This window comes from Streptomyces sp. NPDC048659 (assembly GCF_040650575.1).
GTDB lineage: Bacteria > Actinomycetota > Actinomycetes > Streptomycetales > Streptomycetaceae > Streptomyces.
In genome coordinates, this window is record NZ_JBEZHM010000031.1 from 1 (window position 1) to 46,717 (window position 46,717).

The following is a 46,717-nucleotide window of genomic DNA, read 5'->3' on the forward strand; positions in this document are numbered from 1 at the left end:
CCCGGTCGTGGGAATCTGGTCGACGACCGACCGCAAGGGCGTGCAGGTCTCCGACTCCCGCCGGTCCTCCGCCGGGGCCCGCGCCGTCGTGCGTCCTTCTACTCAGTCGCCCACGGCACCTGCGGCGAGCGGTGGTAGTCGATGCCGAGGGCGGTCAGGCGGGGGCCCTGTGCGGCGAGGCGGAGCCGGTACGCCTCCCAGTCGTGGGTGGCGGCCGGGGACCAGCCGAGCTCGGCGATGCCGGGCAGGCGGGGGAAGGCCATCGTGTCGATGTGGGCGCTCTGCGAGATCGTCTCGGTCCACAGCGGGGCCTCCACACCCGCGATCGCCGATTCGGGCAGGCCGGGCAGGAGGGTGGCGGGGTTCCAGTCGTAGGACCGCTGGACCTCGACGTAGCCGGCCCAGGAGAGGCCGAGCGGGGTGTCCTTGGTGTACTTCATGTCGAGGTAGGCGCGGTCGGCGGGCGACAGGATGATCCCGGTGCCGTTCCGGCCGGCGGCCGCGACCCGCTCCTTCTCGGCGGCGGAGCTGCGGTCCAGGCCCCAGTACTGGGCGAGGGCGCCCTCGGCGGGCCGGGCGCCGGTGAGCTGGTGCCAGCCGATGACGGTCTTGCCGTACTTGGCGACGACGGGCTGGACCCGGTCCATGAAGGCGACGTAGTCGTCGTGGCTGGTGGAGTGGGCCTCGTCGCCGCCGATGTGGAGGTAGCGGCCGGGGGTGAGGGCGGCGAGCTCGCGGATCACGTCGTCGACGAAGTCGTACGTGATCTCCTTCGGCACGCAGAGCGAGCTGAAGCCGACGGCGGTGCCGGTGTAGAGCGGCGGGGCGACGCCGTCGCAGTTGAGTTCGGCGTAGGAGGCGAGGGCCGCGTTGGTGTGGCCGGGCATGTCGATCTCGGGGACGACCTCCTGGTAGCGGGAGGCGGCGTAGCGGACGATCTCGCGGTAGTCGTCCTTGGTGTAGAAGCCGCCGGGTCCGCCGCCGACCTGGGTGGAGCCGCCGTAGCCGGCGAGCCGGGGCCAGGAGTCGATGGCGATGCGCCAGCCCTGGTCGTCGCTGAGGTGCAGGTGCAGCTTGTTGATCTTGTAGAGGGCGAGCTGGTCGATGTAGCGCTTGACCTGGTCGACGGTGAAGAAGTGGCGGGAGACGTCGAGCATGGCGCCCCGGTAGGCGAAGCGCGGGGTGTCGGTGACGGTGCCGCCGGCGATCCGCCAGGGGCCGGGCTGGACGGTGCGCTGCTCGACGGCGGCGGGGAGCTGCTGGCGCAGGGTCTGGACGCCGCGGAAGAGCCCGGCGGGGCGGTGCGCGGTGAGGGTGACGCCGGTGCGGCCGGAGCGCAGTTCGTAGCCCTCCTCGCCGAGCGCGGTGGCGCGCGGGGAGAGGCGGAGCAGGATGCCGCCGCGGGCCGCGTCGTCGTCGACGACGGGCAGCGGGTAGCCGGTGGAGGGGCGGAGCAGTCCGGCGAGGTAGCGGCCGATGGCGCGGGTCTCGCGGGCCTGGGCGCCGCCGGTGCCGGGGTCGACGCGGACGGCGGCGGAGCGGCCGAGGGTGTACGGGGCGCCGCCGGGGGCGACGGTGGCGGGCGCGGGCACGACGGCGCCGAGCGGGCGGGGGGCGGCGGGTTCGCGGCCGTCGGCGCGCGGGGTGCCGACGGCGCCGACGGTGGCGAGGCCGGCGGCGACGAGGAGGAGTGAACCGAGGAGTCGCGGAAACGTTCTGCGCTGTCTCACGGGCCTGTCCCTTTCGATGACGGTCGATGGGCGTGCGGCGAGCGTTGCGTATCCGTTCGGTCACCATGCGTACCCCGCGCCTCAGCCGCGGTCAAGGTGTAGACCAATTAGCCCATTCGGCCGCGTGATCATGGCCCTCGTTGCCCGATTTCGGGCAGGATTCTTGCAATGCCCCTCGGGTACCCCTCAGTATTCACGGGTGCTCGAACGCCGCCCGTCGCACGACGACCTCATCGACCATCTGGTCCGCAGCACCGCGCTCCAGCGCGGTGAGGCCGCCCGGGTGGTGCTCGACGTGCTGGCGTACTTCGACGAGTCGACGGAGGACTTCGTCCGGCGCCGCCACCGCGAGCTCCAGTCCGGCGGTTCCGTCAACGCCGAGATCTTCGAGCGGATCGCGGGCGAGCTCCCGCACCGCGCGGTGGCGCCCCCGGAGCTCTCGCTCCGGCAGCTGCGCCGCATCGTCTACGGCTGAGTCGGCCGAGCGCCCCCACTGACCTTGGAGGATCAACACCTGTGTGTGGAATCGTCGGTTACATCGGCAGGCGTGACGTCGCCCCGCTGCTGCTCGAAGGACTCCAGCGCCTGGAGTACCGCGGTTACGACTCCGCCGGCATCGTCGTCACCAGCCCGAAGGCCGCCGGCCTGAAGATGGTCAAGGCCAAGGGCCGGGTCCGCGACCTGGAGGCCCGGGTCCCCAAGCGCTTCGCCGGCACCACCGGCATCGCCCACACCCGCTGGGCCACCCACGGCGCCCCCAGCGACATCAACGCGCACCCGCACCTGGACGCCGAGAACAAGGTCGCCGTCGTCCACAACGGCATCGTCGACAACGCGGCCGAGCTGCGCGTCAAGCTGGAGGCCGAGGGCATCGTCTTCGTCTCCGAGACCGACACCGAGGTCATCACCCACCTGATCGCCCGCTCCCAGGCCGACTCCCTGGAGGAGAAGGTCCGCGAGGCGCTCAAGCACATCGAGGGCACCTACGGCATCGCCGTGATGCACGCCGACTTCAACGACCGCATCGTGGTGGCCCGCAACGGCTCCCCGGTCGTCCTCGGCATCGGCGAGAAGGAGATGTTCGTCGCCTCCGACGTCGCCGCCCTGGTCGCCCACACCCGCCAGGTCGTCACCCTCGACGACGGCGAGATGGCCACCCTGAAGGCCGACGACTTCCGCACGTACACGACGACGGGCGCGTCCACCACGGCCACCCCGGAGACCGTGGAGTGGGAGGCCGCCTCGTACGACATGGGCGGCCACGACACGTACATGCACAAGGAGATCTCCGAGCAGCCCGACGCGGTCGACCGCGTGCTGCGCGGCCGGATCGACGACCGCTTCTCCACCGTGCACCTCGGCGGCCTCAACCTGGACGCCCGCGAGGCCCGCTCCATCCGCCGGATCAAGATCCTCGGCTGCGGCACCTCGTACCACGCCGGCCTGATCGGCGCCTCGCTGATCGAGGGCATGGCCCGCATCCCGGCCGACGCCGAGCCGGCCTCCGAGTTCCGCTACCGCAACCCGGTCGTGGACCCCGACACCCTCTACATCGCGGTCTCCCAGTCCGGCGAGACCTACGACGTGCTGGCCGCCGTCCAGGAGCTCAAGCGCAAGGGCGCCCGGGTCCTCGGCGTCGTCAACGTGGTCGGCTCCGCCATCGCCCGCGAGGCCGACGGCGGCGTGTACGTGCACGCGGGCCCCGAGGTCTGCGTCGTCTCCACCAAGTGCTTCACCAACACGGTGGTGGCCTTCGCGCTGCTCGCCCTGCACCTCGGCCGCATCCGCGACCTGTCCGTCACCGACGGCAAGCGGATCATCGAGGGCCTGCGCCGGCTGCCCGGCCAGATCGAGGAGATCCTCAAGAGCGAGGACGAGATCAGGAAGCTGGCCAAGGAGTACGCGGGCGCCCAGTCGATGATGTTCATCGGCCGCGTCCGGGGCTACCCGGTCGCCCTGGAGGCGTCCCTCAAGCTCAAGGAGATCTCCTACATCCACGCCGAGGCGTACCCGGCCTCCGAGCTGAAGCACGGCCCGCTCGCCCTCATCGAGCCCGCCCTGCCGACGGTCGCCATCGTCCCCGACGACGACCTGCTGGAGAAGAACCGCGCCGCGCTGGAGGAGATCAAGGCCCGCAGCGGCCGGATCCTCGCGGTCGCGCACCAGCTCCAGGAGAAGGCCGACCACACCATCGTCGTGCCGAAGAACGAGGACGAGCTCGACCCCATCCTGATGGGCATCCCGCTCCAGCTCCTCGCCTACCACACGGCGCTCGCCATGGGCCGCGACATCGACAAGCCGCGCAACCTGGCCAAGTCCGTCACGGTCGAGTAGCGGCGCCCCGGGCCTGTCCCCCGGAGCCCCGCGCCTCGCGGGCCTGTCCCCCGCGAGCCTCGGCCGGACACCACAGCGGTCCCCGTGCATCCCAGGTGCACGGGGACCGCTGCTTTCGTACGTCGTGTCCGCGTACGCCGTGCCGGGTGCTCAGCTCGCCGCCGCGGCCCCGCGGGAGGCCCGGGCCACCGAGGTCGGCCAGCCCGCGACCGCGGCCGTGGCGCCGTACCAGGCCACGAGGCCGGCGACCGCGGCGACCCAGCCGCCCGCCTTGCCGAGGCCCGCGTTGCCCGCGAGGGCGCCGATGCCCAGGAGCAGCAGCGCGACGAACAGCAGCCCGTACACACCCTGGCCGAACAGCCCGCTGCCGCCCGCCGCGAGGGTCAGGGTGAGCGCGAGGAGCGCCCAGAGCAGCAGGAAGAGCCCGGCGGCCTCGGAGGAGTGCGCGCCGCCCGCGCCGGTGCCCCAGGTGAACCAGAAGGCGCCGAGGGCCGCGTAGGCGGTGCCCGTGCCGGTGTCGCCGGCGCGCAGGGCGAGCAGGCCGACGACGAAGAGCGCGACGCCCCCGACGAAGGTGGCGAGACCGGCGGCGTCGGACGGGCCGACGTGGTCGATCACGCCGGTGGAGCCGAGGCCGAAGGCGAGGAGGGTCAGTCCGAGGGCGAGGTTGCCGAGGGTCGAGGTGGTGTTTCCCGCGGCGGCTTCTTTGGACACGGCGGGCTCCCTTCAGGTGTGCAGTTGTGCTGCTTGGGCCACTTTGTTCCGGTGCTCTTTAGCTACCCTTCACAAGCACACAATTCACCTGAGGAAGGCCGAAATATTGGCCGAATCAAGGGAGTTGACGGTGTGTCCGCTGGGGCGGACGCGCACCGACCGGCTACGGGATGACGATGACGGGGCGCTGGGCCCGCCGGGCGAGCCGGCCCGCCACCGAGCCGAAGATCCGGCCGACGATGCCGTGGGTGGAGCCGACCACGATGGCGTCGGCGGCGTACTCCTTGCCGACCTCCTCCAGTTCGTGGCAGATGTCCCCGCCGCGCTCGACCAGGATCCAGGGCACCTCGGAGAGGTGCTCGGCGCAGGCGAGTTCCAGACCGAGGACCTCGGTGCGGTGGTCGGGCACGTCCACGAAGACCGGCGGCTCGCAGCCCGCCCACACGGTGGTGGGCAGCCGGTTGGCGACGTGCACGATGATCAGGCCCGAGCCCGAGCGGCGGGCCATGCCGATGGCGTAGGCGAGCGCGCGCTCACTGGACGTGGAGCCGTCGAAGCCGACGACCACCCCGTGCCGGAAGGCCGGATCGCAGGAGTGGCGTGGCTGTTCCACCGCGAGGGGGTCGGCCGGGGAGTCGGCGACGCGCTTGCGGTCCGCGGGTTCGGGGAATTCGTGACCGGCCATCGATGTCTCGGCGGGGAGAGTCCTCTTGGGAGGGACGGAAAGGGGGAGCGGAACAACGGTTGGCGGCGGAGCTGTGTCCGGGAATCATCTTCCCAAGCCCATACCCCCAAGGGTACGGCGACACTCCTCCCGTGCCCAGGGGTGTCCGCCCCGCATCGGGGGACACCCTTACGGCGTTCCCCGGAGAATGCACGAGCCCCGCGCCCTCGCGCAATGCCGCTTGTCCCCTACAGGTGTCGGGACGGGGCCGAACGGGCGCCCGCCGCAGTGACCGGAACGTTCCATTCCTCGTTGCCACAGGTCACGCCGTCGCCGCAGGGAGTCCGCCCGTGCCCGCACCCTCCTCCGCCCCCGCCGTCCGGCCCGCCGAAGCCCCCGGCGCCGCGCCCCGCGCCGCCGCCGGGCCCCCCGCCCCGCGCGGGCGGCGCCGGACCCCGGCGGAGGAGCCGGCCGCCCCGGGGCCGGACGCGGCGAGCGACGTGGTGCGCTGGGCGGTCTTCTGCTGCGCGCTCGTGCCGGTGGTCCTGGTGGTCTACGGGACCTCCCTCGGCGGCGCCGCCGGCGCGGCCCTGGGACTCGCCGCCGTGACGGCCGCCTGCCGGGTGCTGCTGCGCCGCTCGGAAAATGGCTTGCGCGCCGAGCGCGCGCGCCCCCGTACTGGTCGTGGGCACCCTCGGAGTTGACAGGGTCGTACGCCGATTCCCATATGTTTTCAGCCAAGTTCCGACTAGCGGTCGGAGACTGGCCGAAGACCGCTCAACCCGCGTAGGGCTTGGCGTCTCCGCTCCGGACTGCGTCGGCCGATCGAACGCTTCACGCCACGTACCCATGTCGACAATCCGCCGGGCGGAGAACTTGTCACCCCGGCGGCACCGGACGCAGTAGATTCGATCATGGGTACCGAAGACTGGGGTCTCGTGCAAAACCGAGGGGAAACGTGGCACAGCGACACGACCAGGGAGACGCCAACACCGAGGGGGGCTTAGCGTCATGAGCCAGGACCACTCCGTCGCACCGGAGACGGCACGGAAGCTGTCCGGGCGCCGCCGTCGCGAAGTCGTCGCGGTACTGCTGTTCAGCGGCGGGCCCATCTTCGAGAGCTCCATCCCGCTCTCCGTGTTCGGCATCGACCGTCAGGACGCGGGGGTGCCACGCTACCGGCTCCTCGTGTGCGCCGGCGAGGACGGCCCCCTGCGGACCACAGGGGGACTCGAACTCACCGCGCCGTACGGCCTGGAGGCCATCAGCCGCGCCGGCACCGTCGTCGTGCCGGCCTGGCGCTCGATCACCTCCCCGCCGCCCCCGGAGGCGCTCGAAGCGCTCCGCCGGGCGCACGAGGAGGGCGCGCGCATCGTCGGCCTGTGCACGGGGGCCTTCGTCCTCGCCGCCGCCGGCCTGCTCGACGGGCGCCCGGCGACCACGCACTGGATGTACGCGCCGACGCTCGCCAAGCGCTACCCGTCGGTCCACGTGGACCCGCGGGAGCTCTTCGTCGACGACGGCGACGTGCTGACCTCCGCGGGCACGGCGGCCGGCATCGACCTCTGCCTGCACATCGTGCGGACCGACCACGGCACGGAGGCCGCGGGCGCCCTGGCGCGCCGGCTGGTCGTCCCGCCGCGGCGCAGCGGCGGTCAGGAGCGCTACCTCGACAGGTCTTTACCCGAGGAGATCGGCGCCGACCCGCTGGCCGAGGTCGTCGCCTGGGCGCTGGAGCACCTCCACGAGCAGTTCGACGTGGAGACCCTGGCGGCTCGCGCGTACATGTCACGGCGGACCTTCGACCGCCGGTTCCGCTCGCTGACGGGCTCCGCCCCGCTGCAGTGGCTGATCACCCAGCGGGTGCTCCAGGCGCAGCGGCTCCTGGAGACCTCCGACTACTCGGTCGACGAGGTCGCCGGCCGCTGCGGCTTCCGCTCGCCGGTCGCCCTGCGCGGGCACTTCCGGCGGCAGCTCGGCTCCTCGCCGGCCGCCTACCGGGCCGCGTACCGGGCCAGGCGTCCGCAGGGCGACGGCGGGACCGCGGTGCTCGACCCGGTCGTGCCGGCGCAGGTCGCCGCGGCTCCGCGCCGGCCGATGGGCCCGCTGGACCCCGGCCGGCTGCCGACGGACGCGTACGCCCCGGGCCGGGCGTCGCTGCCGGGCCAGCGCAGCGCGCCGTAGCCCACCCCCCGTACCGCGCCGCCACAAGCCGCGCACCGAGAAACCGACGGGCCCCCGGGACACCTCCCCGGGGGCCCGTCGGGCGTGTCACGGGCGGCCGCCGGGTCTCCCCCCGTTCCCCAGGACACCCCCTAAGGTAGGACGCATGAACGATCGCATGGTGTGGATCGACTGCGAGATGACCGGGCTCTCGCTGACGGACGACGCACTCATCGAGGTGGCCGCGCTGGTCACCGACTCGGAACTGAACGTGCTCGGCGAAGGGGTGGACATCGTGATCCGCCCGCCGGACGCGGCCCTGGAGACCATGCCGGAGATCGTGCGCGAGATGCACACCCACTCCGGCCTCCTCGACGCGCTCGCCGAGGGCACCACCCTCGCCGACGCCGAGGCCCAGGTCCTCGCCTACATCCGCGAGCACGTCAAGGAGCCCGGCAAGGCCCCGCTGTGCGGGAACTCGGTCTCCACCGACCGCGGCTTCCTCGCCCGGGACATGCCGGCGCTGGAGAAGCACCTCCACTACCGGATCGTCGACGTGTCCTCGGTCAAGGAGCTGGCGCGCCGCTGGTACCCGAGGGCCTACTTCAACAGCCCGGAGAAGAACGGCAACCACCGGGCGCTCGCGGACATCCGCGAGTCCATCGCCGAGCTGCGCTACTACCGCGAGGCCGTCTTCGTGCCGCAGCCCGGCCCGGACTCGGAGACCGCGAAGCAGATCGCCGCGAAGCACGTCGTCCCCGCGGAATGAGCCCGGCGTGAGCCCCGCTCGCGCCCGTCGAACAATGCGGGCGCGAGCACCCTCAAACACCCTGTAGACTTCTTCTCGGCCGGTCGGGGAAACCCTCGGGAAAACCGCCGGTCATGGTGGGTATAGCTCAGCTGGTAGAGCACCTGGTTGTGGTCCAGGATGTCGCGGGTTCGAGTCCCGTTACTCACCCTGATACCGAAGGCCCCGGTTCGAGAGAACCGGGGCCTTCGGCGTTCCCGCGTGTGTGAGGAGCTTCGCCGTGCCTGCCGAGTCGTCCATACCGTCCGCGCCGTCCGTGCCCTCTGTGGCCGTCGTGGCCTCGTCCACCGTCCAGCGGGCCGGGGCGGTCGTCCTGCTCCTGCAGGTCGGGTACGTGCTCTTCCTCCAGCTGGCCTTCGCCCTGCTGACGACGGACACCGGCGAACCGGACACCGGCACCGGCCCCGCCCTCGGCCCGCTCGCCGCGGAGGGCGCGGTGCTCCTGCTGCTGCTCGGCGCCGCCGCCGTGCTCGGGCGGCCGGCCCTCGCCGCCCGCGTCCCGCGCCCGGTCCGCGCCGTCGCGCTCGGCGCCGTGATCCCCCTCCAGCTGTACGTGGCGTGGGCGGCCCTCGCCAACGCCCTGGACCAGGGGGTCGAGCCGGACTCCGTGCTCAACGTGGTGATGGTGCTGCTCTCGCTGCTCGCCGCCGTCGCGGCCGGCCTCGGGATCCGCGGGGCGCTCCGGCGGGGCCCGGGCGCCGCCTGACACCCGTGCGGGTGAGTTCCCGCCCGTCCGGCGAGCTGACGCCGGGCCCGCGGGCGGGCGGCCGGTACGGTCGGGGCCCATGGGGAGCGGCCGGAGGAGGACGAACGGATACGGGGCCGTGCTCGCCCTCCTCCTGACCGCCGCCCTCGCCGCCGGCTGCGCCACCGACCCGCCGGGACCGCCGCGTCCCAAGGACGCCGGGGCGGGCGGGCGGCGGGCGGTGACCCTCACCGTCGGGGTCTTCGGGAACTTCGGCCTCAAGGAGGCCGGGCTCTACGACGCGTACATGCGGCTGCACCCGCACATCGCGATCCGGCAGAGCTCCGTGGAGCGGAACGAGAACTACTACCCGCAGCTCATCACCCACCTGGCCACCGGCTCCGGCCTCGCCGACGTGCAGGCCGTCGAGGTCGGCAACATCGCCGAGGTGGTCGCCACCCAGGGCGACCGGCTGGAGGACCTGGGCGCGGCGCCCGGGGCCGACCGGCGGTCCTTCCTGCCGTGGAAGTGGGCGCAGGGCACCGGCCGGGACGGGCGGACGGTCGCGCTCGGCACCGACATCGGGCCGGAGGCCGTCTGCTACCGCAAGGACCTGTTCGCGCGGGCCGGGCTGCCCACCGACCGGGCGGCCGTCGGGCGCCTGTGGGCCGGGGACTGGCGCCGCTACCTGGAGGTGGGCCGGCGGTTCGCCGCGCGGGCCCCGAAGGGGGTGGCGTTCACCGACTCGGCGTCCGGGGTGATGTCGGCGGTCCTGGTCGGCTCGCCGCTGCGGTACTACGACGCGCGCGGCGAACTCGTCCTCCACGACAACCCGGCCGTGCGCCAGGCGTGGGACCTGGCGGCCGAGTTCGCCCGGGACCGGCTGACCGCCCGGCTCGCGCCGTTCACCCCGAGCTGGGACCACGGCTTCGCGAGCGGCTCCTTCGCCACGATCGCCTGCCCGGCCTGGATGCTCGCGTACATCATGGACAAGACCGGTCCGGCCGGGCGGGGCCGCTGGGACGTGGCCGCCGCGCCGCGCCCCGGCAACTGGGGCGGCTCCTTCCTCGTCGTCCCCTCGGCGGGGCGGCACCGGGCGGAGGCCGCGCGGCTGGCGGCCTGGCTGACGGCGCCCGCGCAGCAGGCCCTGTTCTTCGAGCGCCGGGGCGGCTTCCCCAGCTCCTCGGCGGCGCTCGCGCTGCCCGTGGTGGCGGGCGCCCGGCACCCGTACTTCGGGGACGCCCCGGTGGGCGCGATCTACTCGGCGGCGGCGCGGGGCGTGCCGCGCGCGCCGATCGGGCCGAAGGAGGGGCTGATCGCCCAGCACCTGACGGAGGGCGGGATGCTCCAGGTCGACCAGGCGGGGCGGGACCCGGACGAGGCGTGGGACGCGGTGCTGGCCTCCATCGACAACGCGCTGGACCGGTGACCGGGTGAGCGGCGAGGCCGGGACGCTGACGGTGCCCGCGCCGGGCGAGCGGGCCCCCGCGCCCGCCGTGCGGCGCCGGACGGACCGGGCGGCGCGCTGGATCCCGTACGGTCTGGTCGCCCCCTTCTTCCTCTTCTTCGGGGCCTTCGGGCTGTTCCCGCTGCTCTACACGGGCTGGGCCTCGCTGCACCGGCTGGAGCTGACGGCGCTGGACGAGCGGCGGTGGGTGGGGCTGCGGAACTACACCCGGCTGCTCGACGACCCCTTCTTCTGGAACGCGCTCGGCAACACCTTCACCATCGGGGTGCTCGCGACCGTCCCGCAGCTGCTGCTCGCGCTGGGCGTGGCGCACCTGCTGGACACCCGGCTGCGGGGGCGCGGCTTCTTCCGGCTGGTGGCGCTGGCCCCGTACGCGACCTCGGTGGCCGCCGCGACGCTGGTGTTCGCGCTGCTCTTCGGGCGGGACCACGGCCCGGTCAACTGGGCGCTGGGCGGGGTCGGGCTGGCGCCGGTGGACTGGCAGAACGGGCCGTGGGCGTCGAAGGCGGCGGTGTCGGCGATCGTGGTGTGGCGGTGGACGGGCTACAACGCGCTGATCTATCTGGCGGCGATGCAGACGATCCCGCGCGAGCTGTACGAGGCGGCGGCGCTGGACGGGGCCTCGCGGTGGCGCCGGTTCCGGCATGTGACGCTGCCGGGGATCCGGCCCGCGGTGCTGTTCACGGTGGTGGTGTCGACGATCGGGGCGAGCCAGCTGTTCGGCGAGCCGCTGCTGTTCGGCGCGGGGGCGGCGGCGTCGGGCGGGGCGGACCACCAGTTCCAGACGCTGGGGCTGTATCTGTACGAACAGGGCTGGGTGAATCTGCATCTGGGGCGGGCGGCGGCGATCTCCTGGGTGATGCTGCTGGGGCTGGTGGTGCTGTTCGGGGCGGTGCGGCTGGTGCGCGCGGGAGCCCGGTGGCGGGCGGAGCGCGCGGGGCACGCGGGGCACGCGTGCTGACGCGGACGGAGCGGGCCGGGCCCGTCTCGTACGCGCTGCTCGTGCTGTTCGCGGCGCTCTCGCTGGGGCCGCTGCTGTGGGCGGCGGTGGCCGCCTCGCGCACCTCGTCGCGGCTGGCGCGGACCCCGCCGCCGCTGCGGTTCGGGCGGAACCTGCCGGAGAACCTGGCGGTGGCGTGGTCGGAGGCCCGGCTGGGCGCGGCGCTGGCGAACACGCTGCTGGTGGCGGGGGCGGTGGCGGCGGGCACGGTGCTGGTGTCGACGCTCGCCGGTTTCGCCTTCGCCCGGCTGCGGTTCCGCTTCCGGGGCGGGCTGCTGGCGCTGGTGGTGGGCACGATGATGATCCCGCCGCAGCTCGGGGCCGTACCGCTGTATCTGATGGTGGCCCGGCTGCACTGGACGGACTGCCTCCAGGCGGTGATCCTGCCGGGTCTGGTCTCGGCCTTCGGGGTGTTCTACATGCGCCAGCACCTGCTGCGGGCCCTGCCGGCGGAGCTGGTGGAGGCGGCGCGGGTGGACGGGGCGGGGGTGATGCGGATGCTGTGGCACGTGGTGTTCCCGGCGGCGCGTCCCGCGATGGCGGTGCTGGGCGCGCTGACGTTCGTGGCGGCGTGGAACGACTTCTTCTGGCCGGTGCTGGTGCTGACCCAGCCGGGGAACCCGACGGTGCAGGTGGCGCTGACGGGTCTTGGCCGGGGCTATGTGCCGGACCAGGCGGTGGTGATGGCGGGCGCGGTGCTCGGGACGCTGCCGCTGCTGGTGGTGTTCGCGCTGCTGGGGCGGCTGGTGGTGGGCGGGGTGATGGCGGGCGCGGTGAAGGGCTGAGCGCGCGGCCGGGAGTCGCTCACTCTTTCGGGCGAGGCAGAGGGCTCTGACGGTCCCTCCGCTGTTAGCTTTCCTTTATGTCCGATATCTTCGCAATCCTCCCCGCCTGGGCGAGGTGAGGCCGGATGGGAGTCCTGCGTGACCATCCCGAACTGGCCCTCTTCCTCTGCCTCGCCACCGGCTATCTCGTCGGCAAGCTCCGCGTCGGACCCATCACCCTAGGCGGCATCTGCGGCACGCTGATCGTCTCGCTGCTGCTCGGCGCCTGGGCGAAGATCACCATCTCCGACGACGTGAAGACGATCTTCTTCGCGCTCTTCATCTTCTCGCTCGGCTACATGGCCGGACCGCAGTTCTTCGCCAACCTGAACAAGAAGAGCCTGCGCTTCTTCACCCTCTGCATCATCGAGGTCGTCTGCGTCGTCGGCATCGCCCTGGGCCTCGCCAAGGCGTTCGACCTGGACGTCGGCACCGCCGCCGGCATCCTGGCCGGCGCCGCCACCGAGTCGGCCGTCGTCGGCACGGCCACCGAGTCCATCGGCAAGCTGACCAACCTGACGCAGGCGCAGATCACCGAGTACCAGGGGCACGTGGCCACCGCGTACACGGTCTGCTACCTCTTCGGGCTCATCACCATCGTGATCTACACCAGCCAGATCATGCCGATGATGATGCGGATCAACCTCCGCGACGCCTCCCGCGAGCTGTGGGAGAAGATGCGCGGCGGCGGGGGCGGCCTGGAGGACGACGAGCGCGAGGCGCTGCCGGGGATGGTCGGGCGCACCTTCCTGGTCACCCGCGCCGACGGCCAGAAGGTCTCGGAGCTGGAGCTGGCCAACGGGCGCCGGGTCACCGTCGAGGCGGTGAAGCGGGGCAGCAAGGTCCTCACCCCTCCCCCGCCCGACTTCGAACTGACCCTCTCCGACCTGGTCCTGATGGTCGGCCGCCGGTCCAACATCATCGCCGCCGGCCGGGACGTCGGCCCCGAGACCCCGGCGATCCCGGGCCTCGACACCCCGCTCGCCACCACCCAGGTCTCGCTCACCGACAAGGCGGTGGAGGGCAAGTCGCTCGACAAGCTCACCACCGAGCACCCGGAGATCTCGGGCGGCGGGGTGTACGTGACCGACGTGCTGCGCAACGACCAGCACCTGCCCGCCACCCCGGAGACCGTCGTGCACCGCGGCGACGTGCTCACCCTGGTCGGCTCCCGGTCGGGGCTCGGCAAGCTCGCCTCGAAGGTCGGCGCGGTCGTCAAGAACGACGCCACCGACTTCGTGTACCTGGGCTTCGGCATCGTCGTCGGCTCGCTGATCGGCCAGATCGTGGTCCGCTTCGGCAGCGTCCCGATGTCGCTCGGCACCGGCGGCGGCTGCCTCATCTCCGGCCTGCTCTTCGGCTGGTTCCGCTCCCGCAAGCAGACCTTCGGCGCCTTCCCGCCGCAGGCCGCCACCACGATCAAGGACCTGGGCCTGGCCGTCTTCATCGCCTGCACCGGCCTGGTCTCGGGCCCGCAGGCGGGGCCGCTGCTCAAGGAGTACGGGGCGCTGCTGCCGTTCGCCGGGATCGCGATGGTCCTGGTGCCCGCGACGATCTCGCTGGTCGTCGGCCGCAGGCTGCTGAACATCGAGAAGCCGATCCTGATCGGCGCCATCGCGGGCCAGCAGTGCTCGACCCCGGCCATCACCTCGGTCACCCAGGTCGCCCAGAGCTCTGTGCCGATGCTCGGCTACACGATCACGTACACGCTCTCGAACTTCCTGCTTCCCCTGACCGGCCCGCTGCTGGTCGGGATCCTCGGAGCCTGAGAGGACGCACGGTGACACCCCACACGGCGGGAGGGCGCACCTCCCCATGATCGATTTCCTCAACCGGAACATCTTCCAGCCCCACCCCGAGCTGCTGATCTTCATCACGGTCGCGCTCGGCTTCCTCTTCGGCAAGCTGCGCTACCGGGCCATCGCGCTCGGCGCGGTGACGGGCTGTCTGGTGGCGGGGCTGCTGCTCGGCGCCCAGTTCAAGATCACCATCGACGCCACGGTGAAGAACCTGTTCTTCACGCTGTTCCTCTTCGCGCTCGGCTACAAGGTCGGCCCGCAGTTCTTCCGCGGTCTGCGGAAGGACGGCATGCCGCAGGTGATCAACGCGGTCATCGTCTGCGTCACCGGTCTGCTGGTCTCCTGGGGCTTCGCCACGATGCTCGGCTACGGACCCGGGCTCTCGGCCGGTCTGCTCGGCGGCGCGCTCACCCAGTCGGCCGTCATCGGTGTCGCCCAGGACGCCATCGGCAACCTGCCGGGGCTTTCCGCCGGCCAGATGAAGACCGAGGAGAACCTGGTCGCGATCGGCTACGCGGTCACCTACCCGCTCGGCACGATCCTGTGCGCCATGCTGCTGGCCAACTTCCTGCCCCGGATCTACAAGCGGGACCTGGCCGTCGAGTCGGCCCAGCTGGCCAAGGAGATGGACGCCCCCGGGGACAATCCCGACCTGGCCGAGGGCTACTACGAGGTCGTGCTCCGCGCGTACGAGATCGGGCACTCCGCGCTGGTCGGGCGGACCATCGACGACTTCGAGCACCAGCAGAAGGAGCTCGGGCACCGGATCTACCTCACCCGGGTCCGGCGCGACGGGCAGATCCTCGACCACGACCAGCAGACCGTGCTGCGCACGGGCGACGTGGTCGCGGTCAGCGCCCTGCGCGGCTCGCTGATCGACTTCGACGCCCGCACCAACATCGGGCCCGAGACCGACGACGTCGAGCTGCTCGGCTACCAGACCGAGAGCCTGCACGTGGTCGCCTCGGAGAAGGCGCAGCTCGGCAAGACGGTCGCGGAGCTGCGGCGCGAGCCCTTCATGGTCGGGGTGTACATCGACAAGATCTACCGCTCGGGCGCGGAGTTCCCGTACCGGCTGTCCACCCAGCTGGAGCGCGGCGACACGGTGGTCCTGACCGGCCCGAAGCGGCTGGTCGACCCGGCGGGCGAGGCGATCGGCAAGCCGGTGCCCACCTCCTTCGCCACCGACATGCTCTGGGTCGGCCTCGGCGTCTTCCTCGGCGGCTGCGTCGGCATCCCGGCGCTGACCGTCTCCGGTGTGCCGATCTCGCTGTCCACCTCCGGCGGCGCGCTGATCATGGGTCTGGTCTTCGGCTGGATCCGCGGCAAGTACCCGACGTACGGCAACGTCCCGCCGGGCGCCCAGTGGTTCATGGACACCCTCGGCCTGTGCCTGTTCGTCGCGGTCGTCGGCATCAACGCCGGGCCCAGCTTCACGAGCGGGCTCTCCACGGCCGGCTGGGGGCTGCTGATCTGGGGCGCGGTGGCCACCCTGGTCCCGCTGATCGTGGGCTTCCTGGTGGGCCACTACATCCAGAAGATCCGCTTCCCGATCCTGATGGGCGTGCTGGCCGGCGGCCAGACCACGACCGCGGCCATCGGCGCGATCAACGAACAGTCCCGGTCGCAGATCCCCACGCTCGGCTACACGATCCCCTACGCGGTGGGCAACGTCCTGCTGACCATCTGGGGCGCCGTCATCGTCATCCTCAACCACTGAAGGGTTCACCGTGCCCAAGACCACGTTCACCCGCGAGGAGATCAAGTCCTTCGCACAGCTCTCGCCGTTCGAGCTGAAGGACAAGTTCATCAAGATCGCGCAGGCGGCGCAGGCCGACAAGCCCGGCCAGAAGGACAAGTCGCAGGCGCAGATGCTCAACGCGGGCCGCGGCAACCCGAACTGGGTCGCCACCGGCCCCCGCGAGGCGTTCTACGCGCTCGGCTACTTCTCGCTCGCCGAGTCCCGCCGGGTGTGGACCGCCGACAACCTGGGCGGGATGCCCGAGAAGGCCGGCGCCGGCGCCCGCTTCGACACCTTCGCGCGCCAGCACCCGGACCTGCCCGGCATCGAGCTCCTCCAGAACTGCGTCGAGTACGCCATCGAGCGCTTCGGCTTCGACAAGGACGCCTTCGTCCACGAGCTGACCGACAGCACCATCGGCGACAACTACCCGGTGCCGGACCGGATCCTCGCCCACACCGAGCAGATCGTCCGCGGCTACGTCGACGACGAGATGTTCGACAAGCGCCCGCCGGCCGGGAACGTCTCGTACTTCGCGACCGAGGGCGGCACCGCCGCCATGTGCTACATCTTCGACTCCCTGATGAAGAACGGGATCCTCAAGAAGGGCGACCGGATCGCCCTGATGGTGCCGGTCTTCACCCCGTACATCGAGATCCCCGAGCTCGACACGTACGAGTTCGACGTCGTCAACGTCAACGCGAGCCTGTTCGCGGAGACCGGCGTCCGCGAGTGGCGCTACCCGGCCGAGGAGGTCGAGAAGCTCGCCGACCCCTCGGTGAAGCTGGTCTGCGTGGTCAACCCGTCCAACCCGCCGTCGCTCGCGATGAGCCAGCGGGTGGCGGACCAGATCAAGGACATCGTCGCGACGAAGAACCCGAACCTGATGATCGTCACGGACGACGTGTACGGCACCTTCGTCGAGGGCTTCCGCTCGCTCGCCGCCGACCTGCCCCGCAACACCCTGCTCGTGTACTCGTACTCGAAGCACTACGGCTGCACCGGGCACCGGCTCGGCGTCATCGGGCTGCACGACGACAACGTCATCGACGAGATGATCGCGAACCTGCCGCAGTCCGAGAAGGACCGGCTGAACAAGCGGTACGGGACGCTGACCCTGGAGCCCGAGAAGATCCGCTTCATCGACCGGCTCGTCGCCGACTCCCGGCAGGTCGCGCTCAACCACACGGCGGGGCTCTCGCTGCCCCAGCAGGTGCAGATGTCGCTGTTCTCCCTCTTCGACATGCTGGAGGAGGGCCAGGCGTACAAGCACAAGATCCGGGCCATCGTGAAGCAGCGGCTCGACCTGCTCCTCGAAGGCGCCCAGATGAAGATCGCCGAGGATCCCAAGCGGGCCGGGTACTACATCGAGCTCGACCTCCTCGCGGAGGCGGAGCGGGTGCACGGCAAGGACTTCGCGGACTTCCTGGAGAAGAACTACGAGCCGGTGGACCCGCTGTTCCGGCTCGCCGAGCAGACCAGCGTGGTCCTCCTCAACGGCGGCGGCTTCGACGGCCCGGAGTGGTCGGTCCGGGTCTCGCTGGCCAACCTGGACGACCTGGACTACCTGAAGATCGGCCACCACCTGCGGGGGATCTTCAACGACTACGCGGAGGAGTGGAAGAGCGCGAAGGCGGGGTAGGCGGGCGGGGGTTCAGGGCGGGGGGCGGCCGGCCCTTCGCCCTTCGTCCACCGGCGGAGATATTTCTGTAGCGGGCGTTATGAAATCTGGTACGGTGAGTCCACCGCTGATTTCATAGCGTCCGCTCCGCCTTTCCGGGGCGCGGGCGCCGACCACGGGGGACCTGCCATGACCGCGACCGCACCGCCCGCGCCCACCCGCACCCTGCTCCTCGCCCACGGCTCCGGCGGCGGGGTCGACTCCCACTTCGGCCCGGTCCGCGCCGCGCTGGCCGCCGGGGGGCGCCGGGTCGTCGGCTTCGACCTGCCGGGATCCGGCGCCGCCCCGCGCGCCACCGCCCCGCTCGACCTGGACGCGCTCGCCGACGGGCTGGTCGCCGAGGCGGACGCGGCGGGGGCCGGGCGCTTCGCCGTAGCCGGGTACTCGCTGGGCACGACCGTCGCGGTACGGGCCGCCACCCGGCATCCGGAGCGGGTGACCGCGCTGGTGCTCACCGCCCCGTTCGCGCGGGCGGACCACGCGCTGCGGCAGGCTTCGTACCTGTGGCGGGACCTCGCCGGGAGCGGGCAGCACGAGCTGGTGGCGCGGCTGCTGGTGCCGCTCGTCTTCAGCCCGGCCATGCTCGACCCGATGAGCCCCGAGGTGGTCGAGGGGATCGTGCGGCTCACCGCCGAGTCGGTCCCGGACGGGACCCCGGACCACGCCGACCTGGTGATCCGGGCGGACATCCGGGAGGACCTGGCGCGGGTGCGGGTCCCCACCCTCGTCGTCTCGACCACCGGGGACCGGCTGGTCTCCCCCGCGCTGCACCGCGCGGTCGCCGCCGGTGTGCCCGGCGCCCGCCTGGCCGAACTGGCCACCGGCCACGCGCCCTTCGCGGAGAACCCGGCGGTGTGGGGGAAGCTCATCACCGGGTTCCTGGAGGAGGTGGAGGGCGGCTCCGCCGCCGGGTGAGGTGCGCGCCCCGGCAGGAGGTGGGGGTGGGATCCGGCCGGGACGCGCGGTGTGGGGGGTGTGGAGGTGCGGCGGCGGAGCGCGTGACGGCAACGCTAGCGGCCACGGACCCCCAACGGGCCGCGAAAGCAGCGAGGTTGGGGATTCTTAGGCTCCACTTAAGGAAGGCATCGGGGCGCCGAAAGGTTGGCGGGCGGCGGGGCGCCCATCAGACCTTCTGGCGCCTGCCCCGGCGGCCCGCGCCCGCCCCGGCGCGGCGGCCCCGGCGGCCCCCGCCGCCCGGGCGGCGGCCGTCGAGGCCGATCCAGATGCGCACCTCGGTGCCGCCGAGGACCGAGTGCCCGATGCGGACGTCACCGCCGGTGGACTCCGCCATGCGGCGCACGATGTCGAGCCCGAGTCCGGTGGAGCCGTCGCGGGCGCCGCTGTTGCCGCGGGCGAGGGCGGCGGCCGGGTCGGCGATGCCGGAGCCCGCGTCGGAGACCAGGATGATGACGGCGTCGTCGCCGTTGTGGACGTCCACCGAGAAGGCGGTGCCGACGGGGGTGTGCCGGAAGACGTTGCCGAGCAGGGCGTCGAGCGCGGCGACGAGTTCGGGCCGGGCGACCGGGATGCGCACGGGCGCGTCCACGCCGGCGACCCGGACCGTGCGGTCCTCGTCCTCGGCCAGCGCCGACCAGAAGTCCATCCGCTCCCGCACCACTTCGGAGGCGTCGCAGCCCGCCAGGGGCACGGTCGGCTGGGTCTGCGGCTTGGCCTCGCGGGCGGTGCGGATGATCGTGTCCACCTCGCGCTCCAACTGCTCGACGGCGGCCCGGGTCTGGTCGGCGGCGGGGCCGGAGCCCAGCGAGGCCGTGTTGAGCCGGAGCACGGTCAGCGGGGTGCGCAGCCGGTGGGAGAGGTCGGCGGCGAGCTCGCGTTCGTTGGCGAGGAGCTGGACGACCTGGTCGGCCATCGAGTTGAAGGCGGTGGCGGCGGACTTGAGCTCCGGCGGGCCCTCCTCGGGGACCCGGGCGCCCAGCCGGCCCTCGCCGAGTTCGTGGGCGGCGCGGGCGAGCCGCTGGGCGGGCTGGACCATGCGCACGCCGAGCCGGTCGGCGACCGCCACGGAGCCGACGATCAGGGCGGCCCCGACGGCGGCCAGGACCAGCCAGGCGGTGGCGACGCCGTTGGTGACCTCGCCCTCGGGGACGAAGAGTTCGACGATGGCGACCTGGTCGGGGCTGACCGCGGTCGGCTGGAGGAGCACCGAGCCGCCCGGCACCTCGGCGATGGTGGCCCGGCCGAGCCGCCGGGTGGTGGCCAGGTTCTGGTCGGTGGCGCGCCGGGTGCCGACCTCGACGCCCTCGGCGCCGGGCCGGTCCGGCGGCGGGGGCAGATGGACGGCCAGCCGGCCCTCGGCGCCGTCGTCGGTGGTGGCGACGGCCCGGTCGAGCTGCTCGCGGTCCGTGGTGATCGCGAGGACCGGGGCCAGACCGGCCGCCCGGCGCTCGGCGTTGGAGAAGGCCCGGTCCCTGGCCATCTCCTTGACGACCAGGCCGAGCGGCACGGCGAACGCGACGACGACCATGGCGGTGACGGCGAGCGACACCTTGACCAGCGCCCATCTCACGGCAGCGCCTCCAGGGGCGGTTCGAGCTTCACGCCCACCCCGCGCAGGGTGTGCAGATAGCGGGGCCGGGCGGCCGTTTCGCCCAACTTGCGTCGCAGCCATGACAAATGTACGTCGATGGTCTGGTCGTCCCCGTACGACTGCTGCCACACCTCGGCCAGCAGCTCCTTGCGCGGCACGACCACCCCGGGACGGCCGGCCAGGAAGGCCAGCAGGTCGAACTCCCGCCGGGTCAGGTCGAGCGGGGTGCCGTCGAGGGCCGCCTGGCGGCGCAGCGGGTCGATGGCGAGCCCGCCGACCCGGATCTCGCGCGGCGGCGGCACCTCGCCCGCCGAGGACCGGGCCCGGCGCAGCACGGCCGCCATCCGGGCGGACAGGTGCTCCACGGAGAAGGGCTTGGTCAGATAGTCGTCGGCGCCGTCGTTCAACAGCCGGACGATCTCCGCCTCGTCGTCGCGCGCGGTCGCGATGATCACCGGCACGTCGGTGATGCCGCGCAGCATCTTCAGCGCCTCGGACCCGTCCAGATCGGGCAGTCCGAGGTCGAGGATGACCACGTCGAAACGGAAATGGGCGACCTCGCGCAGCGCCTCCAGGGCCGTGCCGACGCTGCGCACCAGGTGCGACGCCTCGGTCAGATGCCGGATGAGGGCGGAGCGCACGAACTGGTCGTCCTCGACCACGAGCACACTTGCCATGGGGCGCACCGTACGCCATTCGGGGGATGGCAGTATGAGCCGGATGCGAAGAGGACTGGTTCACGCGCTGGCGTGGTCGCTCGCCACGGGCGGGGCCGTCACGCTCTCGTGGTGGGGCGTGCACACGGTGCTGGCGGGCACGGTCTACGACCCGCCGCGCGCCCTGCCGATCCCGGCCGGCATCGGCACGGCCACCGGCGGCTCCGAGCCGGTCACCTCCTCGACCAGCGCGTCCGGTTCCCCGAGCGCGCCGCCGGCCACTCCCCCGGCGACGACCCGCCCGCCGAGCTCCCCCGCGACGCACCCCACGCACCGCCCGAGCTCCCCGGCGACCGGGACCGGCGCCCCCGGCGGCACACAGGGCCCGGGCACGGCGCCGGACCAGGGCGGCAACGGCGGGGGCGGCGGCACGGGGAACGTGCAGAGCTACGGCACGGACGGCGGCCGGGCCGTCTTCGACCTCGGCCCCTCCTCGGCCGAACTGGTCAACGCGACCCCGGAGTCGGGCTGGCAGATGCAGGTGTGGAAGCAGGCGACCTGGATCCGGGTGACCTTCACCAAGGACAGCCGGGAGATCTCGGTGTTCTGCATGTGGCACGACACCGCGCCCCGCGTGGAGATCGACGAGCGCGCGGTCTGAGTCCCGTCGTCAGCGGAAGACGGCGGCCGGGGGGACCGGCGAGGGCTTCGCGCTGGCGTCGGTGACCGGTGCCGCGCCGCCGGTGAAGTCGGCGAGCGCCCGGCCGTGTTCGACCCGCCCGGCGTGCGGGTCGCCCGCGACCCGGCGGGTCAGCTCGGCCACCGGGAGCTCCCGGTCGGAGGCGAGCAGCACCGCGTTGCCGAAGCGGCGCCCGCGCAGCACGGTCGGGTCGGCGGTGAGGGCCAGTTCGGGGAAGACGGCGGCGGCGGTGGCGACCTGGCCGCGCAGATGGGCCAGCGGCGGGCCGTCGGCGAGGTTGGCCGCGTAGAAGCCGCCGGGCCGCAGCACCCGGCGCACCTCGGCGAGGAATTCGGTGCTGGTGAGGTGGGCGGGGGTGCGGGCCCCGCTGAACACGTCGGCGATGATCAGGTCCGCCCAGCCGTCCTGCACCTTCCCGAGCCCGGCGCGGGCGTCGGTGGAGCGGACCCGGATGCGGGCGGTGGTGTCCAGGGGCAGCTCCCGGCGGACGAGCTGCACGAGCGGGCCGTCGAGCTCCACGATCTGCTGGGTGGAGCGGGGCCGGGTGGCCGCGACGTACCGGGCGAGGGTGAAGGCGCCGCCGCCGAGGTGCACGGCCTGGATCGGGCGGTTCGGCGGGGCGGCGAGGTCGGCGATGTGGCCGAGACGCCGCTGGTACTCGAAGCCGAGGTGCGCGGGGTCGTCGAGATCGACGTGCGACTGCGGGGCGCCGTCGATGAGCAGCGTCCAGCCGCGGGGGCGCTCCCGGTCGGGTATGAGTTCGGCGAGCCCGCCGTCGACGGTCTCGACGACGGCGACGGCCGACGCCGTTCGCTCCCGCTGTCTGTTCCTTGCCACGTGCCCCATTATCGACGCAGCCGGCCGGGCGCCGCCCGACGAGCCGCGAGGGGGCCGCGAGGGGCCGGGGGAAGGCTCAGTGGCAGCCGTCCGCGGCCTCGATCAGGCGGGCCGCCTGGCCGAGGGCCTCGCGGAGCATCGCCGGGTCGGTCACCTCGCCGCTGTCGCCGGGGGGCAGCAGCCAGTCCGCGGGGCGGGGGGTGGCGCCGTCCGGGCCGGGCAGCTCCGGGAGCTCCGGCAGGCGCAGCCCGCGGCCCGCGGTCCTGGTACACGCGCTGCCCGGCATGTCCCAGCCGGCGGCGGTCCCGGGCGGGACCAGGAAGCCGAGCGTGTCGCAGGCCCCGTCGTGCAGCACCGGGCCGACGGCGGGGGCCCCGCCGCGCCGCAGGATGTCGACGGCCTCCAGGCCCTGCCGGGCGGGCACGGTGACCAGGTCGCAGGGTTCGGCCGGGGACGCGCTGGCGTCCGGGGTGGGCGCGTGCATCGCGCTGGACTGTGACGCGGTATCCGCCATGGGACCCCTCCTCACTCCAGTAGGAGACACGTATCCGCCTCTCCACATGGTTCAACGCCCGAGGGCGTCAACGGCTACGGCGGCGCGCCGCCGCAAAGGATGGCAGTTCATGGCAGATCGCAGGCGAGATATCCGATTTGTTTGCAAACTCCGCGTACGCGGCCGGTCACAGCCGGTACGTTCTTGCCCCGCCGGAACACCGGCAGCACCAGGAGAGGGCTCGGCCATGGCGTTGTCACGGGCAGTTCCCAATCTCGCCTTCCGCGGACTCCGCGGCCGGCACTCGCCGGCGGAGTTCGCCGCGTCGGTCCGCCGGGCCGCGCGGGAGATCGGCGAGCAGGTCGCATGTGACGCCCGCTACATCGGGCGCGTGGAGGCGGGCGAGATCCGCTGCCCCAACTACGCGTACGAGCGGGTCTTTCTGCACATGTTCCCCGGACTGAGCCTCGCGGACCTGGGCTTCTCGGCGCGGGAGGCCGTTCGCGGCCGGCGGCCGGCCGTCCCGGCCGGGGCACCGCCGCCCCTCGCCATCACCACCCGGAACGATGAGGAGAGCGACGTGCTGCGTCGCGCATTCATGACCGGCGGCACCGCCACCCTGGCGGCCGTCTCGCTGGGACTCGGCGGCCCCGCCGCCGCGATCCCCGCCCCCCGTGGCGCCCACCGCGTCGGCGACGCCGAGGTGCGCGCCGTCGAGGACGCCGTACGCCAGATCCGCCTGCTCGACGACCGGCACGGCGCCGACGGCCTCTACCAGCGCGCCACCCAGCCGCTCCGTACCGCCTACGCCCTGCTCGACGCGGGTGTCAGCGCCCGCCGCTCCACCGCCGACCGGCTGCACAACGGCGCCGGCGAGCTCGCCATCTCCGTCGGCTGGCTCGCCCACGACTCCGGCCGGCTCGACGAGGCCCGCTCCCACTACGCCGAGGCCCTCGCGACCGCCCGGGTCGCCGGGGACGCCGCCCTGGAGGCGCACGCCTTCTGCAACACCTCGTTCCTGGCCAGGGACGCGGGCCGGTACCGGGAGGCCGTCCGGGCCGCCCAGGCCGGGCTGCGGGCCGCGCAGCCGCTGGGCTCCGCCCGGCTGCTCACCCTGCTGACCCTGCGCGAGGCCGCGGCGTGGGCCGGGCTCGGCGACCGGGCCGCCTGCACCCAGGCCCTCGGCCGCGCCCACGACCTCTTCGGCCGCGGCCGAGGCGAGCAGGACCCCGAGTGGATGTCGTTCTTCGGCGAGCCCGAGCTGGAGGCCCTGGAGGCCCAGTGCTGGTCGATGCTGGGCGACTGGACCCGCGCCGCCCGGCACGCCCACCGGGCGACCGCGCTCCAGGACCCGCACTTCGCCCGCAACCTGGCCCTCTACCGGGCCCAGCTCGCCGGGAACCTCGCCCACGCGGGGCACCCCGACGAGGCCGCGGCCCAGATGCAGCGGGTGGTGGACTCCCTGGACGGCGTCGACTCCGCCCGCATCCGCACCCTGCTCGCCGAGACCCGCCGGGTCCTCGCCGCGTACTGACCGGCGTACGGGACGGCGCACTGACCGGCGTACGGGACGGGGCACGGACCCCGCGTACGGGGACCCGCGCACCGACCCCGCGTACGGTCCGGCTCGCCGCCCCGTCAGGGCCGTGCCGGGACTCCCGTCACGCCTGTTCCAGGTGCCCGGTGTCGTTCCAGCGCTCGACCGCGGGCGCGCCGTAGGCCCAGCCCAGGACCGACAGGCTGGTCGGGTCGAGGCGGATGCGGGAGGCGAAGGAGACGTCCTCCCCCATCCAGCGCGCGGCGATCGAGCGCAGGATGTGCCCGTGCGCGAAGACCAGCACGTCGCGGTCGGCCGAGCGGGCCCACTCCACGACCTGGTCGGCCCGCGCGGACAGCTCCGCGAGCGTCTCGCCGTCCGGGACGGCGTCGCGCCAGATGAACCAGCCCGGCCGGACGGCCTGGATCTCGGCCGGGGTCATCCCCTCGTAGGCGCCGTAGTCCCACTCCATCAGCGCGTCCCAGTTCTCCGCGCGCTCGCCGAAACCGGCGAGCTCGCAGGTCTCCCGCGCCCGCACCAGCGGGCTGGTGCGCACCTCGACGCCGTCGAGCCCGGCCCACGGGCCGCGGCTCAGGCGCGCGCCGAGCAGCTTCGCCCCGCGCCGGCCCTCGTCGAGCAGGGGGATGTCGGTCCTGCCGGTGTGCTTGCCGAGCAGCGACCATTCGGTCTGCCCGTGCCGGGCGAGCAGGATGCGCGGTGCCATGGGGTCTCTCCGGGTGGTTCGGAACGGATCGCTCTCCATCATCGCCCACATGAATTCCCGGTGGCTTCCGGGCAACCGCGTGCCGCTCCCCCGCGTCCTCACACGATCGGGGGACACGGGACCGGCGGGGCTGGGGGAATCGGATGCGCAGACCACGGTGGTGGGCGGAGCTCGCGCTGATCGGCGCGGTGTACGCGGCCTATTCCGGCGGGCGGCTGCTGGCCCGGGGCGACGTGGACACCGCGGTCGGCCACGGGCTGGCGCTGCTGCGGGCCGAGGAGGTCCTGGGGATCGACGTGGAGCGGGCGCTGAACCGCCTGTTCACCTCGGTGCCCGCGCTCGGCGTCCCGGCCGACTTCCTGTACGCCTCGCTGCACTACCTGGTCACCCCGGCGGTCCTGGTGTGGCTGTTCCGGCGGCGGCCCGCGCGCTACCGGGCGGCCCGGACCTGGCTGATGGTCTCGACGCTGCTCGGGCTCGTCGGCTTCACCCTGCTGCCGACCTGTCCGCCGCGGCTGCTCGACCCCGGGTACGGCTTCGTCGACACGATGGCGCGGTTCAGCGCGTACGGCTGGTGGGGCGCCGAGGCCAGCGCCCCGCGCGGGATGGGCGCGCTCACCAACCAGTACGCGGCGATGCCCAGCCTGCACGTGGGGTGGGCGCTGTGGTGCGGGGTGATGCTGTGGCGGTACGCCCCCGAGGCGCGCAGGACGCTGTGGCGCGCGGCCGGCGCCGGCTATCCGCTGCTGACCACGCTGGTGGTCATGGGCACGGCCAACCACTACCTCCTGGACGCGGTCGCCGGGGCGGCCGTGATGGGGGCGGGGCTGCTGCTCACCCCGTACGCGCTGCGGCTGGCCGACCGGGTCGCGGCGCGGCTGCCGGGGCGGGGTCCCGGCGGGGGCTCGGGCGGGGCGATCGGGGCCGAATCCGCCCGAAACTCCCCGGCTGTCAGTGGCGGATGGGAGACTTCCGCGGGTGAGCGCATCCCTCGACAGCGGTCCGCCCCGACCGCCTCAGACGACCGTCCGGCATCGGCTCGCTGAGCTGCGCGGACCGGCCTCCGTGCCGCGTCCGCTCGACGCGCGGGCGGTGGCCGCGCTGGCGGCCAACCCGGGCTGCCGGCGGCGCGCGCTGCTGGACGGCGCCGGGGTCGACAAGACGGCGCTGGCCGCGAAGCTGGGCTCCCCCTCGGGGTACGGCCAGTCGCAGTTCGCGATAGCGCGGGGCAACGCGTTCGAGGCGAAGGTGAAGGCCGACGGCGGGCGGGAGCTGCTGCGGCTGCTCGGTGTCGAGGAGCCCGCGGAGGTGGACCTGCCGGACCTCGCGGCGGCCGGGCCGCAGGGCCGGGCGGCCCGGACGGCGCTCGCGCTGCGGGAGGCCACCGGGGCGGGCCGCTGGGCGCTGCTCGACCACCCGATGCTGGCCGTGGAGGTGGCGGGGGCGCCCGTCTATCTGGAGCCGGACGTGGTGGTGGTCCACCCCGACGGGCGCTGGACGGTCGTGGAGATCAAGTCCTTCCCGATGATCGACGGCGCGGCCGATCCCGCGAAGGTGGGCGCCGCGGCCCGGCAGGCCGCGGTGTACGTGCTGGCGCTCGGCAGGGTCGCCGCCGTCACCGAGGACGCGACGGTGTCCCACTCGGTGCTGCTGGTGTGCCCCAAGGACTTCTCCAACCTGCCGACGGCGGCGGCGGTCGACGTGCGCAAGCAGCTGTCGGTGACCCGGCGTCAGGTGGAGCGGCTGACCCGGCTCGACGAGATCGTGGCGGCGCTGCCCGAGGACGTCTCCTTCGACGTGGCGGAGTGCTCGCCGGAGCGGCTGGCCGCCTCGGTGGAGGCGGTGCCGCACGCGTACGCGCCGGAGTGCCTGGCCGCCTGCGAGCTGGCCTTCCACTGCCGGGCGCGGGCGCGGGCCGCCGGTGTGGTGGAGGCGCTGGGCCGTTCGGTGCGCGGGGAGCTGGGCGGGCTGACGACGATCGGCGAGGTGCTGGCGGCGGCGCGGCGGGAGAGCGGGGAGGACGCGCAGGGCGCACAGGACGGGGAGAGCGGCGGGAGCGGCGACGATCCGGCGGTGGCGGCGCTGCGCCGGGCGCGGGAGCTGCGGGCGGAGGCGCTGGGATGCCGCTGATCGCCACGCTGGCCCGGATGGAGGCCGTCGAGTCGGGCCGGGCGCGCCCGCTGGCCACGGTCCGGCACCGGCATCTGTCGGCGCGCCCACTGGTCCTCGTACCGCTGACGACCTCCGGTGAGGCCGGGGCGCCGCTGGGGGCGCTGGTCGGCACCGATCCGGCGGAGCCTCGGCTGCTGGTCGTGCCGCAGCCGCGCGACCGGGACCTGCGCTTCACGTTCCTGGCGGAGCTGGCGGACGCGGTGCTGCCGTACGTCGACTCGTTCACCGGGGACGTGGAGGCGGTCGAGCGGTCCGAGACCGACCCGGAGACCGGCAGGAAGGCCAAGGTCGAGGTCGAGCTGTGCGCGGACGCCCCGCAGCTGATCGTGCCGGGCCGGGCGGCCGTGGAGTACGTGCGGCTGCTGGGGCGCTCGACGCGGTTCCGGCGGACCGCCGAGCAGGATCCGGAGACGCCGTTCCCGGCGCCGCCGCGGGTGCCGCTGCTGGGCCGCTGGCTGACGCACTACGGGGAGCGGGCGCGGGTGCCGGGCTCCTCGCTGCTGGTCGCGGCGACGGACCTGCTGAACCGGCACTGGGCGACGGGCCAGTCCTCGCTGGAGGACCAGCACCTGGGCGCGCTGCTGGCCTGGATCGACCCGCCGGAGGGCGCGTCGGGCGCGGAGGCGGCGCTGCGGGCGGAGCTGGAGCGGGACGAGCGGGGGCAGTTGTGGTGCCCGCCGGCGGGTCCCGCGACCGATCCGGCCTTCGACAACGGGCTGCTGGCGCCCGCGATCGAGCGCTACGACCGGGCCCGGCAGGCGATGGGCGCGGCCGAGGACGGTGGGGCGGCCGAGGACGGGCTGGCCGCGCTGAGCGGCGCCGAGCGGGAGATCCGGCGGCTGCTGGTCACCCAGCTGAAGCCGACCTGGGACGCGGTGTGGCGGGCCCTCGGGCTGCTGCGGGAGCTGCCGGAGGGCGCGCGGGTGGCCGAGCGCTGGACCCGGGACCGCTGGTCGTTCACGGGGCAGCGGGACCGGATCGCCGCGGGCGAGCCGCCGCAGCCGCGCCGGGACGACGCGGTGACGGCGGCGCGGAAGCTGGCGGCGCGCGAGCAGGCGCAGGCGCAGCTGGAGGCGCAGGAGGCGCTGGACGATCCGCTGGTGCTGGCGGGGCGGCGGCTGTCCGGCGAGGCGTTCGTGGGAGAGGTGGCGGAGGTGACGATGACGCGTACGGAGCGGGGGCGTCCGCGTCCGCTGCTGACCGTCCGCTCGGACGACGCGCCGCGCCTGGACGAGGGGGTGAAGGTGTTCCGCTCGCTCGACGGCAGGCCGCAGGCGGCGGAGTTCGTGGGGTGGGAGCCGGACGGGGCGCTGGTGCTGCGGATCACGGACCGGATGGGCCGGGCCAAGGAGCCGGCGGAGGGTTCGGTGCCGGAGAAGGGCGAGCGGATCGCCTGGACGCTGTTCGAGCACGAGGCGCGGGTGGGTGCGAAGCTGCCGGACCCGGAGGAGACCCCGTGGACGCACGGGGGGCCGCCGCGGGCGGACGCCGTGGAGCTGCCGGACGCGGTGACGCCGGAGGATGTGCTGTGAGCGCGGTCCGAGAGCTGTTCGATCCCTCGGCGCTGGCCGCGCGGGCGACCCGCGAGATCCTCGCCGACACGCTGGCCGGCTCCGCGCGCGGGGTGGTCGTGGACTCGCCGCCGGGCGCCGGGAAGTCGACGCTGGTGGTGCGCGCCGCGCTGGAACTGGCGGCGGCGGGGCGCCCGTTGATGGTGGTGGCGCAGACCAACGCGCAGGTGGACGACCTGGTGCTGCGGATCGCGGAGAAGGAGCCGGAGCTGGCGGTGGGCCGGCTGCACTCGAACGACGCGGATCCGTACGACCGGGCGCTGGACGGCCTGGAGCAGGTGCGGAAGTCGGCGAAGGCCGGGGACCTCGCGGGGCTTCCGGTGGTGGTGTCGACGGCGGCGAAGTGGGCGCACGTGAAGAACGTGGAGCCGTGGGCGCACGCGATCGTGGACGAGGCGTACCAGATGCGTTCGGACGCGCTGCTCGCCGTGGCGGGGCTGTTCGAGCGGGCGCTGTTCGTGGGCGACCCGGGGCAGTTGGACCCGTTCTCGGTGGTGGGCGCGGAGCAGTGGGCGGGGCTCTCGTACGATCCGTCGGCGAGCGCGGTGGCCACGCTGCTGGCGCACAATCCGGAGCTGCCGCAGCACCGGCTGCCGGTCTCGTGGCGGCTGCCGGCGTCGGCGGCGCCGCTGGTGTCGGACGCCTTCTATCCGTACACGCCGTTCCGCAGCGGCACGGGGCACGGGGACCGGCGGCTGTCGTTCGGGGTGGCCTCGGACGGTTCGGGTCCCGACCGGGTGCTGGACGAGGCGGCGGAGTCGGGCTGGGGCCTGCTGGAGCTGCCGGCCCGGCACACCCCGCGCACGGATCCGGAGGCGGTGCACGCGGTCGCCCTGGTGGTGCGGCGGCTGCTGGACCGGGGCGGGGCGGCGGTCTCGGAGCGCTCCGAGGCGCCCGCGCCGGTCACCGCGGACCGGATCGCCGTGGGGACCGCCCACCGGGACCAGGCGGCGGCGGTCCGGGCGGAGCTCGCCCGGCTCGGGGTGACGGGTGTGACGGTGGACACGGCCAACCGGCTCCAGGGCCGGGAGTACGACGTGACGGTGGTGCTGCACCCGCTGTCGGGCCGCCCGGACGCCACCGCCTTCCACCTGGAGACGGGCCGCCTGTGCGTGCTGGCCTCGCGGCACCGGCACGCCTGCGTGGTGGTGTGCCGCGCGGGCGTCGCCGAGCTGCTGGACGAGCACCCGTCGACGGAGCCGGTCCAGCTGGGGGTCACGGTGAAGTTCCCGGACGGCTGGGAGGCGAATCACGCGGTGCTGTCGCATCTGGCGGAGCACCGGGTGGGCTGGGCGCCGTGACGGGGGCGCCCCTGCCGCTCGGTCCTCCGGCCCGGCCCCCGGGCCCGGGGGCGCGTGGTGTGCGTCGGGCGCCGGTGGGTGCGCCCTGGGGCGCTCTTGCCCGGCGCGGGAGAATGGGTGGTGGCCCGGGCGTCCGGGCCGCGTGTGTGCGAGGAGGAGAACGATGGCGGAACCCGCGGAGCGGAGCGGTCAGCGACGGGTCAGGCCGGCCCCGCTGATCTTCGAGCCTGCCGAGGCGACCGCCGATCCGGAGCACTTCTTCGACCTGGAGTCGATCGAGGACCCCCGGGAGCTGCTCTCCCGGGCGACGGAGCTGACGCTGGCGTTCCGGGCGGCGGCGGACCGGGCGCTGGAGTTCCAGGCGATCGCGGCGGCGCAGCTCGCGGATCCGCGCCGGTTCGACCGGCTGACGCCGAAGGCCGTGGCGGAGCGGGCGGAGTGGACCGAGGACTACGCCCGGAAGATGATCGAGTTCGGCGAGAACCTGATCCGGGCGAGCGGCCAGGACCCGGAGGAGTGAGCCGCCGCCCCGGCCTCGGCAGGGGGCCGGACCGGGCGGGCCGACCGGGCCGGAGGGGGCCGGGACCGAGTGGATCCGGCCACGGGTCTGATTTTCTGGCATATGCCGGGGCGCACGATACTCCCCCGGACCCCGTCGTGTCCGGGTTTCCGGCAACCCGCTGAAACGAGACGGTCACGCCCGGTAGATCTTCCGGTATGACCACTTGGCTGCGCGAAGAGACGACCCCCTACGAGATCCTGCACGCCCTGCGTGACCTGGACGAGGGGCGGCACCAGGCCGCGCGGGTCACCGAGGCGGGGGCCGCCTGGCTCGCCTCCGCCGTCACCGGGCCGCGCTCGCTGCTGGACCGCTGGGACGCGCAGCCCACCGCCGCCCCGGTGCTGCCCTGCGGCACCGCCTTCGACGTGGTCAACGTGGAGCCGACGTTCGGCCGCCGGATGCTGGACCGGCTGTGGGCGGAGGGGCCCGGCTGCGGGCCGGTCGCCACCCACCGGGGCCGGATGCTGCTCTTCGCCGCCCCGGGCACCGCGCAGCGCTTACCGTCGCTGCTCGACTGGGAGGAGTGGGGCCAGGCGGTGCCCCGGCCGCTCTGCCACGGCACCGGCGACGCCGTGACCGTCCCCGCGCTGGCCCCCGGGGACGCCGGCGGCCCCCGCTGGCTGGTCGCCCCCGACACCCGCTCCCCGTGGCTGCCCGGTCCCGAGGTGCTGCTCTGGGCCTGCGTCCGGGCGGTCAGGGCCGCCTCCGCCGCCGACGTGCGGGTATCGATTTTTCCTTCGGTGGATCCGGGTGCTAATGTCTACGACGTCAGCAGGCGCCGCTAGCTCAGTTGGTTAGAGCAGCTGACTCTTAATCAGCGGGTCCGGGGTTCGAGTCCCTGGCGGCGCACCGACGGAAGAAGCCCCTCGCGGAAGCGGGGGGCTTCTTCGTGTGCGCGGAGCGGTCAGCGGGCCGCCTGCGGGCCCGTGACGCGGACGGTCCAGACACCCGCCGCGGTCCGGTCGGCGACCTCCACCCGTACGCCCGTGCCCGGCACGGTGAAGGACTCCCCCACGGCCAGCGGGGCGTCCGCGAGCGGCGGGTAGACCGAGCGGTCCCAGCACGCCTCGGTGTCCGGGTGGCCGTCGACGACCTCGACCGGCCCGTCGCCGGAGGCCGCGCCGTTGCGGACCCGGTAGACGAGGACGCCCTCGGTGCAGGTGTCGCGGTCGTTGCCGGTCGCCGCGCGGGCCTCGATCGCGAGGACGCTGTCCTCGCCGGTGCGGACGACGGCGAGCCGGGTCCCGACGGTGCCGCCGGCGGCCGGCGCGGCGGCGACCGGCTCCAGGCTCACCGTGTGGGTGCCGGGGCCGCGGACGCAGGTCACCTGGGAGCGGTCGAGCCAGCCCAGCTTCCACTTGTGCCAGGCGAGGAGGTCGGGGGCGAGGCCGAACTGGCTGCCCATGACGTCCCAGTCGCCCACATAGGTGTCCCAGTCGCCCTTGCCGTCCACCGGCCGGTGGTAGAGGTCCGGCAGGTCGAAGACGTGCCCGGTCTCGTGGGCGAGCACGTTGCGGTCCGGCGGGTGCCGCTCGAAGACCGTGACCACCCGCCTGATCTCGGTGCCGTCCGCCTCCAGCGGGTGCTCCAGGTTCACCACCTTGGTGGCGTCGGAGTCCACCCCGGGCGCGTCCGGGTCGGCGACCAGGTAGACCACGTCGTAGCGGGAGAAGTCGACGGAGGCGTCGGCCGCCTTCACCGCGTCGCGGAGATAGGCCGCGCGGTGCTCGGCGTCCCAGTCCCGCCGTATCGCGTACGCGGTGGACGCCCTCGGCATCCGGGTCCAGCCGGGCTGGGCGTGGGTGCGCAGGGTGAAGCGCCCGTAGGAGGCCCGCTCGAAGAACCGGGCCGTGCCGGGGAAGTGGTCGGCGGTCAGCTCGGCCGGGCTGGTCAGCGGCGTGGAGTCCGGGAAGGACAGGAAGATCATGACCGCGTCGAGGGTCCTGGTGGGCCGGGGGTAGGCCCGGTTCCAGGTGTCGAGGCCGAGCGAGTGGTGGGCGGCGGTACGGGGCAGGGCGCAGGGCCCGGCCGAGGGCGCGGCGACGGCGGGGCCCGCCACGAGGCCGGTCGTGGCGAGCGCCGCGAGGGAGGTGAAGGCCGCCGCCCCCGCGCGCAGGCGCGGACGCGGTGCTCCTCCGGACACTCCCGCGGGCACTCCCCCGGGTGGCTGCTGACCCCTCACGTGGACCTCCGGCTCCGGAATGCGCGACACCTCACCCACCTTGTGATGGTTTGCCAGGTTTCGCACCTTTCCGCTGCCCCGGTCGGGTGAGCGGGACCCGCCGGGTCGACGCGACACGGACGCGCGGCGGCTCACGGAAAGTCACATTCGGTCAGGGTGTCGTCGGCCCGTGTCAGACCCGCGCAGAAACGATCGGGCGAGGGCATCGGAGGGGCGGTTCCGGGCACCGCGCGGGCCCGCCGCCGGGCCCCGGAGCTGGAACGGCCCCCGGCCAGCCTCTATGATCGGCACACTTTCCCTGGCCGACCATTCCGACCACATCTGTACGGCCCGAACGCAGTACGGGAGCGAGCGGTGAGCGGAACCCCCGAAGAACCGGTGCACCCGTCGGCCGAGCCCGCGCTCACGGAGCGTCACCCGTCCGAACTCCGCGACCGCTCCGCCGCCTTCCGCGCGGCCCGGCTCGCGATGGCCCTGGTCGACCAGGACGGCACCGTGGTCGCCGCCAACGACTCGCTCGCCGCCCTCCTCGGCACCGAGCCCGCCGCCCTGCGCGAGCAGGCCGCCGCCGACCTCGTCGACCTCGCCTCCGACGGGCGCACCTGGCACGCGTACCGCGAGGTGCTGCGCGGCCGGCGCTCCCGCTTCCGCTGCACCCGCCGCCTCAAGCACCCCGACGGGCGCTCCCTGTGGGCCGAGGTCACGGTCGCCCCGCTGCCCGACAGCCCCAGGGTGCTGCTCTCGGTCGCCGACGTCAGCGAGCGCCGCGAGCTCCAGGCCCGGCTCCGCCACCTCCAGATGCACGACCCGGTCACCCGGCTGCCCAACCGCGCCCTCTTCTTCGAGCGCCTCACCACCGCGCTGGAGAGCGCCGCCCTCGACGTCGAGGAGGGCGACCCGCGCGAGCACCGGGACCCCTCGCGCCGGTCGTACCGGTCGTACCGGCATGGCGGAACAGGGCGGATCGGCATCTGCTACCTCGACCTGGACGGCTTCAAGGCCGTCAACGACACCCTCGGCCACCGGGTCGGCGACCGGCTGCTCGCCGCCGTCGCCGACCGGCTCACCGAGTGCGCCGACCAGTACGGCTACACCCGCGGCGGCGGGCACCTCGTCGCCCGGCTCGGCGGCGACGAGTTCGCCATCCTGGTGGAGGACTCCACCGGCACCGAGCAGCTCGCGGACCTCGCCCGGTCGGTGCTGGCCGCGCTCCAGCGCCCCTTCGACCTGGCCGGGCAGCGGCTCTCCGTCTCCGCCTCCATCGGCGTCGTCGAGCGGACCGCCCACGGCTCGACCGCCACCTGCCTGATGCAGGCCGCCGACACCACGCTGTACTGGGCCAAGGCCGACGGGAAGGGCCGCTGGACGCTCTTCGACCCCGAGCGCAACGCCCACCGGATGACCCGGCAGGCCCTCAGCTCCACGCTGCGCCCGGCCGTGGAGCGCGGCGAGTTCACGCTGGAGTACCAGCCGCTGGTGGACCTCTCCGACGGGGCGGTGCGCGGGGTCGAGGCGCTGGTGCGCTGGAACCACCCGCGGTTCGGCACGCTGGCGCCGAATCGGTTCGTCGGGATCGCCGAGGAGGACGGCTCCATCGTCGAGCTCGGGCGCTGGGTCCTGGAGACCGCCTGCCGCCAGGCCCGGCAGTGGCAGAAGGACCACCCGGGCGACCGGCCGATCTTCGTCAGCGTGAACGTGGCGGTGCGGCAGGTCTGGGACTCGGACCTGGTCGCCGACGTCGCCGGGATCCTCGCCGAGACCGGGCTCGCGCCCCATCTGCTCCAGCTGGAGCTCACCGAGTCCGCGGTGATGGGCTCGGCGGGCCGGCCGCTCCAGGCGCTCCAGGCGCTCAGCGACATGGGGGTGCGGATCGCCATCGACGACTTCGGCACCGGCTATTCGAACCTGGCCTATCTGAGCCGGCTGCCCGTCTCGGTGCTGAAGCTGGACGGCTCCTTCGTCCGCGGCTTCCAGGACGAGGCGCACGCCAACCCGGCGGACGAGCTGATCGTGGAGGCGCTGGTCCAGCTGGCCCACCGCCTCGGGCTCACGGTCACCGCCGAGTGCGTGGAGACCTCGGGGCAGGCCACCCGGCTGCGCCGGATCGGCTGCGACACCGGGCAGGGCTGGCTCTACTCGCGGCCGGTGGCCCCGGACCGTATCGCCGAGCTGATCGGGGTCGCGCCGCTGCCGGTGTGACCCCGCCGCCCGGTGTCCGGGCATGGAACTGCCCCCGGCCGGAGGGACATTCCGGGCGGGGGCAGTGGTTCATGAGGGGTGGTGACTCAGGCGGGCCCTAGCAGGCGCCCTGGTCCTTCCAGACGCCCCAGTCGCCGGTCGTGCCCGGCTCCTCGTTCTGCGTCCACCACTGGGCGAGCCACTTGCGGCCCTTGTGGGAGACGGTCGAGCCGCCGGTGTAGACGGTGCCGGCCACGTACGCCGGGGCGGTGCAGCCGGTCGGCGGCGTCGTCGGAGGCGTGGTGGGCGGGGTGGTCGGGGGCGTCGTCGGCGGGGTCGTGGGCGGGGTGGTCGGCGGCGTCGTGGGCGGCGTCGTCGGGGTGGTCGGCGAGGAGCCGACGGCCGTCACGATCTGGTTGAAGAGCGTGGCGTTCGCGTCGAGGCCGAGCAGCGAGTACATCATCGCGCCGGCGAGACCGCGCTGGTGGGCGTAGTCGGCACGGGCCTGGATGGTGCGCTGGTCGAGGCCGGTGAAGAACTCGCCGTCCTTGTAGAAGTACGCGGACTTGGCCTGGTCGTCCCAGAAGGTCGTGGCCGGGTTGTCGACGATGCCGCCGAGCTCCTTGTAGTGCGCGATGCCCGGCTGCTGGCTCAGCGGACGGGCGCCGGAGCCGCCGGTGGCGGGCTGGGCGAGGCCGTTGGTGGTGCCGGCGGGCACGCCCTTCCAGCCGCGGTAGTAGAACTCGTAGCCCAGGGTCAGCTTGTTGGCGGGGAAGCCGCCGGTGATGCCGTAGGCGGGCTTGCCGTCGATCCAGGAGTCGATGGCGTTGTCGATCGAGTACTTCTCGGTGCCCGGCTTGATCGCGTCGGTCGGGTCGTTCGTACCGGAGTACAGCGGGGACTGGTGGTACGTCGGCCCGTCGCCGTCCCAGGCGCCGTGCATGTCGTACGTCATGATGTTCGCGTAGTCGAGGTACGCGCCGATCTTGTCCGTCTCGATGTACTTGATCTTGTCCTGGCCGGCCGGCAGGGCGGCGGTCAGCAGGTACTTCTTGCCGCCGTTGGCGGTGCCGTACGCGTCGAGCTGCTTGCGGAACTCGGCGAGCAGGAGGGTGAAGTTCTGCTTGTCCTCGGGGGCGTAGTGGTTGCCGAGGTGGCCGCCGTCCGAGCCCGGGTACTCCCAGTCGATGTCGATGCCGTCGAAGATGCCGGCCGCGGTGCCGGGGCCGCCGAAGCCGCCCTCCACCGGGAGGTCGCCCTGGATGTACTGCTTGATGCAGGAGGCGACCAGCTTCTTGCGGCTCGCGTCGGTCTTGGCCGCGTCCGAGAAGTACTTGGAGTAGGTCCAGCCGCCCAGCGAGATGTTGATCTTCAGGTTGGGGTGCTTCGCCTTCAGTTCCTTGAACTGGTTGAAGACGCCCACGATCGGCTGGTCCCACTTGTCGGCCACGCCGTCGACGCTGTCCGCGGCCGAGAAGGACTTCTGGTAGTCCGCGTACGAGTCGCCCGCGCCGTCACCGGCGTTGGGGTTGTTGTCGTCGCCCGCGGCCTTGTTGGCCTGGAAACAGGTGAGGTCGGTCGGGTGGATGTTCCCGAACGAGTAGTTGATGATGTCCAGCTTGGCCGCGATGCCGCGGGTGTCCAGGTGCTTGGGGTAGAACGCGTTTCCGTACACGCTCCACTGGTCGTAGTAGGCGATCTTCACGCCGCCCGTCGACGGAGCGGAGGCGGCGCCTGCGGCGGCCTGTGCGGAACCGAGGCCGACGGTGGCGGCGAGGGCGCCGGCGGCGAGGGCGGAGCTGAGAAGTGCTGCGATCACTGTTCTGCGGGGGTGCACGTGCGGCCTCCGGGTGGGATGGCGGTACGGAAGTTGGAGCAGTGATATCCGGCGTATGAACAGCGCGTCAATGGTCTGAACCAGATTGAGGACTAGACCAATTGGCGCGTGAAAGCCCTCGTCAGCGACGTCCGGGAAGCCCGCAGCACAAAACGGAACCGCTCGCCACCACATGTGACGAGCGGTTTAAGGTTCACTTAGGGATCGACCGTCCGGTCGTTCGGAACGGAACCAACGGCCGTAAGGTCTCCAGGTTTTACTCTCCCGTCGACAGCTCCGGGAGCCCGTACGCGTCCGCGATCAGCTCGTAGCTGCGCACCCGCGCGTCCCCGCCGTGGGCGTTGGCGGTGATCATCAGCTCGTCCGCGCCGGTCCGCTTCCGCAGCCCGTCGAGCCCCTCGCGCACCTCGTCCGCCGTGCCGTGCACGACGTTCCCCAGCCAGGAGTCGACGAACTCCCGCTCGGGCGCGCTGAAGTCGTACGCCTCCGCCTCCTCCGGCGTCGGGATGAGCCCCGGCCGCCCGGTACGCAGCCGCAGCATCGACAGCGCCCCGGTCAGCACCTGCCGGCGGGCCTCCTTCGGGTCGTCGGCGGCGAGCGCGGCCACCCCGATCAGCGCGTACGGCGCGTCGAGCACCGCCGAGGGCCGGAAGGAGTCCCGGTAGAGGTCGAGCGCGGGGATGGTGTTGTGCGCCGAGAAGTGGTGGGCGAAGGCGAAGGGCAGCCCGAGCGCCCCGGCCAGCCGCGCGCTGAAGCCGGAGGAGCCCAGCAGCCAGACCGGCGGGCGCCCCTTCGGCCCCTGCACCGGCCCGGGTACGGCGTGGATGCGGGCGTACGGGTGCCCGTCCGGGAAGTCGTCGTCGAGGAACCGCACCAGCTCGCTGAGCTGCTGCGGGAAGTCATCCCCAAGCTCTCGGCTTCGCTCGAGCAGGGGAGACCCCAATGCGCCCTCGTTGAGCCGGTCGCTCCGCCGCAGCGCCGCCGCCGTGGCGCCGTCGGTGCCGGGCGCGCGGCCCAGCCCGAGGTCGACCCGGCCCGGGGCCAGCGCCTCCAGGGTGCCGAACTGCTCGGCGATCACCAGCGGGGCGTGGTTGGGCAGCATCACGCCGCCGGAGCCGAGCCGGATGCGGCGGGTGTGGGCGGCCAGGTGGGCCAGGATCACGGCGGGCGAGGAGGAGGCGACACCCGGCATCGAGTGGTGCTCGGCCACCCAGTGCCGGTGGTAGCCGCGCCGCTCCGCGAGCCGGCTGATCTCCACGCTGGTCGCCAGCGCCTGGCTCGCGGTGCGCCCGCTGCCGACGGTGACGAGATCCAGTACGGACAGCGGTACGGGCGCGGTGCCCCGCGCCTCTCCTCGAATCGCGTCGCTCACCGTGGGCGGCCTTTCTGCGCGGGGTCGTCTGTACGGGGAGGGACAACAGGAGGGTGTCTCCGGTTATTCCGGCCATGGCCGACTTCCGTCGTCCCGGGATCCCCTGTGACCTCGTACGCCCCTCGACACCCGCCCCGGACGCCCCCGGAGCGCTCTCGCGGGGCTCATCAGGGCCCCCACCGGGGCCCCGGTCCGAAAAAATCTTCATGTCCGGAACGGTCCGAACGCCCGTGCGGGAACCTTCCCGCACCGTCCTGACCTCAGTTTCTCCCCCAGGGCTGTGACTCTGGCATATGCCAGAGTGATGCGCCCCAGCGTATGGCGCCCAAGCACCGCATCAATCTCGCCAACAGCCGCCCCGTACCGGGCCCTTGGCGGCTATCGTGGTACGGAAGCTAGCGGTCACAACCTGGTAGGGGGAAACCGTGGCGCTGAAGCCCGAGCCCACCGCGCCGTTCCACTCGGTGCAATACGCGCTGCGCGTGCTGGAGACGGTCTCACGGCACGGCGGCGGCGTGTCGGACGTGCAGATCGCACGGGAGACCGGCCTGCCCGTCGCCCATCTGGCGTCCCTGCTCCTGATGCTCAGGCGCGAGGGATACGTGGAGCAGGTCTCCGACGGCGCCTACGTCATCGGCGACTCCCTGGTCCTCCTCGGCTCCGGCATGACCCGCCGCGAGGCCCTGGAGCTCAAGCTCCAGGAGACCCTGACCGAGCTGCGCGACTCGGTCGGCGCCGCCGTCTACATCAGCCGGTACATCGACGGCGAGGTGAAGATCACCCAGTTCGCCGACGGCCCGCGCACCCCGAAGGTCAACGAGTGGGTGGACTTCCGCTCCGCCGCCCACGCGAGCGCCGTCGGCAAGTGCCTGCTGACCCAGCTCGACCAGAACGGGCGCCGCGACCACCTCTCCCGGCACAAGATCGCCCGGCTGACCTCCCGGACGATCACCAACGAGAAGGTGCTGTTCTCCAAGCTGGACAGCCAGCCGCCGACCGTCCCGGTGCTCGACCTCCAGGAGTACGCGGTGGGCACGGTCTGCGCCGCCGTGCCGCTGACGGCGGGCTCGACCATGGGCTGCCTCGCGCTCTCACTGCCGATCGAGCACGCGCACCGGCTGCGCTCGGCGGCCGACACGCTGAACCGGCGGGCCGCGCCGGTGGTGCTGTCGCTGGCGATCTGACCGGCGCCCCGGCCGGCCGCCCGACGGGCTGCCCGGGGAGTGCTCCGGCCGTGGTCGGGAGCACCCCTCGGGACCAGGTAGTATTTTCTCTGTCAGCAAGCGCCGCTAGCTCAGTTGGTTAGAGCAGCTGACTCTTAATCAGCGGGTCCGGGGTTCGAGTCCCTGGCGGCGCACCGACAGAGAAAGGCCCCTCGCGAAAGCGAGGGGCCTTTCTTCTTTGCCCAGGAGCCCCGCGCGGGCCCGCCGCCCCGCCTCACGCCCGCAGGTAGGCGAGGACCGCGAGGACCCGGCGGTGGGTGTCCTCGGCGGGCGGCAGCTCCAGCTTGGCCAGGATGTTGCCGATGTGCTTGCCGACCGCCGCCTCCGTGACGACCAGCCGGCGGGCGATCGCCCCGTTGGAGTGCCCCTCCGCGACCAGGCCCAGGACCTCCCGCTCGCGCGGGGTCAGCGCCGCCAGCGGGTCGCGGTGCCGGCGCAGCAGCTGCCGTACGACCTCCGGGTCGACGACCGTGCCGCCGTCCGCGACCCGGACCAGCGCGTCCAGGAACTCCTCGACCTGGCCGACCCGGTCCTTGAGCAGATAGCCGACACCGGTGCCGTCCCCCGCGTCGAGGAGGTCGGCGGCGTAGCTGCGCTGCACGTACTGGCTGAGCACCAGCACCGGCAGCCCCGGGCGCTCGGCGCGCAGGGCGACCGCCGCGCGCAGCCCCTCGTCCTGGAAGTCCGGGGGCATCCGTACGTCGGTCACCACGATGTCCGGGTCGTGCGCGGCGACGGCGGCGCGCAGGGCGGTGGCGTCGCCGACCGCCGCGACCACCTCGTGGCCGAAGCGGGCCAGCAGCCCGATCAGTCCCTCGCGGAGGAGGACGCCGTCCTCGGCGAGGACGACGCGGAGCGAACGCCGCACGGGATCTCCACTCGTAGCACGGTCGGCCCGCCGGGCGGGCTGGTCAGCGAAAGTGTGCCATCGAGCACCGCGAGCCGGTCGCCGAGCCCGGTCAGCCCGCTCCCCCGGGCCGGATCGGCCCCGCCGCGCCCGTCGTCCTCGACGGTGAGCCGGAGCCGCCCGTCCGTGTGGTGGGCGGTGAGCCGGGAGCGGGTGGCGCCGCTGTGCCGGGCGAGGTTGGCGAGGGCCTCGCGGGCGGCGAAGTAGGCGGCGCTCTCGACCGGGGCGGGCAGGCGCGGGAGGGCGTCGGCGCGGACGTCGACCGGGACCGGCGAGCGGTCGGCCGCGTCCGCGAGGGCCTCGGTGAGCCCGTAGTCGGCGAGGACCTGCGGGTGGATGCCGTGGATCAGCTCGCGCAGCTCGGTCAGGACCTGCCCTGCCTCCGCGTGCGCCTTGGCGAGCTGCTCGGCGAGCGGGCCCGGCGGGGCGTCGTAGCGGGCGAGGCCGAGGGTCATGGTGAGGGCGACGAGGCGTTGCTGGGCGCCGTCGTGGAGGTCCCGTTCGATCCGGCGCCGCTCGGCCTCGAAGGCGGCGGCGAGCCGGGCGCGGGAGGCGGTGACCTCGCCGATCCGGTCCCGCAGCTCGGCCTCGCGCGGGGCGAGCAGGGCGCGGGCGAGGGCGGCGCGGGCCCCGGCGAGGGCGGTGAGCGGGTAGAGCAGGAGCGGCAGCAGGACGAGGCCGAGCAGGGCGGCGGCGCCCGCCTGCGGGTAGGAGGTGACGAGGAACGCCTTGACCACCTTCGCCTCCTCGCCGCCGGACGCGGCGAGCTGGACGGGGGCGCCGAGCAGCGCGGCGGGCAGGCCGAGGCCGACGGCGAGCGCGATCAGGTCGAGCGGCCAGAGCACGGTGGCGAGCAGCACCGCGTACCCGAGCTCCCGCCAGGTGGCCTGCTCGCGCGCCCGGACCCGGAGCCAGGCGGCCAGGCCCGGTGTGTCGGGGACCCGGTGCGGGTCGGCGGCCGGGTCCCGGTCCAGGAGCAGCAGCCGGCGGCGCTCCAGGCCGCCGAGGGCGACCCCGGCGAGGAGCAGCAGCGGCAGCCCGAGCAGGACGAGCGAGAAGCCGACGAGCAGGACGAGGACGAGCAGGGCGAGCGCCCCGAGGACGGCGCCGGACGCGAGATAGCCGACGGCCCGCCAGGGCCAGCCGGTCAGCACGAATCGCCGGGGCCGGGCCAGCGCCTGCCAGGGGGTACGGGGCTCCATGACGGCCACGGTAGGCGGGGGCGCGGGGGCGGGGCCATGGGTGTGGGGGGTGTACGGGGGGTGGGGCTGGGGCTACCTCGGCGGGGCGCCGGGGGCGGGGCTTTCCGGTGGCGCCTCAGCCCGGATACGTACCAGCCCGGATACGCATCAGCCCGGATACGCATCAGCCCGATACGTACCAGCCGGATACGTACCAGCCGGATGCGTATCAGCCCGGGAACTCCCGCCCCCGGGCCGCGTACTGGGCGCGCAGGGTCTCGCGGGCGGCCGGGGTCAGGGGTTCGTACGGGGCGGTCGGGGTGGGGCGCCACCAGGTGGGGTCGGGGGAGGTCAGGGCGGTGCGGCGGAGGGCCACGCGGTGGATCTTGTTCGTGGCGGTGAGGGGGAGTTCGGGGACCACCCGGACGTAGCGGGGCGGCATCTTGGTGCCGAGGTCCCGCTGGGCGGCCAGGAAGGCGGCGAAGGCGGCCGGGTCGAAGGCGGCGCCGGGGCGCAGGGCGAGCGCGGCCATCACCTGGTCTCCGGCGGCCGGGTCGGGGACGGCGTACACGGCGACTCCGGCGGCCCGGTCCCAGCGGGCCAGGATGTTCTCGATCATGGCGGCGGCGAGGTTCTCGCTGTCGACGCGGAGTCGGTCGTCGGTGCGGCCCGCGAAGTAGAGGAAGCCGTCCGTGTCGCGGTAGAAGAGGTCGCCGGTCCAGTACCAGCCGTCGCGGAGCCGGGCGGCCTGGGCCTCGGGGTTGCGCCAGTAGCCCTCGAAGGGGTTGCGGCCCCGGTTGACCAGCTCGCCGACGGCATCGTCGGCGTTGAGCAGGGCGCCGGCCGGGGAGAAGCGGGCCGGGGGGCATTCGCGGCGGGTCTCCGGGTCGACCACGGCCAGGTCGTCGGCGGGGGCGGCGCGGCCGATCGCGCCGGGCGGGGTGCCGGGGGTGCGCTGGATGGCGGCGCCGCCCTCGGAGGAGCCGTACCCCTCGACGAGCCGGGCGCCGAACCGCGCCTCGAAGCGGGCCGCGTCGACGGCGCCCGCCTCCGTGCCGAAGCCGATCCGGACGGCGTGGTCGCGGTCGTGCGGGGTCTCGGGGGTGGCGAGGAGGTACTGGACGGCGCGGCCCACGTACGTGAAGTAGGTGGCGCCGAAGGCCCGGACGTCGGGGAGGAAGCGGGAGGCGGAGAAGCGGGCGCGCAGGGCGATCCCGGCGCCCGCGACGAGCGCGGGGGCCCAGTCGGCGATGACCGCGTTGCCGTGGAACATCGGCATGCAGATGTAGTGGGTGTCCTCGGCGCGTATCCCGAAGTGGGAGACGAGCGAGCCGCCCGCGGCGGCGAGCCGGCCCTGGGAGCAGACGGCCGCCTTGGGGGCGCCGGTGGAGCCGGAGGTGAAGGAGAGCAGGAGGCGGCTGTCGGGGCGCACGGGGCGGAGGGGGACGAGGTCGTCCGGGGTGGCGGCCGTGTAGGGGGCGAGGAGGGCCTCGTACGCCTCGGTGTCGGTGACCAGGATCCGCAGGCCGGGCAGGGCGAGCCCGTCGAGGAGCGGGAGGTGGGCGCGCCGGGTGATCAGGACCCGGCACTCGGTGTGCCGGATGTCCCGGGCGAGTTCGGCGCCGCGCCGGGTGGGGTTGATCCCGGCGACGGCGGCCCCCGCGAGGGCCGCCGCGCCGAGCCAGAGCGGGTACTCCGGTGTGTTGTCGAGCAGCAGGCCGAGGTGCGGCTCACACCCCGGCCGGTCGGGCATCAGCTCCGTGAGCAGCGCCGCGCGCGCGGCGGCGCCGGCGGCGACCTGGTGGTGGGTGAGGGTGGTGTGCTCGTCCCTCAGTCCGGTCCGCTGGTCGTCCCACTGGCGTCGTACGAGCTCCGCGACGGTCCCCATGGGGGCGGATGCTAACTGACGCTACGTCAGAACTGAACGTCCGAGCACGCGTAGAAGGCGTTCCCGGTGTCGGCGACCGTCCACACGGCCAGGATGACGCCGCGCCCGGTCTTGCCCGCCGGGATGGTCCCGGAGTGCGAGAGGGTGGCCGGCGGCTGCTGGCTGTTGTACGGGACCACCAGGAAGGGCTGGGCGTCGAGGTCGGCCCTGGTCAGGGCCTTGGTCCCGGTCCAGCCGTTCTTGGTGACGTAGTAGCGGAAGTCCGTGGTCGCGTGGCGGGCCGTGAACTGCCAGCGGAAGGTGTAGCTCTGGCCCGCGGTGACCTTGGTGGTGGGCCAGGCGCCGCCGCGGGGGTCGTCGAGCTGCGAGAAGCGGGAGTTCCCGCCCGCGCAGATCTTCCCGTCGGCGGGGCCCGCGGCCGGGAAGCCCTTGAGCCCCTCGACCGACTGCGGCTCCCACTGGATGTCGCCGCAGTTCTTCACCGTGCCGTTGGCACAGAGTTTCTGGCGGCTGATCGGCGAGTCGGTGTAGCCGTGACTGCTCGCACTGGTGGTGGCGAAGAGGGAGGCGGCGGCGATGCCGAGCGCCACGGCCGCCACTCCTGTCTTTTTGCGCATAGCTTCGCTCCAGGAGAACGTGGGGGAGTTCTGTGGGTCGTGCTGCACGCGTGCGGTGACACTGATGCCGGTCTAGACCAAGTACCAAGGTATGGCCGGAAGTTGAGCATGTCCATACCAATGAGCGAGGGTCACGCGCCCTCCCCCGCGCCCGTGCGGCCCGTGTAGAACGCGACCGTCAGGTCCTTCACCAGCGCCTTGCGCTCGTAGTCGTCGAGCTCGACCAGACCACGGGAGGTCAGCCGGTGGACCACGTCGTCCACCGCGTCCACGACCGAGGTCAGGACGCTGTCCCGGTGCTTCGCGTCGATCGCCGCGATCCGGCGGCGGCGCATCGCGGCGGCGACCTCCGGGGCGTACTCGATCCGGGTCGGCTGCGCCGAGAAGACGTCGATGCCGACCGGGGCGCACTCCGCCGACAGCATCCGGGTCAGCGCCTCGCCGACCGCCTCCGCGTCCCGGAGGGTCGGCGCGTCCTCGTGGAAGGCGTCGGCCGGGAGCTGGCTGAGCACCCGGGCCATCGCCGCCTCGACCTGCTCGCGCAGGTACTCCTCGTGCCGGGCCACGCCGAGGGCGGCGCGGACCGTGTCCCGGATCCGCCACACGACGAGGACGACGACGTCCAGCGCCGTGCCCTTCGCGTCGACGGCGGGCAGCGGCTCGCTGCGCCAGTGCCGCAGCCGCACGTCGACGCGGCGGCGCAGCAGCAGCGGGCTCACCCAGAGCAGTCCGGTGCGGCGGACGGTCCCCCGGTAGTCGCCGAACAGGGTCAGGACCAGGGCGTAGCCGACCCGGCCGCGGCCGAGGCCGCCGAGGAAGAAGAGCGTGAGGAGCACGCCGAGGGCCAGCAGGCCCCACTGGCCGAGGTGGATCCCGTGGTACGGGCGTGAGGGCAGCCGCAGCATCCGCGCGGCCTCCTCGGGGACGGCCCCCGTCCACCACACCAGGGCCGCGCACCCCGCGAGCGCGAGGGCGCCGCCGGCCACGCCGACCCAGCCCGGCAGCACCGGACCCGGCCGCTCCACGAGCTGGGGGTCGGCGGTCGGGGCGGGCCGCGCGGGCGTCCGGGCGGGCGCGGGGACCGCCGCCGCGCCCCGCGGGGCGGGCTTGTGCGCGGGCGCCTTCGGCTTGGGTACGGGAACGGTCGCGGGGCCCCCGTCGTCGGCCCCGTCCGCCTCCTCGCGGAACAGCAGGTGCACGGGGATGGACCCGGTGGTCTCGGCCCCGATGACGTTGCGCCGCCGCGTCACGGGAGGCCGCGGGGCCACGGCGGGCGAGGCGGCGACGGGCACGGCGATCCCCTTGACCTGCGCCCCGGCGATCCACCCGAAGTCGACTCCGGTGTCGGGGGCGGGCGGCTTTCCGGCGGGGGCGCCGCCCGGGGCTTGGCGGGGGTTGCGGAGGGATGTGCGGTCGAGGCGGACGGGGGGTGGGGGGGTGGCCGGGGTGGCCTTGCCGTCGCCTTCGCCGTCGCTGCGCGGTTGCGCGGGGGTGGGCTTGCCTTCGCCCTCGCCCTCGCCCTCGCTGCGCGGTTGCGCGGGGGTGGGGGTCGGAGACGCCGGGGGCGCGGGGGTGGCCGGGGTGGCCTTGCCGTCGCCTTCGCCCTCGCTGCGCGGTTGCGCGGGGGTGGGGGTCGGATCCGCCGGGGGCGCGGGGGCCGCCGGGGCGGCCGGGGGCGTGGGGGCGGTTGGGGCCGTCAGGCCCACCGGGGCCACCGGGGTGGCGCGGGGCGCCGGGGCGGCGTGCGGCGGCCGGGCGGGTGTGTCCGCCGGGACGGGCTGGGTGGCGCGGGGCGCCGGGGCGGCGTGCGGCGGCCGGCCGGGCGCGTCCGCCGGGGCAGGCTGGGACGCCAGCGCGGGCGGAGTCGTCAGACCCGACGAGGCCACCGGGGTAGCCCGGGGCGCCGAGGCGGGCGCGTCCGTCGGCGCGGCCAGCGGCTGGGGTGCCCGGGCCGCCGGAGTGGTCGGGGCCGTCCCGGCCGGGGGGACCTGCGGGGTGGCCGGCCCCGCCGGAGTGGTCGGCGCCATCGAAGCCGCCCGGGCCCTCGGGCCCATCGCGCCGGTCGCGGGCGCCGAGGCCGCCGGCTCCGTACGAGTCGCCTGGCCCGCCGAGGCCGCCGGAACGCCAGAAGCCGCCGCATCTACCGCGCCGGTCGAGGGCGGCGCCGAGGCGGCCCGCTCGGCCCGAGGCGCTTGGGCGCCCGCGCCGGGGGCGCCCACCGGAGCTACCGGGGCACGTTGCCCCGCCGGGCCCGTCGCGGGCACCGACGCGGCGAGCCCCGTCCGGGTCACCGGGCCCCCGGTGCCGACCGAGGCCGCCGAGGCCATCAGCCCCGCCTGGGGTGTCTGGGCCCCCGGTGCCGCCGCGCCGGGCGCGGACATCGAGGGGGTCAGCCCTGTCTGGGCCGCCGGACCCGCCGAAGGCACGGAGCCGGCCGCCTCCGACGCGGGCGCCGCCGCTGCCTCCGAAGTCCCCGGCGCCGTCTGGGCCGTCGGCCCCACGCCGGACGGCGAGCCCGTCGAAGCCACCGGCCCCACCGGGGCCGTGAAGCCCGCCAGGCCCGCGCCGGACGGCGAACCCGCCGAGACCACCGGCCCCACCGGGGCCGTGAAGCCCGCCA

At 73.9% G+C, this 46,717-nt stretch carries 39 protein-coding genes, 3 tRNA genes and 1 pseudogene; 27 read left to right on the forward strand and 16 right to left on the reverse strand.

Annotation, left to right across the window (positions count from 1 at the left end):
- Nucleotides 1-98: 98 nt before the first annotated feature.
- The gene (locus AB0C99_RS22885; RefSeq protein WP_362477918.1) at nucleotides 99-1,730 is read right to left on the reverse strand and encodes a beta-N-acetylhexosaminidase; all 1,632 of its coding nucleotides are present in this window, start codon (nucleotides 1,728-1,730) and stop codon (nucleotides 99-101) included.
- 199 nt (nucleotides 1,731-1,929) lie between these two features.
- Between AB0C99_RS22885 and AB0C99_RS22890 the strand changes: the two genes are divergently transcribed.
- A complete protein-coding gene (locus AB0C99_RS22890; protein ID WP_351662955.1) occupies nucleotides 1,930-2,205 on the forward strand; it encodes a hypothetical protein in 276 nt (91 codons plus the stop codon).
- Between the two features lie 41 nt (nucleotides 2,206-2,246).
- Nucleotides 2,247-4,064: a glutamine--fructose-6-phosphate transaminase (isomerizing) gene (gene glmS, locus AB0C99_RS22895; RefSeq protein WP_362477921.1), complete on the forward strand. Its 1,818-nt coding sequence runs from the start codon at nucleotides 2,247-2,249 to the stop codon at nucleotides 4,062-4,064.
- A gap of 150 nt (nucleotides 4,065-4,214) precedes the next feature.
- Here the strand turns inward: glmS and AB0C99_RS22900 are convergent, their stop codons facing one another.
- Together AB0C99_RS22900 and AB0C99_RS22905 are read right to left on the reverse strand one after the other, a co-directional pair.
- On the reverse strand, nucleotides 4,215-4,778 hold the full coding sequence (locus AB0C99_RS22900; RefSeq protein ID WP_362477924.1) for a GPR1/FUN34/YaaH family transporter: 564 nt from the start codon (nucleotides 4,776-4,778) through the stop codon (nucleotides 4,215-4,217).
- 163 nt (nucleotides 4,779-4,941) lie between these two features.
- Complete coding sequence (locus tag AB0C99_RS22905; protein ID WP_362477927.1) at nucleotides 4,942-5,463, reverse strand: universal stress protein; 522 nt, start codon at nucleotides 5,461-5,463, stop codon at nucleotides 4,942-4,944.
- Nucleotides 5,464-5,792: 329 nt separating this feature from the next.
- Between AB0C99_RS22905 and AB0C99_RS22910 the strand changes: the two genes are divergently transcribed.
- From AB0C99_RS22910 to AB0C99_RS22965, 12 genes are all read left to right on the forward strand, one after another.
- Nucleotides 5,793-6,146: a hypothetical protein gene (locus tag AB0C99_RS22910; RefSeq protein ID WP_362477931.1), complete on the forward strand. Its 354-nt coding sequence runs from the start codon at nucleotides 5,793-5,795 to the stop codon at nucleotides 6,144-6,146.
- Nucleotides 6,147-6,453: 307 nt separating this feature from the next.
- Entirely contained in the window at nucleotides 6,454-7,626 is a 1,173-nt protein-coding gene (locus AB0C99_RS22915) for a helix-turn-helix domain-containing protein (protein ID WP_362477934.1), read from the forward strand.
- A 145-nt stretch (nucleotides 7,627-7,771) separates the two neighbouring features.
- Complete coding sequence (gene orn, locus AB0C99_RS22920) at nucleotides 7,772-8,374, forward strand: oligoribonuclease (RefSeq protein WP_362477937.1); 603 nt, start codon at nucleotides 7,772-7,774, stop codon at nucleotides 8,372-8,374.
- Between the two features lie 116 nt (nucleotides 8,375-8,490).
- Nucleotides 8,491-8,563 (forward strand) — tRNA-His (locus AB0C99_RS22925).
- A 70-nt stretch (nucleotides 8,564-8,633) separates the two neighbouring features.
- Nucleotides 8,634-9,119 (forward strand): hypothetical protein, encoded by a 486-nt coding sequence (locus AB0C99_RS22930; protein WP_362477940.1) that lies wholly within the window; start codon nucleotides 8,634-8,636, stop codon nucleotides 9,117-9,119.
- 79 nt (nucleotides 9,120-9,198) lie between these two features.
- On the forward strand, nucleotides 9,199-10,527 hold the full coding sequence (locus AB0C99_RS22935) for an ABC transporter substrate-binding protein (RefSeq protein ID WP_362477942.1): 1,329 nt from the start codon (nucleotides 9,199-9,201) through the stop codon (nucleotides 10,525-10,527).
- Nucleotides 10,528-10,594: 67 nt separating this feature from the next.
- Nucleotides 10,595-11,527 (forward strand): sugar ABC transporter permease, encoded by a 933-nt coding sequence (locus AB0C99_RS22940; protein WP_362478126.1) that lies wholly within the window; start codon nucleotides 10,595-10,597, stop codon nucleotides 11,525-11,527.
- Nucleotides 11,521-12,351, forward strand: coding sequence for a carbohydrate ABC transporter permease (locus AB0C99_RS22945; protein WP_362477945.1), 831 nt, complete (start codon nucleotides 11,521-11,523; stop codon nucleotides 12,349-12,351). Before AB0C99_RS22940 ends, AB0C99_RS22945 begins: the two co-directional genes overlap by 7 nt.
- A 125-nt stretch (nucleotides 12,352-12,476) precedes the next feature.
- The gene (gene aspT, locus AB0C99_RS22950) at nucleotides 12,477-14,159 is read left to right on the forward strand and encodes an aspartate-alanine antiporter (protein WP_362477948.1); all 1,683 of its coding nucleotides are present in this window, start codon (nucleotides 12,477-12,479) and stop codon (nucleotides 14,157-14,159) included.
- A gap of 46 nt (nucleotides 14,160-14,205) precedes the next feature.
- Nucleotides 14,206-15,909, forward strand: a complete 1,704-nt coding sequence (gene aspT / locus AB0C99_RS22955; RefSeq protein ID WP_362477950.1) for an aspartate-alanine antiporter — start codon at nucleotides 14,206-14,208, stop codon at nucleotides 15,907-15,909.
- A gap of 10 nt (nucleotides 15,910-15,919) precedes the next feature.
- On the forward strand, nucleotides 15,920-17,572 hold the full coding sequence (locus tag AB0C99_RS22960; protein ID WP_362477953.1) for a bifunctional aspartate transaminase/aspartate 4-decarboxylase: 1,653 nt from the start codon (nucleotides 15,920-15,922) through the stop codon (nucleotides 17,570-17,572).
- A 168-nt stretch (nucleotides 17,573-17,740) separates the two neighbouring features.
- Nucleotides 17,741-18,526 carry an alpha/beta fold hydrolase gene (locus tag AB0C99_RS22965; protein WP_362477955.1) on the forward strand — a complete coding sequence of 262 codons (786 nt, stop codon included), beginning with the start codon at nucleotides 17,741-17,743 and terminating at the stop codon, nucleotides 18,524-18,526.
- A gap of 208 nt (nucleotides 18,527-18,734) precedes the next feature.
- On the opposite strand, the gene AB0C99_RS22970 is transcribed toward AB0C99_RS22965, so the two are convergent.
- Together AB0C99_RS22970 and AB0C99_RS22975 are read right to left on the reverse strand one after the other, a co-directional pair.
- On the reverse strand, nucleotides 18,735-20,138 hold the full coding sequence (locus AB0C99_RS22970) for a HAMP domain-containing sensor histidine kinase (protein WP_362477957.1): 1,404 nt from the start codon (nucleotides 20,136-20,138) through the stop codon (nucleotides 18,735-18,737).
- Nucleotides 20,135-20,836: a response regulator transcription factor gene (locus AB0C99_RS22975; RefSeq protein ID WP_362477960.1), complete on the reverse strand. Its 702-nt coding sequence runs from the start codon at nucleotides 20,834-20,836 to the stop codon at nucleotides 20,135-20,137. The genes AB0C99_RS22970 and AB0C99_RS22975 overlap by 4 nt, the downstream gene beginning before the upstream one ends.
- A gap of 34 nt (nucleotides 20,837-20,870) precedes the next feature.
- Between AB0C99_RS22975 and AB0C99_RS22980 the strand changes: the two genes are divergently transcribed.
- Nucleotides 20,871-21,476: a hypothetical protein gene (locus AB0C99_RS22980; RefSeq protein ID WP_362477963.1), complete on the forward strand. Its 606-nt coding sequence runs from the start codon at nucleotides 20,871-20,873 to the stop codon at nucleotides 21,474-21,476.
- Between the two features lie 9 nt (nucleotides 21,477-21,485).
- Here the strand turns inward: AB0C99_RS22980 and AB0C99_RS22985 are convergent, their stop codons facing one another.
- Complete coding sequence (locus tag AB0C99_RS22985; RefSeq protein ID WP_362477966.1) at nucleotides 21,486-22,361, reverse strand: fused MFS/spermidine synthase; 876 nt, start codon at nucleotides 22,359-22,361, stop codon at nucleotides 21,486-21,488.
- Between the two features lie 67 nt (nucleotides 22,362-22,428).
- Nucleotides 22,429-22,836 (reverse strand): hypothetical protein, encoded by a 408-nt coding sequence (locus AB0C99_RS22990; protein WP_362478128.1) that lies wholly within the window; start codon nucleotides 22,834-22,836, stop codon nucleotides 22,429-22,431.
- Between the two features lie 256 nt (nucleotides 22,837-23,092).
- Between AB0C99_RS22990 and AB0C99_RS22995 the strand changes: the two genes are divergently transcribed.
- The gene (locus tag AB0C99_RS22995) at nucleotides 23,093-24,379 is read left to right on the forward strand and encodes a tetratricopeptide repeat protein (protein WP_362477969.1); all 1,287 of its coding nucleotides are present in this window, start codon (nucleotides 23,093-23,095) and stop codon (nucleotides 24,377-24,379) included.
- 127 nt (nucleotides 24,380-24,506) lie between these two features.
- Here AB0C99_RS22995 and AB0C99_RS23000 read toward each other — a convergent pair whose 3' ends face one another.
- The gene (locus AB0C99_RS23000; RefSeq protein ID WP_362477972.1) at nucleotides 24,507-25,106 is read right to left on the reverse strand and encodes a histidine phosphatase family protein; all 600 of its coding nucleotides are present in this window, start codon (nucleotides 25,104-25,106) and stop codon (nucleotides 24,507-24,509) included.
- Between the two features lie 143 nt (nucleotides 25,107-25,249).
- On the opposite strand from AB0C99_RS23000, the gene AB0C99_RS23005 reads away from it, so the two are divergent.
- The 7 genes from AB0C99_RS23005 to AB0C99_RS23035 all read left to right on the forward strand — a co-directional run bounded on the left by AB0C99_RS23005 (nucleotide 25,250) and on the right by AB0C99_RS23035 (nucleotide 31,561).
- Entirely contained in the window at nucleotides 25,250-26,152 is a 903-nt protein-coding gene (locus tag AB0C99_RS23005) for a phosphatase PAP2 family protein (RefSeq protein WP_362477975.1), read from the forward strand.
- Nucleotides 26,085-27,236 (forward strand): hypothetical protein, encoded by a 1,152-nt coding sequence (locus AB0C99_RS23010; protein ID WP_362477978.1) that lies wholly within the window; start codon nucleotides 26,085-26,087, stop codon nucleotides 27,234-27,236. Before AB0C99_RS23005 ends, AB0C99_RS23010 begins: the two co-directional genes overlap by 68 nt.
- Nucleotides 27,227-28,810 (forward strand): hypothetical protein, encoded by a 1,584-nt coding sequence (locus AB0C99_RS23015; RefSeq protein WP_362477981.1) that lies wholly within the window; start codon nucleotides 27,227-27,229, stop codon nucleotides 28,808-28,810. Before AB0C99_RS23010 ends, AB0C99_RS23015 begins: the two co-directional genes overlap by 10 nt.
- Nucleotides 28,807-30,150, forward strand: coding sequence for an AAA domain-containing protein (locus tag AB0C99_RS23020; RefSeq protein ID WP_362477983.1), 1,344 nt, complete (start codon nucleotides 28,807-28,809; stop codon nucleotides 30,148-30,150). Before AB0C99_RS23015 ends, AB0C99_RS23020 begins: the two co-directional genes overlap by 4 nt.
- 163 nt (nucleotides 30,151-30,313) lie before the next feature.
- Nucleotides 30,314-30,670, forward strand: coding sequence for a hypothetical protein (locus AB0C99_RS23025; RefSeq protein WP_362477985.1), 357 nt, complete (start codon nucleotides 30,314-30,316; stop codon nucleotides 30,668-30,670).
- A gap of 197 nt (nucleotides 30,671-30,867) precedes the next feature.
- The gene (locus AB0C99_RS23030; protein WP_362477987.1) at nucleotides 30,868-31,497 is read left to right on the forward strand and encodes a bifunctional DNA primase/polymerase; all 630 of its coding nucleotides are present in this window, start codon (nucleotides 30,868-30,870) and stop codon (nucleotides 31,495-31,497) included.
- Nucleotides 31,488-31,561: transfer RNA gene (locus AB0C99_RS23035), tRNA-Lys, on the forward strand. The genes AB0C99_RS23030 and AB0C99_RS23035 overlap by 10 nt, the downstream gene beginning before the upstream one ends.
- Nucleotides 31,562-31,616: 55 nt before the next feature.
- Here AB0C99_RS23035 and AB0C99_RS23040 read toward each other — a convergent pair.
- Nucleotides 31,617-32,894 (reverse strand): M6 family metalloprotease domain-containing protein, encoded by a 1,278-nt coding sequence (locus AB0C99_RS23040; RefSeq protein ID WP_362478131.1) that lies wholly within the window; start codon nucleotides 32,892-32,894, stop codon nucleotides 31,617-31,619.
- A gap of 378 nt (nucleotides 32,895-33,272) precedes the next feature.
- On the opposite strand from AB0C99_RS23040, the gene AB0C99_RS23045 reads away from it, so the two are divergent.
- On the forward strand, nucleotides 33,273-35,093 hold the full coding sequence (locus tag AB0C99_RS23045; protein WP_362478133.1) for an EAL domain-containing protein: 1,821 nt from the start codon (nucleotides 33,273-33,275) through the stop codon (nucleotides 35,091-35,093).
- A 97-nt stretch (nucleotides 35,094-35,190) separates the two neighbouring features.
- On the opposite strand, the gene AB0C99_RS23050 is transcribed toward AB0C99_RS23045, so the two are convergent.
- Entirely contained in the window at nucleotides 35,191-36,909 is a 1,719-nt protein-coding gene (locus tag AB0C99_RS23050) for a glycosyl hydrolase family 18 protein (protein WP_362477990.1), read from the reverse strand.
- Between the two features lie 256 nt (nucleotides 36,910-37,165).
- Nucleotides 37,166-38,281, reverse strand: a complete 1,116-nt coding sequence (locus AB0C99_RS23055) for an LLM class flavin-dependent oxidoreductase (RefSeq protein WP_362477993.1) — start codon at nucleotides 38,279-38,281, stop codon at nucleotides 37,166-37,168.
- Nucleotides 38,282-38,706: 425 nt separating this feature from the next.
- On the opposite strand from AB0C99_RS23055, the gene AB0C99_RS23060 reads away from it, so the two are divergent.
- Both AB0C99_RS23060 and AB0C99_RS23065 read left to right on the forward strand, forming a co-directional pair.
- Entirely contained in the window at nucleotides 38,707-39,465 is a 759-nt protein-coding gene (locus AB0C99_RS23060) for an IclR family transcriptional regulator C-terminal domain-containing protein (protein WP_362477995.1), read from the forward strand.
- A 99-nt stretch (nucleotides 39,466-39,564) separates the two neighbouring features.
- Nucleotides 39,565-39,638, forward strand: a tRNA-Lys gene (locus AB0C99_RS23065).
- A gap of 80 nt (nucleotides 39,639-39,718) precedes the next feature.
- Here the strand turns inward: AB0C99_RS23065 and AB0C99_RS23070 are convergent.
- From AB0C99_RS23070 to AB0C99_RS23090, 5 genes are all read right to left on the reverse strand, one after another.
- Nucleotides 39,719-40,372, reverse strand: coding sequence for a response regulator transcription factor (locus AB0C99_RS23070; RefSeq protein ID WP_362477997.1), 654 nt, complete (start codon nucleotides 40,370-40,372; stop codon nucleotides 39,719-39,721).
- Complete coding sequence (locus AB0C99_RS23075; RefSeq protein WP_362477999.1) at nucleotides 40,312-41,613, reverse strand: sensor histidine kinase; 1,302 nt, start codon at nucleotides 41,611-41,613, stop codon at nucleotides 40,312-40,314. The genes AB0C99_RS23070 and AB0C99_RS23075 overlap by 61 nt, the downstream gene beginning before the upstream one ends.
- 208 nt (nucleotides 41,614-41,821) lie before the next feature.
- Nucleotides 41,822-43,480 carry an AMP-binding protein gene (locus tag AB0C99_RS23080; RefSeq protein WP_362478002.1) on the reverse strand — a complete coding sequence of 553 codons (1,659 nt, stop codon included), beginning with the start codon at nucleotides 43,478-43,480 and terminating at the stop codon, nucleotides 41,822-41,824.
- Nucleotides 43,481-43,506: 26 nt separating this feature from the next.
- Nucleotides 43,507-44,097: a lytic polysaccharide monooxygenase auxiliary activity family 9 protein gene (locus AB0C99_RS23085; protein ID WP_362478004.1), complete on the reverse strand. Its 591-nt coding sequence runs from the start codon at nucleotides 44,095-44,097 to the stop codon at nucleotides 43,507-43,509.
- Between the two features lie 131 nt (nucleotides 44,098-44,228).
- Nucleotides 44,229-46,124, reverse strand: coding sequence for an SPFH domain-containing protein (locus AB0C99_RS23090; RefSeq protein WP_362478006.1), 1,896 nt, complete (start codon nucleotides 46,122-46,124; stop codon nucleotides 44,229-44,231).
- On the opposite strand from AB0C99_RS23090, the pseudogene AB0C99_RS23095 reads away from it, so the two are divergent.
- Nucleotides 46,093-46,717 (forward strand): annotated as a pseudogene (locus tag AB0C99_RS23095) (hypothetical protein); the annotation flags it as partial. The gene AB0C99_RS23090 and the pseudogene AB0C99_RS23095 sit on opposite strands and share 32 nt — an antisense overlap.

Excerpts from the sequence above, each read along its gene's own strand:
- AB0C99_RS22980 (WP_362477963.1), top strand. The coding sequence starts at position 20,871 with ATGAGCCGGATGCGAAGAGGACTGGTTCACGCGCTGGCGTGGTCGCTC.
- orn (WP_362477937.1), top strand. The coding sequence starts at position 7,772 with ATGAACGATCGCATGGTGTGGATCGACTGCGAGATGACCGGGCTCTCG.
- AB0C99_RS23015 (WP_362477981.1), top strand. The coding sequence starts at position 27,227 with ATGCCGCTGATCGCCACGCTGGCCCGGATGGAGGCCGTCGAGTCGGGC.
- AB0C99_RS22965 (WP_362477955.1), top strand. The coding sequence starts at position 17,741 with ATGACCGCGACCGCACCGCCCGCGCCCACCCGCACCCTGCTCCTCGCC.
- AB0C99_RS22995 (WP_362477969.1), top strand. The coding sequence starts at position 23,093 with ATGGCGTTGTCACGGGCAGTTCCCAATCTCGCCTTCCGCGGACTCCGC.
- AB0C99_RS23030 (WP_362477987.1), top strand. The coding sequence starts at position 30,868 with ATGACCACTTGGCTGCGCGAAGAGACGACCCCCTACGAGATCCTGCAC.
- AB0C99_RS22935 (WP_362477942.1), top strand. The coding sequence starts at position 9,199 with ATGGGGAGCGGCCGGAGGAGGACGAACGGATACGGGGCCGTGCTCGCC.
- AB0C99_RS23025 (WP_362477985.1), top strand. The coding sequence starts at position 30,314 with ATGGCGGAACCCGCGGAGCGGAGCGGTCAGCGACGGGTCAGGCCGGCC.
- AB0C99_RS22985 (WP_362477966.1), bottom strand. The coding sequence starts at position 22,361 with ATGGGGCACGTGGCAAGGAACAGACAGCGGGAGCGAACGGCGTCGGCC.
- aspT (WP_362477950.1), top strand. The coding sequence starts at position 14,206 with ATGATCGATTTCCTCAACCGGAACATCTTCCAGCCCCACCCCGAGCTG.
- aspT (WP_362477948.1), top strand. The coding sequence starts at position 12,477 with ATGGGAGTCCTGCGTGACCATCCCGAACTGGCCCTCTTCCTCTGCCTC.
- AB0C99_RS22915 (WP_362477934.1), top strand. The coding sequence starts at position 6,454 with ATGAGCCAGGACCACTCCGTCGCACCGGAGACGGCACGGAAGCTGTCC.
- AB0C99_RS23090 (WP_362478006.1), bottom strand. The coding sequence starts at position 46,124 with ATGGCGCCGACCACTCCGGCGGGGCCGGCCACCCCGCAGGTCCCCCCG.
- AB0C99_RS23075 (WP_362477999.1), bottom strand. The coding sequence starts at position 41,613 with ATGGAGCCCCGTACCCCCTGGCAGGCGCTGGCCCGGCCCCGGCGATTC.
- AB0C99_RS23085 (WP_362478004.1), bottom strand. The coding sequence starts at position 44,097 with ATGCGCAAAAAGACAGGAGTGGCGGCCGTGGCGCTCGGCATCGCCGCC.
- AB0C99_RS22905 (WP_362477927.1), bottom strand. The coding sequence starts at position 5,463 with ATGGCCGGTCACGAATTCCCCGAACCCGCGGACCGCAAGCGCGTCGCC.
- AB0C99_RS23005 (WP_362477975.1), top strand. The coding sequence starts at position 25,250 with ATGCGCAGACCACGGTGGTGGGCGGAGCTCGCGCTGATCGGCGCGGTG.
- AB0C99_RS23000 (WP_362477972.1), bottom strand. The coding sequence starts at position 25,106 with ATGGCACCGCGCATCCTGCTCGCCCGGCACGGGCAGACCGAATGGTCG.
- AB0C99_RS22990 (WP_362478128.1), bottom strand. The coding sequence starts at position 22,836 with ATGCACGCGCCCACCCCGGACGCCAGCGCGTCCCCGGCCGAACCCTGC.
- AB0C99_RS22975 (WP_362477960.1), bottom strand. The coding sequence starts at position 20,836 with ATGGCAAGTGTGCTCGTGGTCGAGGACGACCAGTTCGTGCGCTCCGCC.
- AB0C99_RS23080 (WP_362478002.1), bottom strand. The coding sequence starts at position 43,480 with ATGGGGACCGTCGCGGAGCTCGTACGACGCCAGTGGGACGACCAGCGG.